The sequence below is a fragment of the Streptomyces sp. NPDC006655 genome, from assembly GCF_040703965.1.
Classification (GTDB): Bacteria; Actinomycetota; Actinomycetes; order Streptomycetales; family Streptomycetaceae; genus Streptomyces.
Map to the genome: position 1 here is coordinate 57,672 of NZ_JBEYJU010000023.1, position 46,756 is coordinate 104,427.

Below are 46,756 nucleotides of genomic sequence, written 5' to 3' on the forward strand. Positions count from 1 at the left end.
AGCCCCGCGGGCGTGGGCACGATGACGCGCATGGTGGGGTAGTAGTCCACGAAGACCTGCCGATCGCGCCCGCACGGGCCGACGACCCCGCGCCCGTGGTTTCCCACGGCGACGATGCAGCGCATGTGGCGGGCCCCCTGGGCCCGCGCGGCTCCCAGAGCCACGAGTTCGGCGCAGGGTCCGCCGGTGAAGTGGTATAGGTTCACGCCGGCGAACATCCGGTAGTCGGCGGCCATGACCGCGGCGCCCATCGTGTGGACCCCGTCTTCGTCGGGCCCGGCGTCGGTGTGCGCGTCTATGGTGCGGCGTGCCAACTCCACGAGTTCACGCTCCTCATCATCGAGAACTCGTGCAGATGACGGGACGTACACCTTTTGACCTTCCCTTCCTTCAGCAGTCGCCCAAGAGCATTCCACACCGTGCAGGCGGGCTCCACAGGGTTACTGCTCGCCAAGGCGCTACGTCATCACTCAGGGGTGCAGCGCGCGTTGCAGTGCCTCGACGACGAGGGTGCGCGCGACCGTGGTCGCCCTGGAGTCGCGGAGGCTGTCGAGCATCAGGAAGTCGTGGACCGTTCCCAGCACTCGGACCGCGGTGACGTCCACTCCTGCCTCACGGAGCTTGGCGGCGTAGGCCTCGCCTTCGTCACGCAGTACGTCGGCCTCGTCGGTGATGACCAGTGTGGCGGGAAGGCCCCGGAGCTGCTCGATGTCGCCGCGCAGCGGCGAGGCATAGATCTCGGTGCGCTGCTTCGGGTCCGAGGTGTAGGCGTCCCAGAACCACTTCATCCCGTCGCGAGTGAGGTAGTAGCCGTCGGCGAACTGCTGGTAGGACGGAGTGTCGAAGTTCGCGTCGGTGACGGGGTACAGCAGCACCTGGGCAGCCAGGTGCACATCTCCGCGTTCCTTTGCCATCAGCGCGAAGACCGTCGACATGTTGCCGCCCACCGAATCGCCGCAGACCGCCATCCGTGAGGCGTCGAGGTTCTGTTCCCCGCCGTTTTGGAGTATCCACTTCCCTACCGCGTAGTTCTGCTCGATCTGAGTCGGGTACTTCGCCTCGGGCGCCCTGTCGTAGACGGGGAAGACCACCGCCGTGTCCGCTCCGACCGCCAGCTCGCGGATCAGCCGGTCGTGCGTCTTCTCGTCGCCGAACACCCAACCGGCGCCGTGGATGTACAGGACCACCGGGAGGGTTTTCATCGTCCCCCGGGGGCGGATGATACGCGTGCGGACGTTGCCGTGCTGCCCGGCGTCGATGGTCACCCAGTCCTCGTCCACCGCCGGTTTGGCCACCCCTTTCCCTTCCTGGAGACCGTCGAGAATCTCGCGGCCGTTCTCCGGGGGGACCTCGTAGATGCGCGGATGCGGCGACGTGGCCTCCGTCAGCTCCCGGGCGGAGGGTTCCAGGACTGGGGTTGCGACGGATCGAGAAGCGGGCATGGTGCGCCTCCTGCCTCACACGTAGCGGTACATGCGGCGGGCCCACCCACCTCCCATCGTCTCTCAGCGGTGCATCGGTGCAACCGCGGGGCAGGGGTGGCCGTACTTCCGTCTCTGCGCGGAGCGCCGCCGCATCCGAAACGGCCCGCCGCATACCGTCTCCGACACGGCGGCCTGGACCGGGGGTGGTCGGATCGTGCCGGCCGCGGACGACTCGCTGCGATTGCGGCCGGGCGCCGCTAACGGCATGACCGGCGCCTGTGCTACTCGTGCCTGACGCCGGTGCCTGTGCATGTGCCTGTGCCTGTGCCTGTGCCTGTGGCCACGCGGACCCGCAGCGGGCACCGCCACCGATTCATTCGGGGCCTCGGCGAGCGCCACCCCGGGCTTCAGGCGGACCTGTGGCGGGCGCCCCCCTCGATGTGGATCGTCTCGCCGGAGACGAAGCCCGCGCGCAGGAGCCACATCACCGCCTCGACGACGTCCTCGCTCTCACCGTGGCGCTTGACGAAGGTCGCCTCCGCGCTCCTGCCGAGCAGGGCGGTCTTCCTGTCACCGAGGCGGTCCCATGCGCCCGAGTCCACCACACCCGGCGACAGGGCATTGACCCGCACCGGTGCCAGATCCGCCGCCAGGTGGCGCGCGGCGAACTCGACCGCTCCGTTGGTGACACCCTTGACGAGCGATCCGGGCCCGGGGCGCCAGCCGACCACACCGGAGAACAGCACCATCGACCCGGTCGGCCGCAGGATCGGCGCGAAGTGCTTGGCCACCAGCATCGGGCCGACCACCTTCGCCGTGAACGCGGCCAGCAGCCTGTCACGGTCCAGGTCGACGGCGCGGACGTCGTGCGGCGCCGAACCGGTCGTCACGATGTGGTCGACCCCGTCCCTCAGCCGGTGCGCCGCGGCCGCGAGCGTCGACTCGTCCTGCAGGTCGACCTGTACCGCCGTGGCACCGATCTCACCCGCCAGCGCGTCGGCCGCGGTCAGGTCACGAGCACCGACGATCACGTCGTACCCGTCTCGCGCCGCACGCCTCGCGACGGCCGCGCCCAGCGCCCGTGCGCCCCCGATGACCAGGATCCGTTCCATGTGTTCCAACTCCTCTTCGTAGGACCGGACCTCACGGTATAGATTTGATACCGGTATCTTCAACGAAACTGGAGGAGCGATGGGCAAGGCGTACAACGTGATGGCGGCAACCTGTCCGAGCCGGACGGTGCTGCACCGCATCGGCGCCCGCTGGACGGTGTTCGTCATCAACGCCCTCGCCGACGGCCCCCGGCGCTTCACCGAACTCAAGGGGCACATCCGGGGCATCACCGCGAAGGCGCTGACCGAGACTCTGCGCTCCCTGGAAGCCGACGGTCTGATCAGCCGCCACGACTACGACGAGAACCCGCCCCGCGTGGAGTACGCCCTGACACCACTGGGCCACTCCCTGCTCGTCCCGTTGCGTGCCGTACGGCTCTGGGCCGAGGAGCATGTCCCGGACATCGAGGCGGCCCGCTCCCGCACGTGACCATCACCCGTGCGGTGACCTGCCGGCCGACCACGCGTCGGCGTGCCACTGGTTTGCCGCAACCGTAATGATCACGGCGTCGGAAACAAATAGCCGGGAACCCTGTCCCGGAAACAACCGTTCGTGTACTGTCATCGCCGGGCTCAGCGCAGGACCAAGCGTTTGGGGGGAAACGTGGTTCCGTTAGGACCTGGTGGCTCGTTACGTCCCGGCGACACTTTCACGGGCACAGAGAACACGACGAGCTTACTTCTCGCAGAACTCACCAGAAATGGAAGGTTGTCCTTCCGCCTCGCCTGTTCTCGGCTGACCGCCTGGGAGCACCTGCTCGTCCAGCACGTACTGGGCAGGCCGGACGTCGAGTTCGTCACGGAACCGGCGCCGCACGCCCCCGGCATCGTCCCCGTCACCCGGTCGGCACTCGCCGGTCTGTCCTTCTGGGCCCCGGGTGAACTGCCGGAACCAGGCGCCGAACGGCTGGGCAGCCTGCTGGTACCACCCGAGGTCCTCGACGTGGTCGCCGAGGAAGCCCGGGTGATCGAAGCCCGGGAGGCCGCCGAGCGGCACGAGGCCGACACCCTGCTGGACCGGTGGGAGACAAGCGGCGAACTCGACGGCCGGCTCGCCCAACTGGCCGACTGGGTGGAAAGGGTCGAGACGGTTTACATCCTGATCGGCCGGGACGTGTTCTCGAAATCCGACGCGGGAACGAACACCCTGACCCGAGAAAGACTCCTGGCGAATCTGAGGGAATGCCCTCCGAGCGACTGGCGTCCCACCGACAGGCTTTTCGTGGTACTGGCCTACTGCCTTTTCGTGAGCGGCCGTTCCGTGCGCTTCGAGGAATTCAACGGAAGTCAGCTTTCCGCCACCCGGCTCCGCGATTTCCTGCTGAACCGCTGCGCGCAGTACTGCGCCGCGCTGGGGCGCGAGCCGGACAACGCGCACGCACTCCCGTTGCTGGAGCTCGCGGAACTCGTCCGCACCCTGATGCACGAGGTCGACCGGACGCCGATGATGCGCTACCGGCGGATCAACGGGTTCACGTTCGTGAAGAACGAACGCCTCGTCGAGTTCCCCCTGCCGCGCGACCCGCAGATCATGCCCGACCTGATCGCCCAGCACGGCAAGCTCAACCTCGGGGTGTCCCCCTCCGGCCGGGTCCGGGGAGACCTGCGCGCGATGACCCTGGCCGCCACCGAGGTCGACGCGCAGGCCGCCCCCGGTGAGCAGAGCGCCATCGGCGAGCTGCTGGGCGCGATCGTCCTGTCGGCGATCCTGTGCACCGATGCCGACTACGGCATGAGCAGTTCCGTGCGTGATCTGGCGGGGCTGCGCGGGGCCGAGCCGGGCGGCCCCGACGGCGTGCTGACGCTGAAGAAGGGCGACTTCTTCTGCTGCTGCCTGCCGCACACGACCCGCATGTCCGAGGTAGGCGACGACACGACGCCGATCCTCTGGCGGTCCGCGCAGCGGATGATGTACAACCGGTGGCACTTCGCCCCTGGGGAGTTCGATCGCGCGGACATCCCGGAGAAGCGGCACTACTTCTTCCCGCCGCAGGTTCCCGACATCGCGGAGCACTCCGAGCACCACCACGGCGGTCACGTCGCCTCGCGCGTGCGCTACACGATCCGCGCGCCCGGCGCCCAGGTGTGGCACCCGCCCTTCACGGTCTTCGGTCACGGCTACCGGGGGTGCTACGACATCCGGCTGGTCCGGATGGAGGGGCCGCCGTTCACCATGACGGAACTCCTCGAAGCGGTACGGCACTGCTCCCTCGTCGACGAGATGTGGCGGACTCTCGCCCAGGGGCTCCAGGACGGCACCGTTCCCGTGCGCCCGGTGGGCGGCTTCGACAAGGTCTGGTACGAGTCACGCGGCTGGGAGCGACTGCGGCCCTACTCCCTCGCGACCCGTCATCTCGCGGGCGCACCCCCCGGATGACGGGGCCGTCGGCCCCGTCCTTTCCCACCGGCAGCGGCCGGGCGGCGCGCCCTCGCCCGGCCGATCCCCAGGAGGTCCCGTAGTGGCTGAGCAGAGCACCGGCCCCGGCTTGACCACGCCTCCGGACGTGGTGAGCACCATCGCTCTGACGCGGTGCCAGGACACCGCGCACCAGATCTGGTTCCGGGGGGAGGACGGCGTGCGCTCGCTCTCCCTGGCCGAACTGGACCGTGGGGCGGCCCGGGTGGCGTGCCGACTGCACGCCGCGGGTGTCCGGGCGCGGGACCGGATCGGGATCATGTCCCGGAACCGGATCGAGTGGGTGCTCCTCGACCTGGCCGCGGTCAAGCTCGGTGCGGTCGTCGCGGGTGTCGAGCCGGGCCGCTACGAGCCCGAGCAGGTGATCGCCGACTTCGGTCTCACCTTGCTCTTCACCGAGAACGAACCCGAGCGGGGCGCCGTACGGGACATCGGTGGCATCCGGGGATGGGCGCAGGACGAAGGGACCGACCCCTCGGCGCTGCCCGGCCGGGAGGCCTACGACCCGGCGGACGTCTTCGCGATCAAGCAGACCTCGGGAAGCACCGGTGTCCCGAAGGGCATCGAGGCGACGGTCGCCAGCGTGAACCGGTCGATGGCCGCCGTCCAGGAGATGTTCCACCACGGGGACGGGGACAACGTCCTGGTGTTCCTGCCCACGCGGTTCCTCCAGCAGCGTTACTGGATCTACTCGGCGCTGGTCAACGGACACGACGTCACCCTCGCCGACCGGGTCACCGTGTTCGAGGTGGCGCAGGCCGTCCACCCGACCGTGATCATGGGTGTGCCGGGTTTCTACGAGCAGGTGAAGGCACGTGTCGAGGCCGCCGGCGCCCCCGCCGACCCGGCCGCGCGCCGCGCTGCCGTCCAGGCCGAACTCGGGGGCGCCGTCCGCTACCTGTGGACGGGCTCGGCGCCCGCCGGGCGGTCCGTGCTGGACTTCTTCAACGACTGCGGTGTCCCGCTCTACGAGGGGTACGGCCTCAACGAGACCTGCATCGTCGCCAAGAACCACCCGGGGGCCGTCCGGGTGGGCAGCGTGGGCAAGGTGCTGCCGCACAAGCGGATCCGCTTCGACAGGGACGGCGTCCTGATCGTCGGCGGCCTCGACCCGGTGAACACCCACTACACCTGGTGCGGCCCGGGTGCCAACGAGAAGGTGTACCTGCCGACCGGCGAGGTCAAGACCTTCGACATCGGCCATGTCGACGAGGACGGCTTCCTCTACATCGACGGCCGGGTCGACGACATCGTCACCCTGAGCAGCGCCCTCAACATCCTGGTGCCCGCCGTGGAGGAGCGTCTGCGGGAGATACCGGAGATTCACGACTGCGCCGTGTTCGGTGACGGCAAGCCCTTCCTGACGGCTGTGGTGTCACCGGCCGCCCCGGACACCGACCCCAAGTCCCTGGCGGATGCGGTCAGCCGTCTGAACGAGCAACTGCGGTACGAGCAGAGGATCTACGCGGTCGTGGTGGCGGGCGAGCGGTTCTCCGTCGACAACGGTCTGCTGAACGCGCAGTTCAAGCTGGTGCGGGCCGAGATCGGCCGGGTTTTCGGCGAGGATCTCGATCTCGTCTACCAGAAGCACGCGGTGTACAACGACGGCTCCACGGACGGGGCCCCCGTCCTGGTGACGGCGGCGGTCGGCAGGCCGCGGACGCAGAAGGCGGAGGAATGATGAGCTGGGAGAAGCTGGCGAACACGGTGCTGTCCAACGACCGGGTGACGCTGCGGCGGGTACGGATCGGGGACGTCGAGGAGTTCTCGGACATCGCCTACGAGCCCGAGACCTGGGAGTACTTCGTCACGCGTGTCAGCTCGCCGGAGGATCTCCACGCGTTCGTGGAGACCGCGATCAAGGACACCCTGAACGGCAGCCGTATCGTCTTCGCCATCGTCGACAACGTCACCGGACGGATCGTCGGAAGCAGCGCGTACGGAAATCTCGCCGAGGCGGACCGGCGGATCGAGATCGGCTGGTCATGGGTCTGCGGGGCGGCCCGGGGCACGGGTGTGAACCGCGCCGCGAAGCTGGCACTGCTCGACCACGCGTTTACCGAACTCGGCTGCGAGCGCGTTGAGTTCAAGACGGACGTGCTCAACGCCCGCGCCCGGCGTGGGCTTTCCGGCATCGGCGCGACCGAGGAGGGCGTCCTGCGGAGCTTCAACTACATGCCCGGAGGCCGCCGCCGCGACGTCGTCTACTACAGCATCCTGCGCGACGAGTGGCCCGACGTGCGCCGCGAGCGCTTCGGCCAGGTCGACGCGGGCTGAACCGGCACCAGTCAGCAGCACTTCACAGGGGGGACGGACAGGTGGACACGGAGGACTTCGTCTTCGAGGGCGACGGCCGGAAGCTGGCCGGCACCCGTACGGCTCCGGCCGACGGGTCACGGCCCACCGTCCTGGCCCTGCACGGTCTCGGCGTGACGTCGAGCCGCCACCGCATCCGCTATCTGCTGGACGCCCTTTCACCCCACGGCCACGGTTGGCTCACGTTCGACTTCTCCGGCAACGGGGACAGCGCGGGCACCCTGACCGAGTGCACGCTGCGTGGGCGGACGGCGGAGACGCTCGCCGCGGCGGACCAGTTGGACACCGCCGCCGCGCCCGTGCTGGTCGGCACGAGCATGGGGGCGCATCTGGCCGCATCGGCGGTGCCCCGGCTGCGGCCCCGGGCGCTCGTGTTCTTCTGCCCCGCGGCCTACCCGGCCGACGCCGCCGACCTGCGCTTCGACGGCAGTCTCCCGAAGCCGGGCCGCTACCCGGACTCGCCTGCCTACGCCGGCCTGCGCGAGTTCGACGGCGACCTGCTGATCTTCGTGGCCGGTGAGGACCAGGTGGTCGCTCCCGCGGTCGTCGACGGATATCTGGAGAGCGCGCAGCGAGCCCGCTCGACCGAGGTCGTCCGGCTGGACGGCTACGACCACTTCGTCCACCGACGGCTGCCCGCCCATCCCGAGGACCGGGACCGGGTGGTGCGGGCGATGCTGCGTGTGCTGTCGGCGGACGCTCCCACCTCGCAGAGGAGTTGACCACGATGGGGATCGAACCCAACTACTTGAAGCGCCGCGACGTGGAGAGCCTCAGGGCGGTGGAGGCCGCCTTCCGCGCCGGTCCGCTCGCCGAGTCCCTCGCCTCGGCACCGGACATCGAGCGCCGCCGCGGTCTGTCCCGCGAGGAGTTCGACAGCGAGTACCGCGCGAAGGGCCGGCCGGTCGTCCTCGAGGGGTACGCGGCCCGGTGGCCGTCCGTGCGGACCTGGTCCTTCGACTCCCTGGCCGAACGCTGCGGCGCGGTCCCGGTCGTCGTGGACAGCTACAGCAGCAAGGCCGCCAGGTCGACCACCTTCGGCGAGTTCGTGACGCTGCTGAAGGAGAGCGCGGGCACCGGTGCTCCCCCGATCTACCTCCAGGAGTGGTACTACAAGACCACCGCCCCGGAGCTGGCCGACGACATGCCCGAACTGGAGATCGCCCAGTACGACTTCCGGCGGAACCTGTACGGCGACGCGGGCTCGACCAACCACCAGCTGTGGCTGGGGCAGAAGGGCGGGATCACCCGGCTGCACCAGGACTCCTACTCGGTCGACGTGCTGCACGCGCAGATCGTCGGCGAGAAGCTCTGGTACATCATGGGCCCCGACTCCGAGTTGCTGCCCGGCCCCGACGGTCAACTCGACGTCCGGGCCCTGCTCGACTCCCCCGCCACCCAGCTCACCCGGTTCGTGCTGCGGCCCGGTGACGTGCTCTACCTGCCGGCCTGGTGGTTCCACCGGATCGAGCTGCTGAGCGACTCGATCGGGCTCGGCCGCAAGGCCCTCGACGAGGCCAACCTGCGCCTGCACGTCCGCCAGCGGATCGGTGAACTGCTCGCACTCGCCCTGAACCCGGACGAACTGCGCAGGACGCACTCCGAGCTGTTCGACGTCGTGATGGCCCGCGGCCGGGCCCTGGCCCATCAGATGGACATCGACCTGTCCAGGTTGCGGCAGTGAGCCGGACACACCAACGACGCTCCGCGACGGCGAGCGACGACGAACTGGTCGGGAGGCAGACCCGGTGACGGGACAACACGTACTGCTGGTCGGCGGGCGGGGCCACGAGCTGCCCAAGGTACGCGGGCTGGGCGTCCGTTACTCGATGATCCAGATTCCCGAACGGGCCGACCGGGAACACGCGGCGGCGGCGGAGAACTACACCGTGCTCGACTACCGCCGGCTCGACACCATCCTCCCGGTCGTCCGCGCCTGGCACGCGGCGGACCCGTTCGACGCCGTCCTGTCGTTCACCGAGTACGGCCTGGAGCCGGCGTCCCGGTGCGCGATCGACCTCGGCGTGGCGGGCGACAACCTGTCGGCCGTGCTGCTCACCCGGGACAAGACCAGGACGCGCGAGTCGCTCGCCCGCCACGGACTCAGTCCCGTACGGCATCGCCTGTGCGCCGAACCGGCCGACGCACGGGAGTTCATGGCCGGCCTCGGCGGCTGCGCGATCGTACTGAAGCCGCCGGCCGGTGGCCTCAGCGAGGGCGTCTACCTGGTCGGCAGCGAGGCGGAGCTGGCCGAGCGCTGGTCCCTGACCACCCGGTGGACCGAAGGACCGGTGCTCGCCGAGGAGTACCTCGAGGGCCCCGAGTTCAGCGTCGAGTCGGTGTCCCAGGACGGCAAGCACGAGATCGTCATGGTCACGGAGAAGTGCACCTTCGGTGCCCCGGGCTTCGTCGAAACCGGCCACCAGATGCCGGCCCGGCTCGACAGCGCCGCCCGGGAGGCGATCGAGTCCCTGGTCGTCCGCTTCCTCGACGTGATCGGGCAGCGGACGGGCCCCGTCCACACGGAGCTGCGTCTCACGCCGGCCGGTCCCCGGTTGATCGAGGCCCAGACGCGGGTCGGCGGCGACCAGATCTGGGAGATGACCGAGCTGGTGACGGGTGTCGACATGATCGCGGAGACGCTCGCCGGACTGCTCGGTCTCCCGGCTCCCGCCCGTACCCCGCGCGCCCGGGCCGCGGCGATCCGCTTCCTGGTCTTCGAGAACACCACCGTCACGGGTGTGGGGGGCCTGGACGAGGCCCGCCGGGCACCCGGCGTCCTGAGACTGCTGTGCACACTGACCCCCGGACGCACCCTCGGTGCCGTCCTGTCCTCCGATTCCCGGCAGGGCTACGTCCTGTGCGAGGGCGACGACACGCAGGACGCGGTCGCCAAGGCCGAGGCCGCACGCGACCTGGTGCGGATCGAGCGGGCCCCGCTCGCCCGGGCATGAGGCCGGACGACACAATGGAGAACACCGCGGGCACCGGCCCCACGAGCGCCACCCGCTCCATCACCCTGCACTACTTCATGACCAACCTGGGCCTGTTCGGCCTGCTGTCCACGCTCGCCGTGTCGTTGACGGCGGCCGGGTTCGACGGCGGGCGGACGGGTCTCCTGGTCCTCGTCTTCACCATCGCCAACAAAGTGTCCAAGGTGTTCCTCGCCCGGTGGCTGGACAGGATCTCGGCGGCCCGCTCCGTCCTGCTCGGCTGCCTCACCGCGGCCGTCGGCTTCATGGGACTGCGGATCGCCGGCGGCCTGGCCGCGACGGCGGCGACCCTGGCGCTGGCCGGTCTCGGCGTCTCCGTCAACGCCCTTGCCAGCAAGCAGCTCGCGGCCGACGCCAGCGACCGGTCGGGCGACCGCGCCCGGATCTTCTCACTGATCAACGTCGCGGTGAACGTCGCCTCCGCGGTGGCGGCCCCGGTCGCGCTGTTCTTCGTCCAGCGCCACGAGCACGGGCAGGTGCTCACCGCGGTCGCCGCGATCTACTGCCTGGCCGGAGTGACCACCTACCTGAACTACCGCCTGCTGATGCCCGACACCACGGTGCGGGCCCCCGACTCCTCGCTGCGCGGCTACCTCACCGTCCTCCGCCTGCCGGGCATGCGGCCGTTCATGCTGATCAACCTGCTCGGCTGGTGCTGCTACGGCCAGCTGTTCAACGCGCTGGCCCTGCACGTGTCGGCAGTCCCGGGCGCGACGGACCGGCTGGGCTGGCTGTACACGCTGAACGCACTGCTCATCGTGGTGGCGCAGCTGGGTGTCACCCGCGTCGCCGAGACGTTGTCCAAGGGCCGGGGGACCGTCACCACCGTCGCGGCGTACACGTCGTTCGCGCTGGGGTTCGCCGCGGTCTACCTGCTGCCCGGCTTTCCGGGGGCGGTGGTCGGCGTGGTGCTGTTCACGCTGGGCGAGATGATGTTCGTGCCGACCATGGACGTCCTCCTGCTCGGCCTGCTCGGCCAGGAGAGCCGGGCACTGGGCTACGGCGTGTTCTCGATCGCCAACGCCGTCGGCGAGGGCGTCGGCGGCGGCCTCGGAGTGGCGGCGTACCGGTGGCTGGCCGGCAGCGGGCACGGCCCCGACTTCTGGCTGATCGCCACGGCGCTCGCCGTCGTCTCGGCGGTCCTGGCCCGGTGGCTGAGCGTCACCAACGGGGGCCTGCGCTCCGTTTCCACCCGCGAGGAGCCCAAAGTGGCGGCCGACTGAACAGGGCCGACCGGTCCACGACGCGAAGGATGCGACATGCGAGTTCTGGTGGTGGGCACCAACCGGATGTGCCACGACCGTCTGCACGCGCACGGGCACGAGCTGGTGCTCCTGGTGCCCCGGGGCCGGGCCAGTCCGCAGGACCCGGCCGGGCCCTACCGGCACGTCGTCGTCCTCGACGACGAGGCCGACCTCGGCCTGTGGACCGGTGTCGCCCAGGTGCTGCACGACGCCGCGCCGTTCGACGCCGTGGCGGCCTTCAACGAGCACACGTACCGCATCGTGCGCGCCGTCAGCGACCGGCTGGGGGTACCCACCGTGGTGGACGTGGAGCTCTTCGAGCGGGTGCTGGACAAGTCCAGGACCCGGGAGATCCTGGACAAGCACGATGTCCCCGGCTGCCGCCACCGTCTGGCGCGCGGTCGTGATTCCCTGTCGGCCGCCGTCCGGGCGGTGGGCCTGCCGTGCATCGTCAAGCCGGTCGACGGCGAGGCCAGCGCCGGGGTCGCCAGGATCGACTCGCCCGCCGATGTCGACGCCGCGCTGCTCCGCCTGGGCGAGGAGCAGGTCGACCGTGGGGTCGTCGTCGAGGAGTTCCTGGTCGGTGCGGAGTTCAGCGTGGAGGCCGTGTCGGTCGGCACCCGCCACCACGTCCTCGCGATCACCAGGAAGTTCAGGGACGACCGGACGTTCGTCGAGCGCGGGCACCTCGTCCCGGCCCCGCTGGACGCCGCCGACCGGGAGGCCGTCACCCGTTACGTCGAACGCGTCCTGGACGTGCTCGGCTTCCACGACTGCCCCTCGCACACCGAGATCGTCCTGACGGACCGGGGACCGCGGATCATCGAGACCCACAACCGCATCGGCGGCGATGCGATCATGGACCTGGTGGAACTGGCCACCGGAGTGGACGTGCACGACCTGGTGGCCCGGCAGAGCGTCGGTGAGGACGTCTCGGCCCTGCTGCCGGAGCCCGTCACGGCCCACCGCGCCGCGGCCGTCTGGTACGCCGATCCTTCCGGGCCCCCGACCAACACCCTGGTCGAGGTGCAGGAGGTCGAACGCGTCCGGCGCCTGCCGTCCGTGCACCGGGTCGACCTGCTCAAGCAGCCGGGTTCCCCGCAGACGGCCGTCCTGCAGAGCGGGGACCGCTCCGCTCGCGTCCTGACCGCCGCCGACACGCCCGCCGCGGCGCTGCGTCACGCCCAGGAGGCCGTGCGTACGCTCAGGTTCGTCTACAGCTGGTCCCCGCCGGCCACCGACGCGTCCGCGCCGGGCCACGGGACGGTGTGACCGCCGGGCCGGGCGCCCGGCGGAGCCCGGCGCACGCCGGTGCAGCGGGTTCCTGGCTGCCTCGGTGGGGCTGTCCGGCGCCGTGGCGCCGGCAGCCCCACCCGGGTCACGCGCGCCGTGCGTGGGCGAAACCGCGCCGGTGCCAGAGCAGGCCGCCGGAGTGCGCGGGCTCGCCGCTGACCTCGGTGACCCGTCCGACGAGGATCGTGTGGTCGCCTCCTTCCATGAGCTGGTGACGGACGCAGCGCAGGGTGAGCGAGGCGCCGGCGATCACGGGGGCCCGGTCGGACCGTGCGTCGAGGGAGAGGCCGTCGAAGCGGTGCTCGGCCGGGCGCCTGAAGTGTTCGACGAGGTGTTCCTCACCGGGGCCGAGCAGATGGACGGCGAAGTCCTCGGCCACGGTCAGCACGTCGTGGGTGCGCGAGGTCCGGTCGAGACAGACGAGGAACAGCGGCGGGGTCAGCGACAGGGAGCTGACGGCACTCGCCGTCAGGCCACGCGGTCTGCCCTGGTCGTCGTAGCAGGTGACGATGGTGACCGGAGCGGCCAGGGCGGACATCGCGGCACGGAAGGAGTCCGCGAGATCGGGCCGCGTGTCGGCCGGGGCCTGGTCGGCCAGCAGGGCCGGGCTCACCGGGCCACCTCCAGCGGGCGGCCCAGGCCGCGGAGCCAGCGGCCCTCGGGGCGGCCGGTGAATCCGGTACGGGCGTCCCAGCAGACCCGGCCTGCCTTCACCGTGGTGGTGAAGCGTCCGGTGAAGGTCCAGCCCTCGTACGCGGACCAGCCGCACAGCGAGTGCACGTCACGAGCCGAGAACTGCCACCGTGCCGAAGGGTCCAGGAGGGTCAGGTCGGCGTCCGCCCCCGGTTCGAGCCGGCCCTTGCCCGGCAGGCCGAAGAGCCGGGCGGGCCCCTCGCCCATGAGCCGGGCCAGGTGCGCGGCCGCCGCGTCCGGACCGGTGTCCCGGGTGAGCAGGCCGGTCCAGACGCCGGTGGCCAGCTCCTGGACGCCGGGCAGGCCGGGCGGCGCGTCGGCCGGGGGGCGGTTCTTCTCCTCCACCGTGTGCGGGGCGTGATCGCTGCCGAGCGTGGCGGCCTCGCCGTTCAGCACCGCTCGCCACAGGCGTTTCTGGTCACGGCATTCGCGGATGGCCGGGGAGAGGCGGGTGCGCGGTCCGCGCCGGGTGGTGTCGTCGTGGGTGAAGGACAGGTGGTGGCCGGTCACTTCGAAGGTGAGGGGCAGCCCCTCGGCGGCCGCCGCCGTGAGCAGGTCGGCCTCCTCGGCCGAGGACACATGCAGGACGTGGGCCTTCGTGCCGTACTCGCGGACCAGGTGGATGACCCGCGCCACGGCGACGATGCCGCCGGAACGCGGGCGGTGCGGCTCGTACTGGGCGTACGAGTCGGGAACGCCCGAGTCCGCGTCGAGGAGGTCGAAGACGTGCTGGTCCTCCGCGTGCAGGACGAGCCGGACGCCGCCGCGGGCCGCCGCGGCGAAGGCCCGCCGCAGCTGCTCCTCGTCCCGGAACACCACCGGGGCCGTGTGGTGGCCGGCCATGAAGATCTTCGCGGAGGTCGCGATCCGGGGGTCGAGCTCCGCGAGGAGTTCAGGACGGTCCGGGTCGGCGCCGATGTGGAAGCGGTAGTCGGTCCAAGAGGTGCCGTCGATCAGCTCGGCCTTGGCGAGCAGGCCGGCCTCGTCCAGGGACGGCGGACGGGTGTTGGGCATGTCGATCACGGTCGTCACGCCGCCGGCGAGGGCGGCCCGGCTGCCGTGGTCCCAGTCCTCCTTGTACTCGAGGCCGGGAGTACGGAAGTGCACATGGGAGTCGATCAAACCCGGCAGCACGTAACGGCCACGGGCGTCGACCCGTGGGCCCGGCGGCAACGGCACCCCGGGCTCCGGCAGTTCGGTGATCCGGCCGTCGCGGACGACCACGTTCGCGTCCCGGACGCCGTCGGGGGTGACGACGCGGCCGCCCTCGACGACCAGATCGGCGGGAAGGTGCCCGGACACGGTGTTCAGCTGTTCCACGTCAGACTCACCAGTTCCTTGCAGAGGTCGTTGGTCGGTCCCATCAGGGCGACCGCGCGCGCGTCGCGGCCGTAGCGGTTGATCTCGTGCGAGGCGACATAGCCGGCCGAACCCAGCAGCCGTTCGACCGCGTTGACGACCCGTTCGGCCGCGGATGCGGCGAAGAGCTTGGAGTGCAGCGTCGCGACACCCGGGTCGGGAGCGGTGCGCCGGCCGGCCCGTTCGACGATCGCCCGGGCCGCCTCCACCTCCCCCGCGATGTCGACCAGGCGGTGCCGGACGGCCTGTTGGGCCGTCAGCCCACGCCGCTCGGCGTGTGCATGCGCCAGGTCGAGCGCCGCCTGCGCGATACCGACGGACACGGCACCGAGCGTGGCGCCGCTGTCCCGGACGCCCGCGATGATCGACGCGGCCGTACCGACCGGCCCCAGCCGCGCGGTGTCGGGCACCCGGCAGTCGTGGACGGAGACAAAGCCGGTCGCCGAGCCCCGCATGCCGGCCAGCCGGAGCGAGGTGTCCGGCTGCAGCCCGGGAGTGTCCGCCGGTATCAGGAAGAACGTCTGGCCGGCGGCGCCGTAGCCGGTGTCGGCGGCATCCGGTGCCGGTTCCTCGCTCTGCGCCAGCACCAGGTAGATGTCGGCCAGGCCGGCGCTGGTGGTGAACGACTTGGCGCCGTCGATGACCCAGCCGCCCTCGGCCGTACGGCGGGCGGTGGTGGACAGGTTCTTCTTGTTCGCGCCCGCACCCGTCTCGCTCCACGCGGAGGCGGCGAGCCACTCCCCGCGGGCGAGTCGGGGCAGCAGCCTGCGGCGCTGGGCGGGGCTGCCGTGTTCCAAGATGCGGCTGCTGACCGCGTAGTGCTGGAACAGCATGATCGACGCTGAGGCGTTCACCTGTGCCACCTGCTCCACGGCCGTGTTGAGGCCGTGGGCGTCCGCGCCGGCGCCACCGTACTCGTAGGGCAGGGCCAGGCCCAGCAGCCCGGACTCGCGCAGCAGGGCCAGTGCCTGCCGGTCGGGTTCCCCGTCGGTGTCCGCGATCCGCGCACAGGCGGCGAGGCGCTCGCGCAGCGCGGGCGTCAGCCCGGTGACCGGCCGGGCGAGCGGCGCCTGGGTGAGCGTCGGCACGTCGGGCACGGTCAGGCTGTCAGCGGAAGCCATGACAACTCCTCGGAGGTGGAGGCGGGAAGGAAGGGGCCGCGGTAGTCGACCTGCTTCTCCGCCACGGAGATCCAGGCGAGCCTGCGGTCGCGGGGGCCGCCCGTCGTGCGGGCCGAGGCGCGGACGGTGGCACCCGGGGTGCGCAGGGCGAGCATGCCGCCCTCCGGCTGCTGCGAGACACCGGACAGCAGGTGCGGGATGGTGCCTTCCACGGCGGCGGCCGCGGCGAGGCAGGTCGCGCCGGTGAGGGCCACCGTCGGGTGCCAGGACGGTACGGATATGGCGCGGACGGCGAGTGCGCCCGGCCCGTCGGGAAGCAGCGCGGCGACCTTGGGGAAGGCGCCGGCGGTGTCCCAGCCCTTCGCCCGGCACACCGCGAGCCGCAGCCCGCTCATCCGGTCGAACAGCACGGGATCGTCGGCGAAGAGCTCCTGCACCGTGCGGACGCCGAACTCGGCGGCGTTCACGAAGAGGTACGGGTTGCCCATGGAGACCAGGGAGACGGGGACCGTACGCTCCTCGAAGGGGATCCCGGTGACCGGCTCGCCGGTGATCAGGAGCTGCTCGACCGGCCGCGGTGGAGAGCACAGGAAGTGGGCCGTGAAGCGGGTGCCCTGCGCGGAGGTCTCCTCCGCCTCGCACACCACGTTGTCCCCGTTGTTGAGCACGTTCACCCGGACCCGGCAGCCCGGCACGAGAGGCTGGATCATGCCGGTGCGGGCGGCGGCCTCCACCGCCGCCAGGATGGAGTGCCCGCAGGACCCGCGCAGGTCGAAGCTGTCGAGCCGGTCCGGCATGGACTGGACGAAGCGGTAGTCGAGGTCGAACAGGGGGTGGCGGGACGGCTGGACGAGCGCGTTCTTCAGAACGTCGGCGGCACCGTGGTCGGCGAGGACCATGCGCAACTGGGTGAGCCGTGCCAGCAGTTCCGGTTCCGACTCGGGCAGCGTGCGCGCATCCACCACGGCCGTCGGGCACGGGGTGCCGTGCGCCCGCGCGAGACTGACGCTCATGCCGCCTCCAGCAGGACGCGCGCCGGTGCGTGCAGGGTCGTCGGGGCTCCCGCCGTCGCGAAGAACTCCTGGCGCCACAGCTGGTGCGACATCAGCGACCACAGGGCCAGGGAGGCGGTGTCGCTCGGCCGGGCGGCCTGCTCGTCGAAGAGCGCGGCCACCCGCTCGGGACGGATCCGGCCGTCGGCGCGCAGCGTGTGCGGGGAGAGCACGTCGCGGGCCAGGGTCCACAGCCGCTGGCCGGGGGCGAGCATCGCGGTGACCGGCAGGGTGAAGGGCTGCTTGGGCCGGTCGAGCACGCTGCGCGGGATCAGGCCCTGCGCGGCCCGGTACAGGGCCCGCTTCACACCCAGGCCCGGCACCAGCCGCTGGGCGTCGGTCAGGGTGCTCGCGAAGCGGACGACGGACGGCTGGCAGAAGGGCAGCCGGACCTCGATGGAGCTGGCCATCGACAGGTGGTCGACGCGCCGCAGGTGGTAGGCGGGCAGTCGGTAGCGCTGCTCGACGGCGGCGATGCGCTGCAACCGGGTGCCGGGGCTGGTCCGCAGGATCCGCCGGATGTCGGCGGGCAGGGCGGAACCGGCCGCGCGGACGGTGAAGGCGTACTCGTCGGTGTACAGGCTCTCGCGCAGCGCCCGCGGGACGGCGGCCAGGTGGTCGAGGTAGTCCTCCGCCCAGTCCGATCCGTGGTGGGCGGCGACCGCCTGGGTCATCCGCGCGTAGCCGCCGAAGAGTTCGTCCGCCGCGTCGCCGGTGAGGGCTACCTTGAAGCCGGCGTCGCGCACCGCGCGGAAGAGGGAGAACGTGGACAGGGTGATGGGGTCGGCGTTGGGCTGCCCGAGGTGGCGCACCACGTCGGTCATCAGGTCGGGGAAGGTGGCCGGGTCGATCTCGACCTGGTGGTGGCGGGTGCCCGCGACGCGCGCCACCTCCGCCGCGTAGGCACGTTCGTCGCTGGGCCAGGTGCCGGTGTAGGCGATGTTGAAGGTGTGCAGCCTCCCCTGGCCGCCGCCGTCGTACAGTGCCTGGGCGGCGAGCGCCGTGACGAGGCTGGAGTCGAGGCCGCCGGAGGTGACGGCCGCGACCGGGGCGTCCGCCACCAGCAGCCGTGCCACCTCCTCGGACAGCAGGGCGCGCAGCTGCTCGCCGGCCTGGTCGAGGGTGCGGCCCTCGTCGGGACGCAGGCCCTGCTCGTGGGCCATGGGACGGCGCCGGATCCGCAGTCCGTCCCGGTGGCTGACGACGGCGGTGGCGGCGGGCGGCAGCACCCGCACCCCACGGAACATGGTGCGGTCCCCGAACGGGGTCTTGGACGTCAGGTAGGCGTCCAGACCCGCCTCGTCCTCCTCGGCGCGCAGTCCGGTGAAGCCGAGCAGCGCGGGCAGTTCCGAGGCGAACCGGAAGCGGCCGGCGGCGCGTTCGTAGTGGTAGTAGAGCGGCTTCATGCCGGAGTCGTCGGTGGCGAGGACCATGCGCGGGGTGGACCGCAGGTCCATGACGGCGACGGAGTACATGCCGTCCAGCTGCTCCGCGAACCGGTCCCCGTAGGTCAGGTACAGCGCCGGCAGGATCGAGCCGTCGCACTGGTCGTCGAAGTGGAAGCCGCGTTTGGTCAGCCGTTCCCGCAGGTCGCGGTGGTTGTAGAGCTCACCGTTGAAGACCACCGTGATCCGGCCGAGGTGATAGGGCTGGGCGCCCCCCTCGGGGTCCATGATGGACAGGCGGTTGTTGCCCAGGGCCCAGTCGGCCCGGTACGTGACGCCCTGCGCGTCAGGACCGCCGTGGTGCATCAGGTCGGCGACGCGGCGCAGTTCGGCCTCGTCGGAGTGGACGTTGAAGGTTCCGTATATGCGGCACACGCTGTTTTCACCTGACCTGTGAGGAGTGGCCGGCGGCGGAGTAGAGCGCCGGGTCGTAGGGGCTGGGTCCACCGCAGGTGACGAATCGGCGGGCGGTGGAACCGGTGTGGGGGTTGCGGGCCCCGTGCAGGACGCCGGGCGCCGCGTACAGGACGTCTCCCGCGCCGACGTCGATCCAGCGGTCGCGCAGGTACATCTGGCCGACGCCCTCGAAGGCGATGAACGCCTCGTCGCTGTCGGGGTGGAGGTGGACGTTGAAGGTCTCGCCCGGCTGCTGGATGCCGCAGTGCAGGCACAGCCGGCTGCTGCCGGTGCCGGGCCAGAAGACGAAGTTCATGGTGGCCCGGCGTTCGGCCGCCTCGATCTGCCCGGTTCCGCCGAAGCCGCGCAGCTGGGTGGTGTCGTCCCACAGCGAGGAGTGCAGGACCGGGTCGCTGCCGGCGGGGGCGTCCGCGAGGGGGGTGCGCCACACGTAGGCGGTCATCCCCTGGTCGTCGGCGCTGAGGGTGAGGGGGTGGCCGGTGGGGGCGTAGGCGGCCGAGCCGCGGCCGACGGGGCGGGCGTGCCGGCCGACCGCGGCGGTGCCTGCTCCGGAGAAGACGACGACGGTGTTCTCCTCGGCCGCGCTGCGCTCGGGGACGTACGACTCCCCCGGGGCGATCCGGACGACGTGCAGGGTGACGTGGGTGGCGCCGGCCGCCGGGCTGACGGGTGTCGCCACCGTGGTGCGGGTGCCGGGAACGGGGTGGAAGGTGAACTCGGCCGCGGTGATGATGCGGGCGTCGCCGAGCGCGGTGGCGGCGGGGGCTTGCGTGGATGGGGGCATGCTGTGGCTGCTTCCTGTGTTCGAAGGCCTGTGGAGTGGGGTGGTTCGGCCTGCGGGTGCGGTGGCGGGGCGGAGGAGCCGGGCGGTTGCCGTTCGGCCGAGGCGCGTCGCGGGCCGGTCGGCGGGAGCGGGCCGCGCGGCTCTTCGCGCGGGGCGCAGCGGTGCCGGCTCGCCGGGACCGCCGGGGCCCGACAGAGGGCCGGCGGGGGGCCGGCGGGGGGCCGGCGGGGGGCCGAGCGGGGAAGGAGCTCGCGTCGGCAGGTGCGAGGCCGCCGTGTCGTTCTCCTTCGTCTGTGGAAGGTTCCCGCGCCGCGTTCCCGGTTGTCTCCCGTGTCACTCCCGGCCCCGGACCACCCAGGGGAACGACGGCGGCGGCAGCCGGTACCGGACCGGGAGGTCCGTTCCGGGCCGTCCCCACGCCTGAACGCCGTACGGCGCACCCCGGGCAGGGGGTGCGCCGTACGGCGTTCATGAGGCGGCCGTGACCGGCCGGTGGGAGGAGCTGTCAGCAGGCCTCACGGGTGGCCGGGGCCGGGGACCGGTCGGACGCGGGCGGCACCGTCCTGGCCACCGGCGCGGCGGCGCGCCGGGACGGCAGCGGCAGCCGGCCCTCCGCGAGGGCGAGTGCGGCGATGACCACCGCGCCGCCCACCGGCACGTTCCAGGTGACGCTCTCGCCGAGGGCGGCGGCGCCGACGATCACGGAGAACACCGGGACCAGGTAGTTGACGCCGGACGCGGTGGTGGGGCCGGCGTCCGCGATGAGCCGGTTCATCAGGGCGAAGGCGATGCCTGTGGAGGCGCCGCCGAGGACCAGGAGGGAGAGCAGCGGCCCCGCCGTCAGTTCGCCGGGCAGGTTCCAGCCGACGGTGAACGCGGTGATCAGACCGGTGATGACCATGGCGGAGGTGAGCTGCCCCGCGGTCACGGCGAGCGCCGGGATCTTGTGCGGGGCGATGAAGCGGCGGACGTAGACGAAGCTGATCGCGTAGCTCACCGCCGCGCCGACGCAGGCGAGTTGGCCGCCGACGGAGCCGAACCCGTGGGTGTGCCACGGTCCGACGACGACGATCAGGCCGACGAAGCCGATCACGAGACCGGTGACCTTGCGGGCCGTCGGCTTCTCCGTGCGGATGGCGACGGCGGCGAGCCCCAGGGTGACCAGGGGCGTGGCGCCCTGGATGACGCCGGCGACGCTCGCGGTCGTGTGCTGCTCGCCGACGGCGAAGAGGGTGAACGGTACGACGTTGCCGAAGACCGAGGCGACGACGATGTGCCCCCAGACCTGGCGGCCGGGGAAGGAACCCTTGGTCACGGCGAGGATCGCCGAGACCACGAGGGCGCCCACCAGGAGTCGCCCGAAGGCGAGTTGGAGGGGGGCGAAGGCGTGCAGCGAGACCTTGATGAAGGCGAAGCTGCACCCCCACAGAGCGGCGAGCAGGCCGAAGCGGGCCCAGTTGACGGGTTGCATCCGATGACTCCTGAAGGTTGCCGAACGGGTCGGGGGGCTGGGGACTGGTGGGGTGGGGTGGGGAACTCGGGGACGCGGCGGTGTCAGGGCTCGTCGACCTCGAACTGGTCGTACTTCTCCATCAGCGCCACCATCTCGGCCCGCGTGGGGATGTTTCCGTCGGCCAGGAGTTCGGCCAGGCCCGTGAAGTAGGCCTCGCGGTTCTCGGCGGGCGTGAAGATGATCAGCATTTCGGCCGGCGCGTCGCTGTCGTTGCGGAACCCGTGCACGGCGTGTTCGGGCACGTGCAGGAAGTCGCCGGCGTGCGCGGTTGTCCAGCCGGTGCCGTCGTGGAGGGTGACCTCTCCCGAGATGACGTAGAAGGACTCCGAGATACGTGTGTGGTAATGCGGGGCCGCTCCGGCGGCGCCCGGCAGCATGTGGTGGTGGAAGAGACCGAGGCGGCCGTCGGTGGTCTCGGCGAGCGCGAGGTACCGGGTGGTCGTCGTCTGTCCGATCCGGACCGTGACGGCGTCGCCGAACCGTTTCAGGGTCGACACCAGGAGAGTCACGAGCCGTCCTCCCACATGCTCAGGTAGCGCTCGCCGGTGTCCGGCAGGACGGTCACGACACATCGGTCGCGGTACTCCGGGCGGGCGGCCACCAGGCGTGCCGCGTGCACCGCGGCACCGGCGGACACCCCCACGAACAGGCCCTGGCCGGAGGCGAGTTCACGGGCGGTACGCAGGGCGTCCGCGTCGCTGACGGCGATCGCCTCGTCGATCAGGGAGACATCGGTGGTCGGGGCGACGAATCCGCCGTTGAGTCCGGGGATGCGGTGGCGCCCGGCCCGTCCGGCCGACAGCAGCGGGGATCCTTCCGGCTCGACGGCGACGATCGTCACGCCCGGGTCCTGCTCCCGCAGGTGACGCCCGATGCCGGTGAGGGTGCCGCCGGTGCCCACCGCGCAGACCAGGGTGTCGGCGCGGCGCCCGGTCGAGGCGAGGGCGGCGGTGATCTCGGGACCCGTCGTGGCGTAGTGGGCCTCGACGTTGTCCGCGTTCTCGTGCTGGCACGGGAACCAGGAGCCCGCGGTGGCCGCGTGGATCTCCTCGGCCCGCTCGATCGCGCCCGGATAGCCCCGCTCGGCGGGGGTCTGCACCACCTGCGCGCCCAGCGCCGACAGCAGACGGATCCGCTCGCTGGTCGCGTTGTCGGGGAGCACGATGACGCAGCGGTAGCCGCGCGCGGCGGCCAGGGCGGCGAGCGAGATACCGGTGTTGCCGGAGGTCGCCTCGACGATCGTGCCTCCCGGCGCCAGGTCACCGCGTGCCTCGGCGGCCCTGAGCATGTACAGCGCCGCCCGGTCCTTGCTGCTGGACATCGGGTTGGCCGCCTCCAGCTTGGCCAGTACCTCGGCGCCCGGCGCGAGTCCCGCGAGTCTGAGCCGGATCAGCGGGGTGCCGCCCACCAGGTCGTCGATGCCGTCGGCGACCGCCGGGCGGACCAGGGCGGGCAGGGGTGTATGCGGCGTCATGGTGCGCATGATGTGATTCCTCGTCATGTCTGGACGGTGGCGGGCGGGGTCCGGCGGAAAGGAGCCGGCCGGGAACTGGAGGGGAGACGGGACGGAGCGCGGGGTTACCAGGAACCGGCCGAGGCGATGCTCTCGACGACGTCCTCGGCCGGGCGCTTCGGCGCACGCCCGGTGGCGGTGGCGGCCAGCATCCGCGTCCCCTCCGGCACGTCCTTGTTGACCAGCGCCTGGGCGCCGATCACCGCGCCGTCGCCGACGGTCACCGGACCGAGCACCGTGGCGTTGGTGCCGAGCACGACGTCGCGGCCCACCACCGGATGCCGGCGGGCACCCGGCGGCCTCTCGTTGTCGCTCCACCAGCCGACCGCGCCGAGCGTCACCTGGTGGTAGATCGTCACGTCGTCGCCGACGACGCAGGTTTCGCCGATCACCACCGCGGCACCGTGATCGATGAAGACCCGGCGGCCGAGGACCGCTCCCGGGTGGATCTCCACGGCGGTCAGCCGCCGCGCCCAGCGGGCCATCAGCCGTGCCGTCATCCGGTGTCCGCGGGTGTGCAGCCGGTGTGCCACGCGGTGGGTCCACAGCGCGGTCAGCGCGGGGTGCAGCGCCGCTTCCAGGCGTCCGCGGACGGACGGGTCCCGCTCGACCACGACGCCCAGGTCCTCGCGCATCAGACGGAGCAGACCGGTGCGGGTGGTGTCGGGTGGGGTGGCGGACGGCACGGTGCGGGCAGCGTCCGAGCCGGCCCGTCGGAACGGAAGGACGGATGCGGGCTCCTTCGAGGTGGCGCTCACGGAGTCTCCAGTCTTCGCAGGGGGCGGTCGCGGACGGGGCCGGGACCCGTGTCCCAGGGCAGGGAGGGGGGATCCGGTGGTCGCCGCGGGGGCCGGGGATCGTGGAGAGCGTCGCCGCTGCCGTTCCCGTTCTCTTCCCGCCCGGGTCCCCGGTCGCCGGCGCGCGACCGCGGGGACGTGACCGGTGCCGGGAGCGGCCGGGGAGCGAACCGGGAACGCTCGGAGGGACACTCCCCCCGAGCGCCCCTCCGTGCCGAGACGAGCGGGGGCACGGCCGGCACGGCCGGTACGGCGCCCCACCCGTGCGAGAGAGCGACCACCCATGCACGAACCATCAGTTGTCCGGGGCAGCCGGCACGCGGGCGGGCACGGTGCCCAGCGGATGCCGGCTGCCGACGAGGAAACGAGGACCCAGCCATGAGCGCGACGGCCGACCGAGAGAACGAGCCATGTCCCGTGGACGGCACTCCGCAGCGGCTGCTGCTGATCGGCCCGTCACCGGGCCTCGTACGCGCCGCCGTCGGCGCGGGCTTCGTCGTCCGGGTCGTCTCCGGCACACCTGAGTCGCCGGACGACCGCATGCCGCCCGGGGTGCCCGTGGACCTCGTGGACCTCGCCGACGGTGCCGCGCTGGCCGAGGCGATCGAGCTGTCGGTCCGGGTCCACGGCACACAACGGCTGCTGGCCTGCGCCGGCACGGCGGAGCTGCCCGCGGTGGCCGGGACCGCGGCCCGCCTGCGGGTGACGCCCAACCCGGCGGACGCGGCCCGCCTGCTGAGTGAGCCGGCCGCCATGCGGGCGCTGCTCAACGGCAGTCGGCACTCCTACGTCCCGGCCGCACGGGCCCGCTCCGCCGAGGAACTGCCCGCCGCGGTCGAGGAGATCGGCGGGCCGGTCACCGTACGCTCGCTGCCGTCCGGTGCCGAGGAGCCCGGCTTCCCGTCGGCGGCGGGTGAGCGTGCCTACCTGGTGGAGCGGTATCTGCACGGTCCGGAGTACGGGGTGGTGACGCTCACCGTGGACGGGATGCACCGTGTCGTGGGCGTGGTGGCACTGCACGGTGCCTGGCAGGCCGGCTGCCACCTGTTCCCGGCGCCCCTGCCGGAGCGGGACGAGGCGGAGGCGCGGGCGGTCGTGACCGAACTGCTCGATCTCGCCGGGTACGAGTTCGGGTACGCGTACACCGTGGTCGTGCTGACGGACGACGGACCGCGGGTGGTCCGCTCGCGGGCCGCGTACCCGGACGAGCCGGTGGCCTCCCTGATCGAGGTCGCCACGGGCTTCCGGGCCGACGAGGAGCTGGTGCAGGCCCTCGCGGGCAAACCGGTGGGCGTGCCGACGGCCGACCGCTACGCGGCGGTGGCGTCCTACCGGCTGCCGGCGGGGCGGCTGTTGTCGGTGTCGGGACTGGAAGCGGTGTCCGAGCTCGCCGGGGTGCACCGGGTGCACTTCCCGTACGAGTCGGGGGACGACATTCCCGGCGACGGTCACGGCGGGGAGGGTTACGTGATGCTGACCGCGGATTCGCCGCAGGACGTCGCGGGGGTCGTCGCGGCGGTGGGGAGGCTGTTGCGGGCGGAGGTGAGCCGGCGCCCCGACCAGGGCTGACCGCGTCCGTCCTCATGGACCGCCCGCACGGCCGAAGGGGGCCGTGCGGGCGGTTCCCGTCGGTGCCGACGGCGGCGGCCGGTACCCGTCCGGCCCGTTCCTGAGTCCTTCCCTTCCGGGGCCGACAGCCCGGTAACGGATGCGGAATGCGCCGGGAGCGGCTGCCGCGACCTTTCTTTCTGTCAGCACCGGACACCGCGACAGACAGAAGGCGGGCATCATGACCAGCAAGGGATTCGGGAACCCGGCGGGCTTCTTCGCCACCGCGGCGATCACCGTGGCTCTCGGCTTCGGTGTCGCCGTCGGCGCGCCGGTCACACACCTCGCCTCGGACGAAGGCCCGAACCTCGTCCCGAGCGTCCCGAGCGTCTCGCTCGTCCGAACCGTCGCCGCGGCACACGCCCACACCGGGAACCCGAACGCGGCGACGGCGGGCACGGACGGCGACGAAGGCCCCAACATCATCACGGCCGCCACCGACGGCGACGAAGGCCCCAACATCATCACGGCCGCCACCGACGGCGACGAAGGCCCCAACATCGTCGTGGCGGGTACGGACGGCGACGAAGGGCCGAATGTCGTCGCCGTCTGAGCGAGGGTGCGGAGCGTCCTCGGCCGGTGCCCGCCGTGACGAACGGCGGGCACCGGCATGTCGTGTTCCCGGCGTTCAGTCCCCCCGGTGAATCCCGCCGGGGATTCCCATGGCACGGAACGCCGCGTGCGCGGCGTCCGCCCGCTCGGCTGCCTCCGCCGTGTGCCCGAGGGCCGCCAGCGCCTGGGCGAGGCCGTCCAGGGCGTAGGCCTCCTCCACCCGGTGGCCGAGCCGGGCGGCGGACGCGTGTGCCTGCCGGTGCAGTTGCAGCGCCCGCTGATGATCGCCACAGCGGTGGAAGAAGCGCCCCGCGGTGTTCCACACGGTGGCCTCCCGCACCGGCGCGTCCTCGAGTCCCTTGGTGGCAAGGGCCTCCTCCACCCAGTGCAGCACCTGCTGCCGGTGTCCGAGCCGGCCCTCCGCCTCCGCGGAGAGGATGAGCAGCAGCGCCCGTTCGGCAGGCGCCACGACACCGGGCGTACGCTCGCGGGCCGTGGCCAGCGTGCGGGCCGCGGCCTCGGCGTCCCCCATCGCCAACTGGGCCTGTGCGAGGTCGCCGAGGCCGACCAGTTCCTTCTCCAACGCCCCGATCTTGCGGGCCAGCTGGACGGAGCGGGTGGCCGTGCGCACCGCCTCCTGGAAGTCCCCGCGCTCCATGTGGACGGCGCTGATGTTGGACAGGGACTCCGCCTCGGCCCGCTCCGCGCCGAGTTCGCGCTTGAGGGCGATGGACTGCTCCAGCCGCGACAGCGCTTCGTCGAACCGGCCCGTGGTGGCCAGGAGCAGGCCCAGTACGCCGGTGTCCTTGGCCTGTCCTCGGCGGTCGCCGAGTTCGACCGCCAGCTCGTGTGCCTCGACGGCGGCCGCGATGCCGTCCTCGAACCGGCCGCGTTTCCAGCAGGCGACCGCCAGGTTGGACAGGCTCAGCCGGAGCAGATCGGCTTCGCCGAGGCGGCGGGCCGCGGCGACCGCCGTGTGGCAGAGCGCGAGGAACTCGTCGAGCCGACCGCGCAGATCGAGGTGGAAGACGACGTTGGCCGCGAGCAGCGCCACCTCACGGTCGAGGTTCCGGCGGAACGCCAGGGCGATCGCCGCGAGAAGGCTGTCCTGCTCGCGTTCGAACCAGTCGCGAGCGGCTTCCGGCGTGCGCAGGGGCGTCAGCTCAGGACGGAACGACGGCGTCGGTCGCGCCATCCGCACCCGGCCGGGGAAGAGCAGGTCGCAGGCGACGTCCGAGGCCGTCAGCGAGTACTCCATGAGCCGGCGCACCGCGCCCGCCGCCTCCTCGCTGAACTCGCCGGTTCCTCCGGAATGCCGGGTGCGCGACAGCATGTGGGCGAAACTGCGCACCAGGTCGTGGAAGGCGTAGCGGCCGGGCTCGTGCTGCTGCACCAGGTGCATGTCGAGGAGGTACTCCAGGACGTCCTCGGCGTCCCGGACCCCGAGGTCGAGCAGTGCCGCCGCCGTGTACACGTCGAGTTCGGCGCCCGGGTACTGACCCAGCAGGCGGAAGGACTGGCGGTATCCGGCGTCCAGTCCCTCGTACGACAGCCGCAGCGTGACCTCCACACTGCGTTCGCCGGCGCTGAGTTCCGCCAGGCGGTGGGTGTCGTCGCGGAGCCGGTCCACGAGGTAGCGCACGCTCCAGCGGGGGCGCTTGCGCAGCCGGGCCGCGGCGATGCGCAGCGCCAAGGGTAAGTGACCGCTCAGATCCGCCAGTTCGGCGACCGCCTCGGGCTCGGCCTCGGCCCGGCGGTCACCGATGATGCTCACGATCAGAGCGACGCTGTCCTGCGGCGCCATGGTGCCGAGCGAGATCGAGTGCGCGGCGTCCAGGTCCACGAGCAGGGCACGGCTGGTCACCAGGACGATCGTGTTGGTGGGGGACGCCAGCAGCGGCCGCACCTGGGACTCGTCGACTACGTTGTCAAGCAGGAGGATCATCCTGTGCTTGATCATGGTGGCGCGCCACAGGGCGATGCGGCCCTGCGGATCGTCCGGTATCCGTTCGCCGGGCACGCCGAGCATCCGCAGCAGGGCCTCGGCCGCGGCCGCCGGAGTGAGCGGTTCCTCATCGGGTGTGTAGCCACGCAGGTCGAGGTGGAGCTGGGCGTCGGGGTACCGCTCGGCGAGACGGTGTGCCGCCCGGACCGCGAGTGAGGTCTTGCCGCTGCCGCCCATGCCGTCGATGGCGACGATGAGTGGCCCGGAGCCGTCGGCGTCCTCGATGAAGCCGAGGAGCTTGTGCAGCTCCTCCTCGCGGCCGGTGAAGTCGCGCAGGTCGTAGGGGAGGGTGGACCGGCCGCCGCTCACTGCGGGCGCCACCGGGGCCTTGAGGGCGGGGCCGTTCAGCGAGGGGTCGTTGCGCAGGATCGCCTGGTGGAGGTCGCGCAGCGAGGTGCCCGGCTGGATGCCGAGTTCCTCGTCGAGCACGGCGCGGATCGTGCCGTACTCCTCCAGCGCCTCGGCCTGGCGCCCCGAGCGGTACAGGGCGAGCATCAGGTGTCCGCGCAGCGGTTCGCGCAGCGGGTTGTCGCGGATCGCCTCGCGGATCTCGGCGATCAGTGCGGCACTCTCGCCCGCCTCCAGTCTCAGCTCGAAGAGCTGCTCCACCGCGGTCGTCCGCCGTTCCTCGAGGGACGCGGAGGCCGCGTCCAGCACAGCGCCGCCGCTGCCGGACAGCACCGGGCCGCGCCACAGGGTGAGGGCCTTCCTCAGCAGCGCCGTGGCCTCCGTGGTCCGGCCGGCGGCGACGTGGTCACGGGCCCGCTGCAGCGCGTCGGTGAACTGGAGCAGGTCGAGCTGTTCGAGGGTCACGGAGGCCCGGTAGCCGGGTCCGTCCGTCGCGATGAGGGTCCGTCCGTCGGGGATGCGCTGACGCAGCTCGGCAACGGCCTTGCGGACCTGGTGCGCGGCGGTCGCGGGAGCGTCCTGGTCCCAGACGGCCTCGATGAGCCGGTGGACCGGAAGCACCCGTTGCGGTTCGAGGAGCAGCGTCACCAGGACGCGCTCGTTGACGGGTCCTCCGACGTGGACGCGTTCGTCCCCGTCCCAACATTCCAGGGATCCGAGGATGCGAAAGCGGATGGGCCCTGTCTGGCGCATGGCGCGTGTCCTCTCCTCGGTCCTGGACGGCTGCCACGACACCGCGACCACGGGGACCGAGGGGACCGGAGACGGCTTCCCGTTCCTTCACGTCCCGCAGTGAACGGCACAGGGCGCCGACGTAGATGCCGACATTCTCACCTATGCGGTGGACCGCATGGCGCGCGTTGGTGGTGGTTGCCGGCCCGCCAGGGGGCACGCTGTTAAATATCGGACAGGTTTTCGCGGCTGTCCGGCGTCACCTGCGCAGGCCGGGCGTACGGCGGGCAGGGGCAGGCGAACGGCGGCCGACCGGTGGCGACGGCCGGGGATTTCCGCGATGCGACGACCGGTGGAGGGAACCGACGGGGTGCGGACGGGGTGGGTGTGCCGCGCCCCGCGCTCCCGCAAGACCGTTACGCTGGGTAGCCGTCGCTCGTTCCCGGCTTCTCCTCGGCGTCGGCCGGATGCACCGGCCGACACCGGTGGCGCGACACCTCCCCTCCCCTGCGGGACACCCGCGCGCGACGGCCGCGTTGCTGGCGGCGCGATCGAGGGGAACGTCCGGCTGCGAGGGCGATCAGAGCCGTCCTCGGCGTCCTGGACGCGTACGGTGGGTGGCCGACAGCGTGCTGCTGTCGGCCACCCACCGTAGGCGCATGGTCATTTCAGTGAGCACCGGCCTCCTGGCGCGGGAGGTCCACGAGCACCGGCGCCCGGTCCGCGGGCGACACGGCCGGTGTGTCGGCGAGCACGCCCCCGCTCCCCCAGTGATCTTGCTCGACGTCCCTCACCAGGACGGTCACGGCGGCTGCCGGGCATCCCGCGATCCGGGCCACGGCGGCCGTCACCTCGTGCACGAGATCGGCTCGTTTCTGTCGGTCGTTGCCCTTCCACCAGTCCACGGTCACGACGGGCATGGTCTTCTCCTCACTGCGTGGGTCGGTTGTGGCCCTCAGGCCGGGAACTGGTCGAATCTGCGGGCCAGTTCCTCCAACATCTGCGGGGTCGGCTCGGGCGAGGAGTCGAGCAGCTCGCCCAGTTCGCGGAAGTACTTCTCCCGGCCCCCGTCGGGGGTGAACATGACCAGCAGGGTGGCCGGGTCGGGGCCGGGGTTGCCGAAGGCGTGGGTGGTTCCGGGCGGCACCAGCATGAACGTGCCGGGAGTGGCCACCCGCCGTTCCGTGCCGAGGGTGAGCAGTACGTCTCCCTCGGCCACGTAGAACATCTCCGTCAGTTCGCTGTGGAAGTGCAGCGGTGCCCCCGGGGCCCGGGGCGGGATCCGGTGCTCGGTGAGGCCGAAGCGGCCGGCCGTGTCGTCCCCGGTGACCAGGAACGAGACGGCGGTGCCGCCCACGACGGCGCGGGGGCCGGCGCCGGGACCGATCACCCTGGGCAGCGTCATCGCTCGCCGCCGGTGTCCGGGCCGCCGTCCTCGGCGCGGGCGTCCGGCGTGCCGTCCTCGGCGCGGACATCCGGTCTGCCGTCCCCGGCGCGGGTGGACAGCGTCGTCAGCGCGGTCGCGGCGGCGACCAGGGCGAGTACGGCGGTGAGCGCGTAGGCCCGGCCGAACGCCGCGTCGCCCGGTGCGTCACCGAGCATGAGGACCAGCACCGCCAGGCCCATGGCCCCGCCCGTGTACTGCGTCGTCGTCAGCACCGCGGACGCGGTGCCCTGCTCGCTGTCCGGTACGTCCTTCGTGCCCCCGATGTACATGCCCGCGAAGGCCATGCCCTGACCGAGGCCGCTGACCAGCAGGCCGGGCAGTACGGCGGTCCAGTAGCCCGAGCCGTTCGTGCCGATGCCGAGCAGGGCCAGTCCCGCGGCGCCGACCGCGAAGCCGGTGGCGAGGGTACGACGGATGCCCCAGGGCTGCGCCAGCCTCCCGGTGACGAGGTTGCCCGCCACCACGCTCAGCGTCAGCGGCAGGAAGGCGATGCCCGCCTCCAGGGCACCGTAGCCCCACACGTCCTGGAGGAAGAGGGTGATCAGGAAGAACTCGGCACCCACGCTCGCCATGTAGAGCGCCGACATCGCGCTCGCGCCCGCCAGCGAGCGCACCCGCAGCAGCGTCCGCGGGATGAGGGGGGTGGCGGCCGGGCGCCGGTCGTACGCCGTCCAGGCCGCGGCCAGCGCGACGGCGGCCGCCAGGCACCCGAGGCAGGACCCGGAGGTCCAGCCGTCCACCGCGGCCTGGCTGAGCGCCGCCACCAGGCACAGGACGGCCCCGGTGAACAGAGCCGCGCCGGGGACGTTGAGATTCCGGACCGAAGCCCTGGTGCGGGCGCCGGCCGGCAGCACCCGAAGGGCGAGGGCGACGGTGACCAGGATGAGCGGCACGTTCACGAAGAACACCCACCGCCAGGACAGCGCCGAGGTGAGCACGCCGCCGATCAGCACACCCGCCGCGAGGCCGACCGCGCCGATCGCGCCCCAGATCGCCAGCGCCCGGGAGCGCACGTTCCCCGCCGGGAACGCGGCACCGATCAGGGCCAGCATGGACGGTGTCAGGGCGGCCGCGCCGATGCCCTGGGCGGCGCGGGAGGCGATCAGCAGCCACTGGTCCCCGGCCAGACCGGCCGCGAGGGAGCCCAGGCCGAACAGCGCCAGCGCACCGAGGAAGAGCCGGCGCGGGCCGGTCAGGTCCGCCGCCCGGCCGCCGACGACGAGGAAACTGGCGAAGAAGACGGCATACGCCGACACGACCCACTGCAGTCGTTCCGGGGCCAGGTCCAGTCCCGCTCCGATGCTGGGCAGTGCCACGTAGATGATCGAGTAGTCGAGCGCCACCAGGAACTGGGCGATGGACAGGGCCAGCAGCGCGGCCGCCATGCGGCCGGTGAACCGGGTGGGGGCCGCGGGAGCGGCGGGGACGGTGGTCTCTTCGCTCCGGACGGTCATGAGCGGACTCCGGTCAGCTCGATGCCGGTCGCGGTACGGGTCCCGCCGGACGGTGCCGCTCCCTGAAGCAGCAGGTCGGTGACCGTCGCGAAGTCGGCCACCACGTGGTCGGCGCCGGCGGACGTGAGCGCCTCGGCGGTGTCGACGCCGTAGGAGACCGCCACCGTCCGCAGCCCGGCGGCACGCGCCATCTCCACGTCGGTGACCGTGTCGCCCACGTACCAGGAGCGCGAGGGCCGGCCGCCCAGTTCGGACATGACGCGCAGCGCCATGTCGGGGTGCGGCTTGCCGCGTTCGACCATGTCGTGGCAGACGACGGTGTCGAACCTGTCGAGGATTCCGGTGGCGTCCAGCAGCGCGTGCGCGCTGGCGTGGATCTTGGAGGTGGCGACACCGAGCGGGTGTCCCGCCGCCCGCATCCGTTCCAGCCCCTCGGCCACGCCCGGCAGCAGGAGTTCCGGCCCCCGGCTGAGCACGTCCACGGCGAAGCGGCTGCGGTAGCGCGCCGCTGCCTCGGCGGTCACGGCGTCGTGGACGCCGGTGCCCAGCAGCCTCGCGAGGGAGGCCTCCAGGGGCTTGCCCACGGTCGCCAGCACCTCCCGGCGGCCGGGACGTGCGCCGAAGTCGCGGACCACGTCGCCGATCAGCTCCGCGATGGCGGCGGGCGTGTCGGCGAGGGTGCCGTCGATGTCGAAGACGAACACGGAGGTCATGCCGCGACTCCTTCCGCGGGCACGGCGGCGGTGGCCGCGTAGGCGACGGCGAGGTGTCCGGCGAGCCGGGCGGTGCTGATGAGGACCTCGCGGTTGGCGGCGGCGGAGCGCCCCTCCGTGGCCCGCGAGACGGCCTTCATCAGGTAGGGGGTGGCGGCGGGACCGCGCACGCCGTCCCGCTCGGCGGCACGCAGCGCCTCCTGGATCACCCCCTCCATCAGGTCCCCGTCCAGGGCGTGCTCCTCGCTGATGGGCGCGGTGACCAGCGCGCCTCCCGGCAGACCCGCCGCCCAGTGCATCCGCAGCGCCCGCGCGACGTCACCGGGGTCGTCGAGCCGCTGCGGCACGCGCAGGCCGCTGGAGCGGCAGTAGAAGGCGGGGAAGTCGTCGAAGCGGTAGCCGATCACCGGTACGCCCAGCGTCTCCAGGTACTCCAGGGTGAGTCCCAGGTCGAGGATGCTCTTGGCGCCGGCACACACCACGGCCACCCTGCTCCGGGTGAACTGCACGAGGTCGGCGGAGACGTCGAAGCTCTCGGCCGCGCCCCGGTGGACGCCGCCGATCCCCGCCGTGGAGAAGAACGGAATGCCGGCGAGATCGGCGGCCACGAGGGACGACGCCACCGTGGTCGCCCCCAGCCCGCAGCCCGCCAGCACCACACCGACGTCCCGGCTGGACACCTTCGGCACCCCGGTACCGGCCGCGAAGCGCTCCATGTCGTCGGGCGACATGCCCACGGTGAACCGGCCGCCGTCCAGCCCCACCGTCGCCGGCACGGCACCCGAGTCCCGCACCGCCTTCTCGATGGCGAGCGCCGTCTCCACGTTCTGCGGATACGGCAGGCCGTGCGCGATCACCGTCGATTCCAGGGCGACGACGGGCCGGTTCTCGGCCAACGCGTCACCGACTTCCTCACTGACACGCAACAGGGGGTGCATACGAGTCTCCCGAACGGTTTCTGGGGTGCTGGGTTGCTGGAACGAGACCAGGAACGACGAAGCGGCGGCACCGGACCCCGCCGCTGTCCGTCAGCCGCCACCTTCTCCGCCCCCGTTCCCGTTTGGTTCCCGGTCCGGAGCCGGGCCCGCTGGACGATGCCGGGCGCTCGTGGTCCCGCCTGGGTCAGCGAGCGTTCGACCAGGGCGAATGTGGTTCCCAGGGCTTTCGGACCGGGCCCCGTGCACCGCCGCGCAGGGGCCCGGGAGCGCGCCGCCTCCCGTATCCCTCGCGTCGGCGGGCGCTCGAACGGGCACATCGGCCCGAACCCTCGCCCTTCATTCCCGAACCACCCCGGAAGTGGATGCGCCGTCGCGGGCATCAGGTGTGCGCGGAGCACGGCGGGGTAGACACACCAACCGGAACGAATGCTTCCGAATCGCCGCACGGCTCCCCTCGCACGGCGATCGCGAAGGCCGGACGGAGCCAGGAGGAGAAGAGCATGAAGTTGACGCGACGGATCACCGGCGCAGCCGTTGGTGCTGCGCTCGCCTGCGGCGTCGTACTGGTCGGTGGCGGCTCGGCAATGGCGGCCACCTCCCAGGTCGGCGACCACCACCCGGTCACCGGTGCCACAGCCGGCGTCCCGGCCGGCGCCAAGGGGCACGGTCCCGCACGGCAGCCCACGGATCCGTGGATCGCTGATCAGCTGGCGGCGTTCTACCCTTCGGCGGCCCATCGACTGGCGGTGTTCGATCCCTGGGTCAAGGACCAGCTGGCCCTGTCACAGTCCGGCAGGTGAGCGCGACGGCCTCGTACGGCCTGCGGTCGACCACCTGAAGCCATCCACGCCGACGTCCCTCGCCGCCCGCGAAGGGGGGGCGGCGAGGGACGGATCAAGTCCGGGGCACTGATCTCAGCACTGCGGCAGGACCTGCTGGTCGTGCTGCCAGCCCCAGAGGTCGAGGTTGACGTCGCTCACGTAGACACCCCGGTTCCCGGTGTCGTCGTCGGTCCTGAGCCACACGTTGTCCGTGTGGCCGTTGTTGGAGTAGGTGGCGCCATACGTCCAGCAGTAGAAGTAGCTGGTGCCGCGGTAAAGGGTGCCCGCATGGGACGAGGTGTTGGCGTCCGGGCTCCAGTGGGTCCACTGGTCGATGACGGTCGTGAGGTTGTACGTGGACGCCGACGCCGGCGAATGGGGCACCTGCGGGGCGGCCAGGGCTTGCGGGGCGGCGACCATGAGCCCCGCCGTCGCCAGAGCCGCGAGCATGGCCGATGTGAGGAAACGAGGACGCATGTTGCTTCTCCTTCAATTGTGTCGCAACGCAAGGCGCTGTAGCGGCAGTTGATCTTTTTCTCCGGACGCTGCACACACGTGGGCCGGGCGCGGTCGAGGTGCAGGTCGTCAGCAGCGGGCTTCGGGCGGCAGGCCCCCGTACTCGCCCCCGTCGAAGTAGAGGGCGCTGACGTAGCCATTGGCGAAGACGATCCAGATGTCGCTGCTCGACCCGTGATCGAACACCACATCGCCGACGACCCAGCACCAGGCCGGATAGGGCCTGCCCGCCGACAGGGTGGCGACGTGGACCCCGCGTTTGCCCGGGAGACTGAGGACGTCGGCGTCCTTGTACGGAACGACGTCATAGCTGGGCGCGGCAACGCCCGGTCTCACGACGTCTGCCTGCTCGGCGTGGCCGACACCTGAGGTGACGGTGAGCAGACCGACGGCGGCAACGAGTCCGGCGAGGCCCCGGCCCACAGCATGTTTGATCATCATTCACCTTCCAGGCAGACACAGGCGCGCTGGGGCGCATGACCGTGACCGAACCGGCCACATGGGGCCGGCTTCCGACGAACTGAGTTGTCCACGTGGTGGGTTCGCGGCACAGTGGCTCATGTCGCTCCTCGGCCGCTACGGCCGGCCGTGTGCACCGCTGTTGACGACCGTAGGAGCAAGCCGCGGCTCCCGGGCACCAAAACGTGCACCGAGGCACCCCAGTTCGTGCACGGCGCGGCCCGTGACGCAGTGCCCGTTCAAGCTGGACAGCCGAGGAGGCAGCTCGTCATGCCAGACTGTGGAGGACTCCGGTTACGAGGAACGGAGGCGTTCGAGACGGTCGCCTCGGACTTGTTCGCTCCACTGCGGGTCGCCTGCGCGGGCCCGCCGGGTTTCGAAGCGGTGGTCAACCACGTGGCCATGGGGCCGGCGGTCATTGCTCACATCAAGGCCACTGCCGCGACGGTGACTCGGGACGATCGGAGCATCACCTCGAGCGATGTGGAGTGGATGCACTTCAACCTCCAGCACCACGGTCCGCTCACCGCGGTCCAGGACGACCGGGTCACGACCGTCAAGCCGGGCGAGTTGTTCGCCTGCGACAACACCAGGCCCTACCGGCTCGTCGGTGCGGGCCCGATCGACATGACCGTGTTGTGCATACCGCGTGCACGTCTCGGCAGGCACGTGGACTCCGTCAGCAGACGCACCGCACGCCCCATCTCGGCGCAGGACGGGATCGGTGGGCTCCTCGGTCACGCCCTGTCCACGGTCGACGGCGGCGGCGTCCAGGACGATGCGGCTCGGGCGCATCTGGCCGACGCCCTCACCGCGCTCCTCCTCGCAGCGTTCGCCGACACGAGTCCCGAGCGGACCTCTGTCACCAGTGGTCTCGTCGACCGCATCCGGGCCTACGTGCTGGCCCACCTGAGCGATCCCCATCTCAGCGCGGAGCGCGTCGCGCGCCTGCACCGTATCTCCGTCCGTCACCTCCACTCCCTCTTCAAGGGCAGTGACCGGACGTTCGCCGCTTGGGTCCGGCATGAACGCCTGCTGCGGATCCGTCTCGACCTGGTCGCCCCGGCCTGCTCCGGCGTCTCCACGGCCGCGATCGCGGCCAAGTGGGGAATGCACGACGTGAAACACCTGGGCAGAGCCCTGAAACGCGAGTTCGGCGCGACCGTGAGCGACTTACGCCGTCAGCACGGCAGTTGACACTCCACCACGCGCTGCGGGGCAAGCAGGGACAGGCAGTCCGGTTCACTGTTTGTGCGTCCCGCGCGGGCCGTCGGCGCCGTTGCCCCGAGGCCGTGCGCGGGCGAGCCAGGTCTCTCCTCGTGGTCTCCGCTCGCGGCCTCCCCTCGAGCTGCCGGGTGCGCCGCTGCGGCCGGTGACCTGCCCAGAAGCCAGTTCCAGCCAGTTTGCCGGGACGACACCGATGGGGCAGCCCCGGGAGCAGGGCGACGAGCGGATCTGGGGACGCGGCCGAGCGGGTCGGCATGGCCAGGACACTGCGCTGAGGAAGCGATCACTGAGGTCCGGTCCAGGCCGCGGCACTCACCGCTGCGTCCGGCGTCACGGCGCCGGACGTTCCGGGGGTGAACAACTCCGCGACCTGGAAAGCCAGGTCGAGCGCCTGGTCGCCGTTGAGGCGCGGGTCGCACGCCGACTCGTACCTGCGGTGCAGATCGTCGAAACCCAGTGCGGCGCCACCGCCGACGCACTCGGTCACGTCCTCGCCGGTCAGCTCCACGTGCAGGCCGCCCGGGTGGGTGCCCAGTGCCCGGTGCACCTCGAAGAAGCCGGTGACCTCGGCGAGGATGTCGTCGAACCGTCTGGTCTTGTGTCCGCCGGGCGCCTCGAAGGTGTTGCCGTGCATCGGATCGCATACCCACACCACCGGCGCGCCGGAAGCGGTGACCTTCTCCACGAGCTCCGGCAGCAGGTCCCGCACCCGGTGCGCTCCCATGCGCACGATGAACGTCAGGCGGCCCGGCCGCCGATCGGGGTCGAGGCGGTCGATCAGCGCCAGTGCCTGCGCGGGGGTGCCGGCAGGGCCCAGTTTCACCGCGATCGGGTTGTCGATGGTCGCGAAGTAGGCGACGTGGGCGCCGTCGAGCTGTCTGGTGCGGTCGCCGATCCACAGCATGTGGCCGCTCCCCGCGTATCTGCGGCCGGTTCGCGGGTGACGGCGGGTCAGTGCGGCCTCGTAGTCGAGCAGCAGTCCTTCGTGGCTGGCGAACACCTCCCTGCCGCCGGGTGTTTGGCCGTCGTGCGCGCCCTGGGAGGACAGTGCGTTGCCGATGCGGCCGGCCAGCGCTCCGTAGCGTTGACCGACGGGCGAGCGGGAGACGAAGTCCTGGTTCTCCTGGTGGAGTCGGTGCAGGTCGGTGCCGTCGCGGGTGAAGTCGCGCAGGACGTCCAGGGTGTGGCGTGAGGCGTCGTACATCCGAAGGAGCCGGGCCGGGTCCGGCCGTCGTTCGGCCTGGCTGAAGCCGGTGCCGTTCACCGCGTCGCCGCGGTAGACGGGCAGCGTGCGGCCGTCGACCGTCTCGGTCGGCCGGGACCTGGGCTTCGCGTACTGTCCGGCGATCCGGCCCACCGTGACCACCGGCCCCGCGGACGCGTGCGCCAGGATCACGGCCACCTGCTGGAGGAGGCGCAGTTTGCCGTGTATCGCCTGCGTGGAGAGGAGGTCGAAGCGTTCGGCGCAGTCGCCCCCCTGGAACAGGAACGCTCCGCCGGCTGCCACCTGGGCGAGTCGTTCGGTGAGCCTTTCGCATTCCTCTGGCGTGACCAAGGGGGCCTGGGCTGCGAGGTGGTCCACCACGCAACCGAGTTCGGCCGGGCTGGGCCACTCCGGCCGCTGGTGGGCGACGCGTGTGCGCCAGTGCGCGGCGGCTTCGCCGGTGCGGGTCACCATGGTCTCCGTCCGCTTCTCATGGCTGGGCGGTGCGGGGCGGTCAGCGCCGGACCGTCTCGACGAGGTCGTGGCTGATGCCCAGGTCGTCGAGCAGCAGCTGCAACGGTCCGGTGTCCCGCGCGGGTACGGGACGGGAAGCGGCCCACTCGCCCAGCTGACCGGTGTCGACGTCCAGGCCGCCCTGGGCCGCCACGGTCACCCAGGGTTCCAGGTCCGCGGAGCGGAACGCGGCCAGTCCGTCGACGAGTGCTTCGCGGAACATCCGCTGCTGTGCGCCGTCCAGGTTCCGGTAGAGCGAGCCGCACAACTCGCGGAACACGACCGCGTGGCCGCCCTCGTCCCGCCGGTGCAGATCCGTGGTGATCCGGTTCATCGGCTGGATCTCCTGGGCGGTGGCGAGCGCGGAGAGGAATCCGCTGATGGTCGTCTCCGCGGCCAGGGAGAACGCGATGTCGACGATGTCGCGGTCGAACCCGGACAGCCCGGCGCGGACCGCGTCCCGCCCCTGGACGACCGACCAGACGTCCGGCGCGAACCTCAGGTCCGCCAGGTCGCGCCGCCTGCGGGTGACGCCGACGGCGTTGTGGCACATCAGGATGTGGTAGTGCTCGTCGATGATCGTCTGGTGCAGGGCGTCGACGGCGACGTCGTCGCGGCGGACGGGGATCCGTTCCTGGAGCATGAGCCGGCAGGCCGGCAGGATGATCTCGTCCTCGATGGCCGCGGTCTTGGCGTTGTAGGAGATCCACGCCGCGGACAGGATGCGTTCGCGGGCGTCCCGGTCGAGCCGGTCGGCGCCCGGCAGGGACAGCACCGGGACGAGGCGTTCGGGGAAGTCCGGCAGCGCCGTGTCGAAGTGACCGTCGAGGTCGAGCTCGTCCTTCTTGACGGCCACCCGCTTCCCCCAGCGGCGCGTCAGCTGCACCAGCAGGTCGCGCTCGTAGGCGGGCTCTTCGCGTGCCGCGGTCATCGGGAGACCTCCCTCATGGGTTCACCACGGGAATCAGGGCGGCGCCGGCCGGGACGGCGAGCGCGGCCAGGCGGGACTGCCAGTGTTCGGCCGTCGCGACGTCCGTGTCCTGGAACCGGCCCAGGCCCTCGGTGACCGGCCTGATGCCGTGCAGGGCGTTCAGCGTCCAGACGGGTACGCCGGCGAGCTCCGCGGCGGTGGCCTGCTCGGTGACGACCTGGTGGCCTGCCGTGCCGACGAGTTCGCCGAGCAGGGCTCGGGTGATGCCGGGAAGCAGGCGGGGACCGGGGGGTGGCCCGCACAGCGTGCCGTCCCGCCACCAGACGACGCTCGTGGTCGCCCCTTCGAGCACGTGGCCTTCCGGCGAGACCAGCAGCGCCTCGTCGGCTCCCGCCGCGACCGCGGCGGCGCGCAGGGCGGCCAGGTGGTCGAGGTCGGCGCCCTTGACGGTCGGCAGCCGGCGTCGGTCGGGTCCCGCCGCGGTCCACAGCCGGACGGTCGCGGTGCGCGGTGGCGCTGGACGCAGCCACATCCGCAGCCGTGTTCCCGGCCCGGTCGCCACGAGTTCGACGCGGGGAAACCATCGGCCTCGGGCGGGCAGTGACGCGGCGACCGCGCGCAGGAACCGGTCCGTGGTGTCCGCCGGCGGTCCGGAGAACCGGGGACAGGCCGAACCGAAGCGTCCGGCGTGGCGGTCGAGTCCCCGCACCCGTCCCTCGTCCACGAGCCAGGAGTCGGCGACCAGCACCCTCCCGGCGGCCCCGGCCGGCGACCATCCGCCGTCGGCGTCCCACCACCGGCGGACGCCCTGGCCCGGCGCTGTCCCCGTCGCTGTGCCCGCCACCGTGTTCACCGCCCAGGGCCGCTCAGGTACGACACGGTCGGCGCACGCCAGGCGCGGAGCGAGGCGGCCGCCTTGAGCAGCATCTCCTGGTACTCGTCGTCCGGGTCGGAGTCGAGCACGATCGCTCCGCCGGCTCCGATGGTCAGCCGGTCACCGACGCGGACCGCGGTGCGGATCACGATGTTCAGGTCGGTGCCGCCGGAGAGGCCGAAGTAGCCGAGGGCACCGGAGTAGACACCCCTGGCCTCCGTCTCCAGGCCGTCGATGATCTCCATGGTGCGCAGCTTCGGCGCTCCGGTCATCGAGCCGCCGGGGAAGCACTGCCGGGCGCAGTCCATCGCGCTCACCCCGTCGGCGAGTCGTCCGCGCACCGTGGAGACCAGTTGGTGCACGGTCTCGTAGCTCTCGACGGCCAGGTACGGGTCGACCTCGATGCTTCCCACCTCGCACACCCGGCCCAGGTCGTTGCGGAGCAGGTCGACGATCATCAGGTTCTCGGCCTGCGTCTTGGCGCTGGAGGCGAGGGTGGCGGCCAGCTCGGCGTCGCGCACGGGATCGGCGTCGCGAGGGGCCGTGCCCTTGATCGGCTTGCTGGTCACCGTGCGGTCTCTCTCGACACGCAGGAACCGCTCCGGCGAGGAGCTGAAGACCGTGACGTCGCCGAGGCGCAGGAGCGCGGCGTACGGTGCCGGGTTCGCCCGGCGCAGCCTCAGGTAGAAGGAGGTGTCGTCGTCATGGAACGGCAGGTGCACCTTGTTGGTCAGGCAGATCTCGTAGCTCTCGCCCCGCCTCAGCTGCCGCCGGCACTCCGCGATGTCGGCCAGGTACTGGTCGCGGTCGCGGCCGAGGTGCTCCTCGGCCTGCGCGGGGGGACCTGCGGCAGGGTCGGCGGGCGGCTCGGCGTCGGCCGGGTCCAGGGCCGTCAGGAGCGCGGCCGTCCGGTCCACCCACTCCTGCGCGTCGTGCCGGGTCCGCTCGTCGTGGACGGCCACCAGGTAGGTCAGTCCCTCCTGGTGGTCGACCGCGACGACGCGGTCGGCGAACATCCAGACGGCGTCCGGGGTCTCGGCGGTGTGACGGGCCGTGGACCCGCACTCGGCCTTGAGTTCGTAGCCGAAGTAGCCGACGTAGCCACCGGTCAGGTCGAACGGCAGGTCCGTGTCGGGGACGCGCCGCGCGCGCAGCCGTTGTTCGAGGACGTCGAACACGCTGCCACCGACGAGGCGGACGCCGTTCGCATCGCGTACTTCCACGGCCCCGCTGCCGGTGCGGTAGGTCAGCACCTCGCTGAGCGGACCCGAGGTGTCGCCGAGGAACGAGAACCGCGACAGGCCTTTCTCCACCCGGCTGCTGTCCAGCCAGAAGCAGTACGGGGCGTCGTCGAAGAACGTGCGGAAAACGGCCTCGGAATCGGCGGCGGTCGACACGACCGTGCTGACGATCCCCAGTCCCCCGACCGCGCCGGGCGTGTCGTCGGACAGTGCGGGGTCGGTGGCGGTGACGGTGACGGACGGGCGTTGTCCATGCCGCGTCCGGCGGGTCAGGTCGGCGAAGTTCTGCAGGATCTCACGCCCGTACTGGGAAGCGACGGACTCCGGGTGGAACTGCACGCCCCACTGCGGCAGCTGACGGTGACGCAATGCCATGAGCACACCGTCGTCCGCCCACGCGGTGGCGACGAGTTCCTCGGGCAGGGGTTCCTGCACGCACAGCGAGTGGTAGCGGACCGCGACGAACTCCCGCGGAACCCCGGCGAACAGCGGATCTCCCTCGTGGGTGACCTTGGCGAGGTGCCCGTGTCTCGGTTCGGGCGCGGCGACCACCGGCGCCCCGGCCAGGTGCGCGATCAGCTGATGGCCGAAGCAGACGCCCAGCACGGGCAGGGTGGCGCGGCGCAGCAGGTCGCCGACGAGGCCGGCGTCGCGGGGGTTCTGCGGTCGTCCGGGGCCGGGTGAGACCACGATGTTGTCGAAGTCCTCCAGCCGCAGGGTGGACAGGGCCGGGTCGTCGTTGACCATGACGACCGGCTCCAGGCCGTTGATGCCGGCGATCAGCTGGTACAGGTTGAAGGTGTACGAGTCGTAGTTGTCCAGCAGCAGGGTACGCATCACGGACCGTCCAGGATCTTCGAGAGCGCTTGGACGTCGCCCGGTTCCAGGGTGATTCCGAAGATCTCCGCGGGCGCGGCGAGCAGTTCGTCCCTGTCGAGTTCCCTGGTGGTCGCCGGCTCCGCGGGACGTATTTCCGTGAGTGTGCTGCCGGCGAGGAGGTGCCTCACGTCGGGCCGGGTGCGCTGGAGGACCATCCGGTGGTTGAACGGCGAGCGCGGATGCGTGAGGCAGAAGTGGTTGAGGAGTTCGAAGTCCGACGGATACCGTGCGTCGGTGGTGAAGCCGTAGAGCTCCACCGGCCCTTCGGGGCGCAGGAACCGCAGCACGTGTTCACCGTTCGCTTCCCGCACCAGGTCGAAGGGCCAGTCGCCCTCCAGTCGCGCGTGCTCGGCGAGGCGGATGGGGGCGTGCGGCCCGTACGCACCGAAACTCACGTCGAAGAGCCAGCGTTCGTCGTCGAGTTCCACCGACAGGGCGACGTGGAGCGCGGGACCGAATCTGCTCCCGGTGCGGATCCGTGTTCTTCCCGCGAGCGCCGAGAACGTGAAGCCGATCCGGTCCAGCACGGCCGCCATCAGGACGACCTGTTCCAGGCACCAGCCGCCGCGGCCCTGCCGCACGATCTTGTCCTGGACGCTGTCCAGGTCCAGCGGCACCGCCGTGCGCCCGAGCAGCGGGTCGAGGTTGTCGAAGGCGATCGCGTCGACGTGGGCGGCGTGCAGGCCCCGCAGCGTGGCGAGGTCCGCGGCCATGTCGCCCCGGTAACCGACACGGGTCAGGTAGGCGTCCAGGTCGACGCCGCTCCCCTGCCACATCGAATCTGACACACGCAGCTCCTCGTTCATGTGAACTGCCCCGCCAGCACGCCCGCGAGCAGGATCCAGCCGTAGTAGGTGTTGGCGACGAAGGCGTTCCAGCACGACGTCGGATCATCCAGGTCCACGCGTACGAGCAGAGAGGACAGGAAGATCCCCGCGATCACGACAATCAGGTAGAACGCCCACCCCATCGACATCCGGGAACCGGCCCACCAGACGCCGCCGACGCTGAGCGCGACGAATACCGCCAGCCATGCCTTGGTGGCCTTGCCGAACAGCAGCGCGGAGGACTTGACACCGATGTCCCGGTCGTACTCCTTGTCCTGATGGGAGTAGATCGCGTCGTGGATCAGGGTCCAGAAGGCCGCGCCGGCGTACAGGCCGTACACCGCCAGTGGGTAGTGCAGGCTCCCGGTCGCCGCCGTCCAGCCGATCAGCACGTAGACGCTCATGACCAACGCAAGGAAGGCCGAGGGCCAGAAGAAGACGCGTTTCATGAAGGGGTACGCGACGATCAACGGGTACGAGGCCGCGGCGACCAGAACCGTCTCCACGTTCACGACCGCCAGGACCAGCAGCGCGACGACGGCCTGCGCGGCGGCGAACAGGAGTGCGTTCCCGACGCTGATGGTCCCCGACGCGACCGGGCGGGTCACGGTGCGGGCGACTCGGGCGTCGACGTCGCGGTCCACCGCGTCGTTGACCGCGCAGGCCGCGCCGCGCACCAGCACCGCGGCGACGGCGAGCACCACCAGCGCCAGGAGGTCGGGGCGTCGACCGGAGGCGAGGACGGCGGCCCACAGTCCCGGAAGCAGATAGAGGACGTAGCCCGTGGGCCTGTCCAGGCGCATCAACAGCAGGTAGGCCCGGACCGAGGTGGGGCTCTTCGTGACGACGTCTGTGGATATCTTGTGCAGCATCAGGATCCGATCACCAAGTCACCGGAAGGTGGACCAACCCGCCGATCAGCGTGTCGTGGCGCAGGCTCAGCTCCTGCACACCGACGGCCAGACGCAGGGTCGGGAAGCGCGCGACGAGTTGGCCGACCACGACGTGGAGCTGCATCCGGGCCAGCGTCGCGCCGACGCAGTGGTACGCGCCGTGTCCGAACACGAGGCTGTCCGTGGTGTCGCGCCTGACATCGAGCCGGCCGGCGTCGGTGAAGGCCGTCTCGTCGTGGTTGGCCGCGATGATGTTCAGCAGCACCAGGTCGCCGGTCCGGACGGTGACCCCGTCGAGCTCGAAGTCCGTCAGCGCGTAACGGGGCATACCGCCGTTGTGCGGGTTCGGCATCGACATCCGCAGGGTTTCCTCGACGGCGCCGGGAACGAGGCTCGGGTCGTCCAGCAGCGCCTGCCACTGCTCGCGGTCGGCCAGCAACAGCGTCACACAGGTGCCGATCCGGGCCACCGTCGTCTCGTAGCCACCGAACAGCAACAGCGCCGTCAGCCCGAGGACCTCGTTGTCGTCGATCCCCTCGGTCGCGCAGATCCTGGAGATCACGTCATCGCCCGGATTTTGCCGTTTGTCGGCGACTAGTCGCCTGCAATAGGCGAACAGCTCACCCAGCCCCTGCCGGGACCTGGCCGGGTCCCCGACGTGGGCGGCGTCCTGGGTCCAGCCGCCGAACCGGTCCTTGTCCTCCTGGGGTACGCCCAGCCACTCGCACATCACCTGAATCGGCAACGACAGCGCCAATGCCTGCCGCAGGTCCACGGGAGGCTTCTGCCCGGCCATGGTGTCCAGGAGCTGTCCGGTCAGTTTTTCGACGTAGGGGCGCAGTGCCAGCATCCGCTCGGGTGCGAAGTGCGGTTCGAGCAGCGCACGCAGCCGGGCGTGGTCGGTGGCGAAGTCGCCCAGCAGGCCGGCGAGCAGCGCGGACCCGCTGTCCTTCGCCGCGGCCCGCGGATCGGGATTCGAGCGGCTGAGCCGGTCGTCGTCGAGCAGCTGCCGCACCCGGGCATGAGAGGTGACCAGCCATGCCTCGTCGCCTTCGGCGGTACGAATGCGATGGATCGCGCCCTGCGACTGGAGCGTGCGCAGCCCGGGCGCGAGATGCAGCACGTGCGTCTGCTCGAAGGGCAGTTGGGCTGGGGTACTCACTGACGGCCTCCGCCGGAATCGAGGTTCGGACCACCATGTCGAAGACGATCACGACGTACGGGAGCCGTCGCCGCGGTGTCCGTCGGGGAATGAGGAAGGCGCACCTGCCGGCCGGCGGCAGGTCGGTCGGGTCATGGGGTGCGAGGGACGATGCGGTCGAACAGCGACAGGGTGGTACGAACCCCGGTCGACGAGGTGTCGAGTGCGCTCATCGAGATTTTCCTCCGGTCGCACGCCATCCCGATTACTGGTCAGAACCGACGCGCATGGGGTTCGCGAATTGCACCACTGGAAATCACCGTGCCGGATATGCCGCTCGGTGGAATGTGCCTGAACGTTCGACCGCCATCCTGAACGACCTCCCCTGTCGTGTCAACGACGCAGGGTGGGCGTCTTCGACTTTAGGAAAAACCCCAAAGAACACGGTGCAAGGTCTGGATTAGACTACCCTGCGGAGTGGTGGCCGCCGGGCGGCACCAGGCCGAACGCGACCGATCACCGCCGGGAATTGTTCACCGAAAGGTTGAGAGGCGGAATGCCTGTGTCAGTCGATTCTGGGCAATTACATGAAGGCAGGCCGTTCGACCCGTACGGCGCACATCGCGACGACCCGTATTCCTATCTGGCCGACATCGTGGAGACGGAGCCGGTGTTCTATGCGCCGCTGCTCGACGCGTGGTGTGTCACCCGGCGCGAGGACATGGTTGCCGTGCTGCGGGACGACCGGAACTTCTCGGCTCGCGACCACAACCCCCGTTCCTCGGTCGAGTTGCCCGAGGATGTGAGTCGGATGCTCCGGACGTGGCGCGGTGCCGGTGCGCTGGCCGTCGGCTCGCTCGACCCTCCCGAGCACGCCCGGATCAGGGAGGTGCTCAACATCGGGTTCACGCCCGCCAGGGTCAGGGCGTTCGCACCGACGGTCCGGGCGATCGCCGCCGACCTCGCCGAACGGACCGCGGTCTCGACGGAGTTCGACTTCATCACGGAGTTCGCCGTTCCGTACTCGCTGGAGGTGATCTGCCGGCGCCTCGGGATCCCGGACGAGTACGTCGACCGCTGCCGCACCTGGTCCGAGCAACGCATCGAACTCATGATGCTGCAGAGCTACACCGATCCTGACTGGCTGCGGGAGTACGCCCGTGGCCTGATGGAGTTCGGAGCGTTCGCCAGGTCGCTCGTGCAGGAGCGGCTCGCCTCGCCGCAGGACGACCTGATCAGTGAACTGCTCCACCACGGCAGGGCGGGCAACACGCTCACCGCCGACGAGGTCGCCGTCCAGGTCCCCACGCTGATCTTCGCCGGACACATGACGTGTGCGGAGGCGCTGGGCACGATCGTCTTCCAGCAGCTCCGGTCACCCGGCGGCTGGGCCGCGGTGGTCGACGGCACGATCGCCACGCGGGACCTCGTCGAGGAGGGGCTGCGGTTCGACAGTCCACTGGCGGGCATGTACCGCACCGCGCTCCATGACGTGGTGGTCGGCGACGTCCACCTGGCCGCGGGGAGCCGGCTCCTGCTGCTGTACGGAGCGGCCGGCCGGGACAGTCGCGCCCACGCGTGTCCGGCCGGGTTCAGTCCGGGCAGTGGGTCCGCCACGCATCTGGCGTTCGGACACGGCATCCACTTCTGCCTCGGAGCCGGATTCGCGCGCCTGGAACTGGAGGTCGCGATACAGGCCGTCGCGGACAGGATGCCGGGGCTGGCCCTGGCACCAGGGGCGCCGCCACCGCACCGGCCGGTGTTTCCGCTGCGGGCGCTGAGCGAGCTGCGGGTCCGGCAGCGGGGACGGACGTCCGGGCGGCCGCCGGGAGGCCGGAGCGACACGTTGACCCCCGCGGAACTCACCGCGGTCCGCAGACCGTCACCGAGGGCACCGACGCGATCGTCCGGCTCGCCACCGAACCGGCCGGGGGCGGCACC

42 protein-coding genes (1 of these 42 running past the window's edge) are annotated in these 46,756 nt (G+C 71.5%); 14 read left to right on the forward strand and 28 right to left on the reverse strand.

The window, feature by feature from the left end:
• The 3 genes from AB0958_RS16005 to AB0958_RS16015 form a co-directional block, all read right to left on the reverse strand.
• A protein-coding gene (locus tag AB0958_RS16005) for an ASCH domain-containing protein (RefSeq protein WP_366891034.1) crosses the window boundary here: on the reverse strand, nucleotides 1-320 show its beginning. The gene continues 436 nt to the left of window position 1, outside the view; only the first 320 of its 756 coding nucleotides appear in the window; it begins with the start codon at nucleotides 318-320; the stop codon falls past the left edge of the window.
• A 150-nt stretch (nucleotides 321-470) separates the two neighbouring features.
• Nucleotides 471-1,442 (reverse strand): alpha/beta hydrolase, encoded by a 972-nt coding sequence (locus AB0958_RS16010; RefSeq protein ID WP_366891035.1) that lies wholly within the window; start codon nucleotides 1,440-1,442, stop codon nucleotides 471-473.
• Between the two features lie 389 nt (nucleotides 1,443-1,831).
• On the reverse strand, nucleotides 1,832-2,536 hold the full coding sequence (locus tag AB0958_RS16015; RefSeq protein WP_366891036.1) for an SDR family oxidoreductase: 705 nt from the start codon (nucleotides 2,534-2,536) through the stop codon (nucleotides 1,832-1,834).
• Nucleotides 2,537-2,615: 79 nt separating this feature from the next.
• Here AB0958_RS16015 and AB0958_RS16020 point away from each other — a divergent pair, with 79 nt between their 5' ends.
• The 9 genes from AB0958_RS16020 (at nucleotide 2,616) to AB0958_RS16060 (ending at nucleotide 12,777) form a co-directional block, all read left to right on the forward strand.
• Nucleotides 2,616-2,966 (forward strand): helix-turn-helix domain-containing protein, encoded by a 351-nt coding sequence (locus AB0958_RS16020; RefSeq protein ID WP_366891037.1) that lies wholly within the window; start codon nucleotides 2,616-2,618, stop codon nucleotides 2,964-2,966.
• 279 nt (nucleotides 2,967-3,245) lie between these two features.
• Complete coding sequence (locus AB0958_RS16025; RefSeq protein ID WP_366891038.1) at nucleotides 3,246-4,913, forward strand: hypothetical protein; 1,668 nt, start codon at nucleotides 3,246-3,248, stop codon at nucleotides 4,911-4,913.
• Nucleotides 4,914-4,995: 82 nt separating this feature from the next.
• Complete coding sequence (locus tag AB0958_RS16030) at nucleotides 4,996-6,633, forward strand: AMP-binding protein (protein ID WP_366891039.1); 1,638 nt, start codon at nucleotides 4,996-4,998, stop codon at nucleotides 6,631-6,633.
• On the forward strand, nucleotides 6,630-7,229 hold the full coding sequence (locus AB0958_RS16035; RefSeq protein ID WP_366891040.1) for a GNAT family protein: 600 nt from the start codon (nucleotides 6,630-6,632) through the stop codon (nucleotides 7,227-7,229). The genes AB0958_RS16030 and AB0958_RS16035 overlap by 4 nt, the downstream gene beginning before the upstream one ends.
• A 41-nt stretch (nucleotides 7,230-7,270) precedes the next feature.
• A complete protein-coding gene (locus AB0958_RS16040; RefSeq protein ID WP_366891041.1) occupies nucleotides 7,271-7,990 on the forward strand; it encodes an alpha/beta fold hydrolase in 720 nt (239 codons plus the stop codon).
• 5 nt (nucleotides 7,991-7,995) lie between these two features.
• Nucleotides 7,996-8,952, forward strand: a complete 957-nt coding sequence (locus AB0958_RS16045; RefSeq protein ID WP_366891042.1) for a cupin-like domain-containing protein — start codon at nucleotides 7,996-7,998, stop codon at nucleotides 8,950-8,952.
• 64 nt (nucleotides 8,953-9,016) lie between these two features.
• Entirely contained in the window at nucleotides 9,017-10,222 is a 1,206-nt protein-coding gene (locus AB0958_RS16050) for an ATP-grasp domain-containing protein (RefSeq protein ID WP_366891043.1), read from the forward strand.
• A 14-nt stretch (nucleotides 10,223-10,236) separates the two neighbouring features.
• Entirely contained in the window at nucleotides 10,237-11,484 is a 1,248-nt protein-coding gene (locus tag AB0958_RS16055; protein WP_366891044.1) for an MFS transporter, read from the forward strand.
• Between the two features lie 36 nt (nucleotides 11,485-11,520).
• A complete protein-coding gene (locus AB0958_RS16060) occupies nucleotides 11,521-12,777 on the forward strand; it encodes an ATP-grasp domain-containing protein (RefSeq protein WP_366891045.1) in 1,257 nt (418 codons plus the stop codon).
• Nucleotides 12,778-12,883: 106 nt separating this feature from the next.
• On the opposite strand, the gene AB0958_RS16065 is transcribed toward AB0958_RS16060, so the two are convergent.
• From AB0958_RS16065 to epsC, 10 genes are all read right to left on the reverse strand, one after another.
• The gene (locus tag AB0958_RS16065; protein ID WP_366891046.1) at nucleotides 12,884-13,411 is read right to left on the reverse strand and encodes a flavin reductase family protein; all 528 of its coding nucleotides are present in this window, start codon (nucleotides 13,409-13,411) and stop codon (nucleotides 12,884-12,886) included.
• Nucleotides 13,408-14,811 carry a dihydroorotase family protein gene (locus AB0958_RS16070; protein ID WP_366891047.1) on the reverse strand — a complete coding sequence of 468 codons (1,404 nt, stop codon included), beginning with the start codon at nucleotides 14,809-14,811 and terminating at the stop codon, nucleotides 13,408-13,410. The genes AB0958_RS16065 and AB0958_RS16070 overlap by 4 nt, the downstream gene beginning before the upstream one ends.
• Entirely contained in the window at nucleotides 14,799-15,971 is a 1,173-nt protein-coding gene (locus AB0958_RS16075; protein ID WP_366891048.1) for an acyl-CoA dehydrogenase family protein, read from the reverse strand. Before AB0958_RS16075 ends, AB0958_RS16070 begins: the two co-directional genes overlap by 13 nt.
• Entirely contained in the window at nucleotides 15,950-16,984 is a 1,035-nt protein-coding gene (locus AB0958_RS16080; protein WP_366891049.1) for a PrpF domain-containing protein, read from the reverse strand. Before AB0958_RS16080 ends, AB0958_RS16075 begins: the two co-directional genes overlap by 22 nt.
• Nucleotides 16,981-18,843 carry an asparagine synthase (glutamine-hydrolyzing) gene (gene asnB, locus AB0958_RS16085; RefSeq protein ID WP_366891050.1) on the reverse strand — a complete coding sequence of 621 codons (1,863 nt, stop codon included), beginning with the start codon at nucleotides 18,841-18,843 and terminating at the stop codon, nucleotides 16,981-16,983. The genes AB0958_RS16080 and asnB overlap by 4 nt, the downstream gene beginning before the upstream one ends.
• A 7-nt stretch (nucleotides 18,844-18,850) precedes the next feature.
• Nucleotides 18,851-19,669, reverse strand: a complete 819-nt coding sequence (locus AB0958_RS16090) for a cupin domain-containing protein (protein ID WP_366891051.1) — start codon at nucleotides 19,667-19,669, stop codon at nucleotides 18,851-18,853.
• A 505-nt stretch (nucleotides 19,670-20,174) separates the two neighbouring features.
• Complete coding sequence (locus tag AB0958_RS16095) at nucleotides 20,175-21,140, reverse strand: DMT family transporter (RefSeq protein ID WP_366891052.1); 966 nt, start codon at nucleotides 21,138-21,140, stop codon at nucleotides 20,175-20,177.
• An 83-nt stretch (nucleotides 21,141-21,223) separates the two neighbouring features.
• Entirely contained in the window at nucleotides 21,224-21,691 is a 468-nt protein-coding gene (locus AB0958_RS16100) for a cupin domain-containing protein (protein WP_366891053.1), read from the reverse strand.
• Nucleotides 21,688-22,656: a cysteine synthase family protein gene (locus tag AB0958_RS16105; RefSeq protein ID WP_366891075.1), complete on the reverse strand. Its 969-nt coding sequence runs from the start codon at nucleotides 22,654-22,656 to the stop codon at nucleotides 21,688-21,690. The genes AB0958_RS16100 and AB0958_RS16105 overlap by 4 nt, the downstream gene beginning before the upstream one ends.
• A 104-nt stretch (nucleotides 22,657-22,760) precedes the next feature.
• Entirely contained in the window at nucleotides 22,761-23,330 is a 570-nt protein-coding gene (epsC, locus tag AB0958_RS16110; protein WP_366891076.1) for a serine O-acetyltransferase EpsC, read from the reverse strand.
• Between the two features lie 540 nt (nucleotides 23,331-23,870).
• Here epsC and AB0958_RS16115 point away from each other — a divergent pair.
• A complete protein-coding gene (locus AB0958_RS16115; protein WP_366891054.1) occupies nucleotides 23,871-25,061 on the forward strand; it encodes a hypothetical protein in 1,191 nt (396 codons plus the stop codon).
• A 220-nt stretch (nucleotides 25,062-25,281) separates the two neighbouring features.
• Complete coding sequence (locus tag AB0958_RS16120; RefSeq protein ID WP_366891055.1) at nucleotides 25,282-25,653, forward strand: hypothetical protein; 372 nt, start codon at nucleotides 25,282-25,284, stop codon at nucleotides 25,651-25,653.
• Nucleotides 25,654-25,728: 75 nt separating this feature from the next.
• Here the strand turns inward: AB0958_RS16120 and AB0958_RS16125 are convergent, their stop codons facing one another.
• The 6 genes from AB0958_RS16125 to AB0958_RS16150 all read right to left on the reverse strand — a co-directional run bounded on the left by AB0958_RS16125 (nucleotide 25,729) and on the right by AB0958_RS16150 (nucleotide 33,289).
• Nucleotides 25,729-28,758 (reverse strand): BTAD domain-containing putative transcriptional regulator, encoded by a 3,030-nt coding sequence (locus AB0958_RS16125; RefSeq protein ID WP_366891056.1) that lies wholly within the window; start codon nucleotides 28,756-28,758, stop codon nucleotides 25,729-25,731.
• Between the two features lie 647 nt (nucleotides 28,759-29,405).
• Nucleotides 29,406-29,657 carry a 4-oxalocrotonate tautomerase family protein gene (locus tag AB0958_RS16130; protein WP_366891057.1) on the reverse strand — a complete coding sequence of 84 codons (252 nt, stop codon included), beginning with the start codon at nucleotides 29,655-29,657 and terminating at the stop codon, nucleotides 29,406-29,408.
• 35 nt (nucleotides 29,658-29,692) lie between these two features.
• Complete coding sequence (locus tag AB0958_RS16135) at nucleotides 29,693-30,142, reverse strand: cupin domain-containing protein (protein WP_366891058.1); 450 nt, start codon at nucleotides 30,140-30,142, stop codon at nucleotides 29,693-29,695.
• Nucleotides 30,139-31,638: an MFS transporter gene (locus AB0958_RS16140; RefSeq protein WP_366891059.1), complete on the reverse strand. Its 1,500-nt coding sequence runs from the start codon at nucleotides 31,636-31,638 to the stop codon at nucleotides 30,139-30,141. Before AB0958_RS16140 ends, AB0958_RS16135 begins: the two co-directional genes overlap by 4 nt.
• Nucleotides 31,635-32,351 carry an HAD family hydrolase gene (locus AB0958_RS16145; RefSeq protein ID WP_366891060.1) on the reverse strand — a complete coding sequence of 239 codons (717 nt, stop codon included), beginning with the start codon at nucleotides 32,349-32,351 and terminating at the stop codon, nucleotides 31,635-31,637. Before AB0958_RS16145 ends, AB0958_RS16140 begins: the two co-directional genes overlap by 4 nt.
• The gene (locus tag AB0958_RS16150; protein ID WP_366891061.1) at nucleotides 32,348-33,289 is read right to left on the reverse strand and encodes a pseudouridine-5'-phosphate glycosidase; all 942 of its coding nucleotides are present in this window, start codon (nucleotides 33,287-33,289) and stop codon (nucleotides 32,348-32,350) included. The genes AB0958_RS16145 and AB0958_RS16150 overlap by 4 nt, the downstream gene beginning before the upstream one ends.
• 500 nt (nucleotides 33,290-33,789) lie before the next feature.
• Here AB0958_RS16150 and AB0958_RS16155 point away from each other — a divergent pair, with 500 nt between their 5' ends.
• Nucleotides 33,790-34,089 (forward strand): hypothetical protein, encoded by a 300-nt coding sequence (locus tag AB0958_RS16155; protein WP_366891062.1) that lies wholly within the window; start codon nucleotides 33,790-33,792, stop codon nucleotides 34,087-34,089.
• A 114-nt stretch (nucleotides 34,090-34,203) separates the two neighbouring features.
• Here AB0958_RS16155 and AB0958_RS16160 read toward each other — a convergent pair whose 3' ends face one another.
• Both AB0958_RS16160 and AB0958_RS16165 read right to left on the reverse strand, forming a co-directional pair.
• Entirely contained in the window at nucleotides 34,204-34,587 is a 384-nt protein-coding gene (locus AB0958_RS16160; RefSeq protein ID WP_366891063.1) for a hypothetical protein, read from the reverse strand.
• Nucleotides 34,588-34,695: 108 nt separating this feature from the next.
• Entirely contained in the window at nucleotides 34,696-35,067 is a 372-nt protein-coding gene (locus AB0958_RS16165; RefSeq protein ID WP_366891064.1) for an SH3 domain-containing protein, read from the reverse strand.
• Between the two features lie 351 nt (nucleotides 35,068-35,418).
• On the opposite strand from AB0958_RS16165, the gene AB0958_RS16170 reads away from it, so the two are divergent.
• Nucleotides 35,419-36,282 carry a helix-turn-helix domain-containing protein gene (locus tag AB0958_RS16170; RefSeq protein WP_366891065.1) on the forward strand — a complete coding sequence of 288 codons (864 nt, stop codon included), beginning with the start codon at nucleotides 35,419-35,421 and terminating at the stop codon, nucleotides 36,280-36,282.
• A gap of 313 nt (nucleotides 36,283-36,595) precedes the next feature.
• Here the strand turns inward: AB0958_RS16170 and AB0958_RS16175 are convergent, their stop codons facing one another.
• From AB0958_RS16175 to AB0958_RS16205, 7 genes are read right to left on the reverse strand one after another with little or no spacing between them, the layout of a single operon-like run.
• Nucleotides 36,596-37,990: a 3-deoxy-7-phosphoheptulonate synthase class II gene (locus AB0958_RS16175; protein WP_366891066.1), complete on the reverse strand. Its 1,395-nt coding sequence runs from the start codon at nucleotides 37,988-37,990 to the stop codon at nucleotides 36,596-36,598.
• Between the two features lie 40 nt (nucleotides 37,991-38,030).
• Nucleotides 38,031-38,960 (reverse strand): diiron oxygenase, encoded by a 930-nt coding sequence (locus tag AB0958_RS16180; protein WP_366891067.1) that lies wholly within the window; start codon nucleotides 38,958-38,960, stop codon nucleotides 38,031-38,033.
• Between the two features lie 13 nt (nucleotides 38,961-38,973).
• On the reverse strand, nucleotides 38,974-39,804 hold the full coding sequence (locus AB0958_RS16185; protein WP_366891068.1) for an aminotransferase class IV: 831 nt from the start codon (nucleotides 39,802-39,804) through the stop codon (nucleotides 38,974-38,976).
• A 5-nt stretch (nucleotides 39,805-39,809) separates the two neighbouring features.
• Nucleotides 39,810-41,912 carry an aminodeoxychorismate synthase component I gene (pabB, locus tag AB0958_RS16190; RefSeq protein WP_366891077.1) on the reverse strand — a complete coding sequence of 701 codons (2,103 nt, stop codon included), beginning with the start codon at nucleotides 41,910-41,912 and terminating at the stop codon, nucleotides 39,810-39,812.
• Complete coding sequence (locus tag AB0958_RS16195) at nucleotides 41,912-42,742, reverse strand: arylamine N-acetyltransferase (RefSeq protein WP_366891069.1); 831 nt, start codon at nucleotides 42,740-42,742, stop codon at nucleotides 41,912-41,914. The genes pabB and AB0958_RS16195 overlap by 1 nt, the downstream gene beginning before the upstream one ends.
• A gap of 14 nt (nucleotides 42,743-42,756) precedes the next feature.
• Entirely contained in the window at nucleotides 42,757-43,653 is an 897-nt protein-coding gene (locus tag AB0958_RS16200; protein ID WP_366891070.1) for a 4-hydroxybenzoate octaprenyltransferase, read from the reverse strand.
• Between the two features lie 10 nt (nucleotides 43,654-43,663).
• Nucleotides 43,664-44,836, reverse strand: coding sequence for a cytochrome P450 (locus AB0958_RS16205; protein ID WP_366891071.1), 1,173 nt, complete (start codon nucleotides 44,834-44,836; stop codon nucleotides 43,664-43,666).
• A gap of 649 nt (nucleotides 44,837-45,485) precedes the next feature.
• Here AB0958_RS16205 and AB0958_RS16210 point away from each other — a divergent pair.
• A partial coding sequence (locus AB0958_RS16210; RefSeq protein WP_366891072.1) for a cytochrome P450 occupies nucleotides 45,486-46,756 on the forward strand: 1,271 nt, incomplete at its 3' end.

Bases quoted from the DNA above. Each gene is read 5' to 3' on its own strand.
- AB0958_RS16010 (WP_366891035.1), bottom strand. From the start codon at position 1,442: ATGCCCGCTTCTCGATCCGTCGCAACCCCAGTCCTGGAACCCTCCGCC.
- AB0958_RS16015 (WP_366891036.1), bottom strand. From the start codon at position 2,536: ATGGAACGGATCCTGGTCATCGGGGGCGCACGGGCGCTGGGCGCGGCC.
- AB0958_RS16020 (WP_366891037.1), top strand. From the start codon at position 2,616: ATGGGCAAGGCGTACAACGTGATGGCGGCAACCTGTCCGAGCCGGACG.
- AB0958_RS16035 (WP_366891040.1), top strand. From the start codon at position 6,630: ATGATGAGCTGGGAGAAGCTGGCGAACACGGTGCTGTCCAACGACCGG.
- AB0958_RS16045 (WP_366891042.1), top strand. From the start codon at position 7,996: ATGGGGATCGAACCCAACTACTTGAAGCGCCGCGACGTGGAGAGCCTC.
- AB0958_RS16055 (WP_366891044.1), top strand. From the start codon at position 10,237: ATGGAGAACACCGCGGGCACCGGCCCCACGAGCGCCACCCGCTCCATC.
- AB0958_RS16060 (WP_366891045.1), top strand. From the start codon at position 11,521: ATGCGAGTTCTGGTGGTGGGCACCAACCGGATGTGCCACGACCGTCTG.
- AB0958_RS16075 (WP_366891048.1), bottom strand. From the start codon at position 15,971: ATGGCTTCCGCTGACAGCCTGACCGTGCCCGACGTGCCGACGCTCACC.
- AB0958_RS16080 (WP_366891049.1), bottom strand. From the start codon at position 16,984: ATGAGCGTCAGTCTCGCGCGGGCGCACGGCACCCCGTGCCCGACGGCC.
- AB0958_RS16090 (WP_366891051.1), bottom strand. From the start codon at position 19,669: ATGCCCCCATCCACGCAAGCCCCCGCCGCCACCGCGCTCGGCGACGCC.
- AB0958_RS16095 (WP_366891052.1), bottom strand. From the start codon at position 21,140: ATGCAACCCGTCAACTGGGCCCGCTTCGGCCTGCTCGCCGCTCTGTGG.
- AB0958_RS16105 (WP_366891075.1), bottom strand. From the start codon at position 22,656: ATGACGCCGCATACACCCCTGCCCGCCCTGGTCCGCCCGGCGGTCGCC.
- epsC (WP_366891076.1), bottom strand. From the start codon at position 23,330: ATGCGCGAGGACCTGGGCGTCGTGGTCGAGCGGGACCCGTCCGTCCGC.
- AB0958_RS16115 (WP_366891054.1), top strand. From the start codon at position 23,871: ATGAGCGCGACGGCCGACCGAGAGAACGAGCCATGTCCCGTGGACGGC.
- AB0958_RS16120 (WP_366891055.1), top strand. From the start codon at position 25,282: ATGACCAGCAAGGGATTCGGGAACCCGGCGGGCTTCTTCGCCACCGCG.
- AB0958_RS16125 (WP_366891056.1), bottom strand. From the start codon at position 28,758: ATGCGCCAGACAGGGCCCATCCGCTTTCGCATCCTCGGATCCCTGGAA.
- AB0958_RS16130 (WP_366891057.1), bottom strand. From the start codon at position 29,657: ATGCCCGTCGTGACCGTGGACTGGTGGAAGGGCAACGACCGACAGAAA.
- AB0958_RS16135 (WP_366891058.1), bottom strand. From the start codon at position 30,142: ATGACGCTGCCCAGGGTGATCGGTCCCGGCGCCGGCCCCCGCGCCGTC.
- AB0958_RS16140 (WP_366891059.1), bottom strand. From the start codon at position 31,638: ATGACCGTCCGGAGCGAAGAGACCACCGTCCCCGCCGCTCCCGCGGCC.
- AB0958_RS16145 (WP_366891060.1), bottom strand. From the start codon at position 32,351: ATGACCTCCGTGTTCGTCTTCGACATCGACGGCACCCTCGCCGACACG.
- AB0958_RS16150 (WP_366891061.1), bottom strand. From the start codon at position 33,289: ATGCACCCCCTGTTGCGTGTCAGTGAGGAAGTCGGTGACGCGTTGGCC.
- AB0958_RS16155 (WP_366891062.1), top strand. From the start codon at position 33,790: ATGAAGTTGACGCGACGGATCACCGGCGCAGCCGTTGGTGCTGCGCTC.
- AB0958_RS16160 (WP_366891063.1), bottom strand. From the start codon at position 34,587: ATGCGTCCTCGTTTCCTCACATCGGCCATGCTCGCGGCTCTGGCGACG.
- AB0958_RS16165 (WP_366891064.1), bottom strand. From the start codon at position 35,067: ATGATGATCAAACATGCTGTGGGCCGGGGCCTCGCCGGACTCGTTGCC.
- AB0958_RS16175 (WP_366891066.1), bottom strand. From the start codon at position 37,990: ATGGTGACCCGCACCGGCGAAGCCGCCGCGCACTGGCGCACACGCGTC.
- AB0958_RS16180 (WP_366891067.1), bottom strand. From the start codon at position 38,960: ATGACCGCGGCACGCGAAGAGCCCGCCTACGAGCGCGACCTGCTGGTG.
- pabB (WP_366891077.1), bottom strand. From the start codon at position 41,912: ATGCGTACCCTGCTGCTGGACAACTACGACTCGTACACCTTCAACCTG.
- AB0958_RS16200 (WP_366891070.1), bottom strand. From the start codon at position 43,653: ATGCTGCACAAGATATCCACAGACGTCGTCACGAAGAGCCCCACCTCG.